This window comes from Prevotella sp. (assembly GCF_036570325.1).
Classification (GTDB): Bacteria; Bacteroidota; Bacteroidia; order Bacteroidales; family Bacteroidaceae; genus Prevotella.
Map to the genome: position 1 here is coordinate 1 of NZ_DATCYK010000023.1, position 43,229 is coordinate 43,229.

Annotated in this window: 41 protein-coding genes and 1 tRNA gene; 25 read left to right on the plus strand and 17 right to left on the minus strand. The window is 46.9% G+C overall.

What is annotated here, in order from left to right:
* Positions 1-223: 223 nt before the first annotated feature.
* Entirely contained in the window at positions 224-1,495 is a 1,272-nt protein-coding gene (locus VIR50_RS01745) for an MFS transporter (RefSeq protein ID WP_331933430.1), read from the minus strand.
* Positions 1,496-1,540: 45 nt separating this feature from the next.
* The gene (locus tag VIR50_RS01750; protein ID WP_331933431.1) at positions 1,541-2,920 is read right to left on the minus strand and encodes a SpoIID/LytB domain-containing protein; all 1,380 of its coding nucleotides are present in this window, start codon (positions 2,918-2,920) and stop codon (positions 1,541-1,543) included.
* A gap of 103 nt (positions 2,921-3,023) precedes the next feature.
* Here VIR50_RS01750 and rlmN point away from each other — a divergent pair, with 103 nt between their 5' ends.
* From rlmN to VIR50_RS01795, 9 genes are all read left to right on the plus strand, one after another.
* Positions 3,024-4,070: a 23S rRNA (adenine(2503)-C(2))-methyltransferase RlmN gene (rlmN, locus tag VIR50_RS01755; protein WP_331933432.1), complete on the plus strand. Its 1,047-nt coding sequence runs from the start codon at positions 3,024-3,026 to the stop codon at positions 4,068-4,070.
* Positions 4,060-4,659 carry a DUF4837 family protein gene (locus tag VIR50_RS01760; RefSeq protein ID WP_331933433.1) on the plus strand — a complete coding sequence of 200 codons (600 nt, stop codon included), beginning with the start codon at positions 4,060-4,062 and terminating at the stop codon, positions 4,657-4,659. Before rlmN ends, VIR50_RS01760 begins: the two co-directional genes overlap by 11 nt.
* A 4-nt stretch (positions 4,660-4,663) precedes the next feature.
* Positions 4,664-5,836 (plus strand): PdxA family dehydrogenase, encoded by a 1,173-nt coding sequence (locus VIR50_RS01765; protein WP_331933434.1) that lies wholly within the window; start codon positions 4,664-4,666, stop codon positions 5,834-5,836.
* Positions 5,833-6,852 carry a lysylphosphatidylglycerol synthase transmembrane domain-containing protein gene (locus tag VIR50_RS01770; RefSeq protein ID WP_331933435.1) on the plus strand — a complete coding sequence of 340 codons (1,020 nt, stop codon included), beginning with the start codon at positions 5,833-5,835 and terminating at the stop codon, positions 6,850-6,852. The genes VIR50_RS01765 and VIR50_RS01770 overlap by 4 nt, the downstream gene beginning before the upstream one ends.
* Before the next feature lie 79 nt (positions 6,853-6,931).
* Complete coding sequence (locus VIR50_RS01775; protein WP_331933436.1) at positions 6,932-8,158, plus strand: sigma-54 interaction domain-containing protein; 1,227 nt, start codon at positions 6,932-6,934, stop codon at positions 8,156-8,158.
* 64 nt (positions 8,159-8,222) lie between these two features.
* Positions 8,223-8,795, plus strand: a complete 573-nt coding sequence (locus tag VIR50_RS01780; protein ID WP_331933437.1) for an LptE family protein — start codon at positions 8,223-8,225, stop codon at positions 8,793-8,795.
* Positions 8,796-8,813: 18 nt separating this feature from the next.
* Positions 8,814-9,587, plus strand: a complete 774-nt coding sequence (locus VIR50_RS01785; RefSeq protein WP_331933438.1) for a tetratricopeptide repeat protein — start codon at positions 8,814-8,816, stop codon at positions 9,585-9,587.
* 97 nt (positions 9,588-9,684) lie between these two features.
* Complete coding sequence (gene secG, locus VIR50_RS01790) at positions 9,685-10,074, plus strand: preprotein translocase subunit SecG (RefSeq protein ID WP_331933439.1); 390 nt, start codon at positions 9,685-9,687, stop codon at positions 10,072-10,074.
* Positions 10,075-10,185: 111 nt separating this feature from the next.
* Positions 10,186-10,259 (plus strand) — tRNA-His (locus VIR50_RS01795).
* Positions 10,260-10,417: 158 nt separating this feature from the next.
* Here the strand turns inward: VIR50_RS01795 and VIR50_RS01800 are convergent.
* From VIR50_RS01800 to VIR50_RS01810, 3 genes are read right to left on the minus strand one after another with little or no spacing between them, the layout of a single operon-like run.
* On the minus strand, positions 10,418-11,443 hold the full coding sequence (locus VIR50_RS01800) for a S41 family peptidase (protein ID WP_331933440.1): 1,026 nt from the start codon (positions 11,441-11,443) through the stop codon (positions 10,418-10,420).
* Between the two features lie 15 nt (positions 11,444-11,458).
* Complete coding sequence (locus tag VIR50_RS01805; protein ID WP_331933441.1) at positions 11,459-12,268, minus strand: DUF3316 domain-containing protein; 810 nt, start codon at positions 12,266-12,268, stop codon at positions 11,459-11,461.
* Positions 12,269-12,282: 14 nt separating this feature from the next.
* Entirely contained in the window at positions 12,283-14,991 is a 2,709-nt protein-coding gene (locus tag VIR50_RS01810) for a DNA gyrase/topoisomerase IV subunit A (RefSeq protein ID WP_331933442.1), read from the minus strand.
* 226 nt (positions 14,992-15,217) lie between these two features.
* Between VIR50_RS01810 and VIR50_RS01815 the strand changes: the two genes are divergently transcribed.
* The 6 genes from VIR50_RS01815 (at position 15,218) to VIR50_RS01840 (ending at position 20,785) form a co-directional block, all read left to right on the plus strand.
* Positions 15,218-15,538 (plus strand): type II toxin-antitoxin system RelE/ParE family toxin, encoded by a 321-nt coding sequence (locus VIR50_RS01815; protein WP_414703514.1) that lies wholly within the window; start codon positions 15,218-15,220, stop codon positions 15,536-15,538.
* A gap of 3 nt (positions 15,539-15,541) precedes the next feature.
* Positions 15,542-15,874, plus strand: coding sequence for a helix-turn-helix domain-containing protein (locus VIR50_RS01820; RefSeq protein ID WP_331933444.1), 333 nt, complete (start codon positions 15,542-15,544; stop codon positions 15,872-15,874).
* Between the two features lie 537 nt (positions 15,875-16,411).
* Complete coding sequence (locus tag VIR50_RS01825) at positions 16,412-16,726, plus strand: hypothetical protein (RefSeq protein WP_331933445.1); 315 nt, start codon at positions 16,412-16,414, stop codon at positions 16,724-16,726.
* A gap of 264 nt (positions 16,727-16,990) precedes the next feature.
* On the plus strand, positions 16,991-18,553 hold the full coding sequence (locus tag VIR50_RS01830; RefSeq protein ID WP_331933446.1) for a glycine--tRNA ligase: 1,563 nt from the start codon (positions 16,991-16,993) through the stop codon (positions 18,551-18,553).
* 46 nt (positions 18,554-18,599) lie between these two features.
* Entirely contained in the window at positions 18,600-19,301 is a 702-nt protein-coding gene (locus VIR50_RS01835) for an FKBP-type peptidyl-prolyl cis-trans isomerase (protein WP_331933447.1), read from the plus strand.
* Positions 19,302-19,405: 104 nt separating this feature from the next.
* A complete protein-coding gene (locus VIR50_RS01840; protein ID WP_331933448.1) occupies positions 19,406-20,785 on the plus strand; it encodes an MATE family efflux transporter in 1,380 nt (459 codons plus the stop codon).
* 10 nt (positions 20,786-20,795) lie between these two features.
* On the opposite strand, the gene VIR50_RS01845 is transcribed toward VIR50_RS01840, so the two are convergent.
* Complete coding sequence (locus VIR50_RS01845) at positions 20,796-21,560, minus strand: SDR family NAD(P)-dependent oxidoreductase (protein WP_331933449.1); 765 nt, start codon at positions 21,558-21,560, stop codon at positions 20,796-20,798.
* Positions 21,561-21,791: 231 nt separating this feature from the next.
* Here VIR50_RS01845 and VIR50_RS01850 point away from each other — a divergent pair, with 231 nt between their 5' ends.
* The 6 genes from VIR50_RS01850 (at position 21,792) to VIR50_RS01875 (ending at position 27,345) form a co-directional block, all read left to right on the plus strand.
* On the plus strand, positions 21,792-22,352 hold the full coding sequence (locus VIR50_RS01850) for a sugar O-acetyltransferase (protein ID WP_331933450.1): 561 nt from the start codon (positions 21,792-21,794) through the stop codon (positions 22,350-22,352).
* Positions 22,353-22,385: 33 nt separating this feature from the next.
* Positions 22,386-22,679, plus strand: coding sequence for a glutaredoxin (locus VIR50_RS01855; protein ID WP_331933451.1), 294 nt, complete (start codon positions 22,386-22,388; stop codon positions 22,677-22,679).
* A gap of 256 nt (positions 22,680-22,935) precedes the next feature.
* A complete protein-coding gene (locus tag VIR50_RS01860) occupies positions 22,936-23,805 on the plus strand; it encodes an electron transfer flavoprotein subunit beta/FixA family protein (protein WP_331933452.1) in 870 nt (289 codons plus the stop codon).
* Positions 23,806-23,824: 19 nt separating this feature from the next.
* Positions 23,825-24,847, plus strand: coding sequence for an electron transfer flavoprotein subunit alpha/FixB family protein (locus VIR50_RS01865; RefSeq protein WP_331933470.1), 1,023 nt, complete (start codon positions 23,825-23,827; stop codon positions 24,845-24,847).
* A 123-nt stretch (positions 24,848-24,970) separates the two neighbouring features.
* Positions 24,971-26,701, plus strand: coding sequence for an acyl-CoA dehydrogenase family protein (locus VIR50_RS01870; RefSeq protein ID WP_331933453.1), 1,731 nt, complete (start codon positions 24,971-24,973; stop codon positions 26,699-26,701).
* Positions 26,702-26,775: 74 nt separating this feature from the next.
* On the plus strand, positions 26,776-27,345 hold the full coding sequence (locus VIR50_RS01875; protein WP_331933454.1) for a GNAT family N-acetyltransferase: 570 nt from the start codon (positions 26,776-26,778) through the stop codon (positions 27,343-27,345).
* 52 nt (positions 27,346-27,397) lie between these two features.
* Here the strand turns inward: VIR50_RS01875 and mutY are convergent, their stop codons facing one another.
* From mutY to msrA, 4 genes are read right to left on the minus strand one after another with little or no spacing between them, the layout of a single operon-like run.
* Entirely contained in the window at positions 27,398-28,411 is a 1,014-nt protein-coding gene (mutY, locus tag VIR50_RS01880) for an A/G-specific adenine glycosylase (protein WP_331933455.1), read from the minus strand.
* Positions 28,412-28,458: 47 nt separating this feature from the next.
* On the minus strand, positions 28,459-28,779 hold the full coding sequence (locus tag VIR50_RS01885; protein ID WP_331933456.1) for an MGMT family protein: 321 nt from the start codon (positions 28,777-28,779) through the stop codon (positions 28,459-28,461).
* 13 nt (positions 28,780-28,792) lie between these two features.
* Positions 28,793-29,299, minus strand: coding sequence for a methylated-DNA--[protein]-cysteine S-methyltransferase (locus VIR50_RS01890; protein WP_331933457.1), 507 nt, complete (start codon positions 29,297-29,299; stop codon positions 28,793-28,795).
* 49 nt (positions 29,300-29,348) lie between these two features.
* Entirely contained in the window at positions 29,349-30,284 is a 936-nt protein-coding gene (msrA, locus tag VIR50_RS01895) for a peptide-methionine (S)-S-oxide reductase MsrA (protein ID WP_331933458.1), read from the minus strand.
* Between the two features lie 175 nt (positions 30,285-30,459).
* Here msrA and dnaG point away from each other — a divergent pair, with 175 nt between their 5' ends.
* Positions 30,460-32,394, plus strand: coding sequence for a DNA primase (gene dnaG / locus VIR50_RS01900; RefSeq protein WP_331933459.1), 1,935 nt, complete (start codon positions 30,460-30,462; stop codon positions 32,392-32,394).
* Between the two features lie 16 nt (positions 32,395-32,410).
* A complete protein-coding gene (gene cls / locus VIR50_RS01905; RefSeq protein WP_331933460.1) occupies positions 32,411-33,835 on the plus strand; it encodes a cardiolipin synthase in 1,425 nt (474 codons plus the stop codon).
* On the opposite strand, the gene rsmD is transcribed toward cls, so the two are convergent.
* Positions 33,807-34,382 (minus strand): 16S rRNA (guanine(966)-N(2))-methyltransferase RsmD, encoded by a 576-nt coding sequence (rsmD, locus tag VIR50_RS01910; RefSeq protein WP_331933461.1) that lies wholly within the window; start codon positions 34,380-34,382, stop codon positions 33,807-33,809. The genes cls and rsmD overlap by 29 nt on opposite strands.
* 42 nt (positions 34,383-34,424) lie before the next feature.
* A complete protein-coding gene (locus VIR50_RS01915) occupies positions 34,425-35,237 on the minus strand; it encodes a DUF3822 family protein (protein WP_331933462.1) in 813 nt (270 codons plus the stop codon).
* A gap of 146 nt (positions 35,238-35,383) precedes the next feature.
* On the opposite strand from VIR50_RS01915, the gene VIR50_RS01920 reads away from it, so the two are divergent.
* A complete protein-coding gene (locus VIR50_RS01920) occupies positions 35,384-36,814 on the plus strand; it encodes a sodium:solute symporter (RefSeq protein WP_331933463.1) in 1,431 nt (476 codons plus the stop codon).
* Between the two features lie 17 nt (positions 36,815-36,831).
* Here the strand turns inward: VIR50_RS01920 and VIR50_RS01925 are convergent, their stop codons facing one another.
* The 4 genes from VIR50_RS01925 to VIR50_RS01940 form a co-directional block, all read right to left on the minus strand.
* Positions 36,832-38,394: a sulfatase family protein gene (locus VIR50_RS01925; protein ID WP_331933464.1), complete on the minus strand. Its 1,563-nt coding sequence runs from the start codon at positions 38,392-38,394 to the stop codon at positions 36,832-36,834.
* A 326-nt stretch (positions 38,395-38,720) separates the two neighbouring features.
* Complete coding sequence (locus VIR50_RS01930; RefSeq protein WP_331933465.1) at positions 38,721-39,911, minus strand: anaerobic nitric oxide reductase flavorubredoxin; 1,191 nt, start codon at positions 39,909-39,911, stop codon at positions 38,721-38,723.
* 16 nt (positions 39,912-39,927) lie between these two features.
* A complete protein-coding gene (gene trxB / locus VIR50_RS01935; protein WP_331933466.1) occupies positions 39,928-40,857 on the minus strand; it encodes a thioredoxin-disulfide reductase in 930 nt (309 codons plus the stop codon).
* Between the two features lie 21 nt (positions 40,858-40,878).
* Positions 40,879-41,433 (minus strand): glutathione peroxidase, encoded by a 555-nt coding sequence (locus VIR50_RS01940; protein ID WP_331933467.1) that lies wholly within the window; start codon positions 41,431-41,433, stop codon positions 40,879-40,881.
* A gap of 246 nt (positions 41,434-41,679) precedes the next feature.
* Between VIR50_RS01940 and VIR50_RS01945 the strand changes: the two genes are divergently transcribed.
* Entirely contained in the window at positions 41,680-42,246 is a 567-nt protein-coding gene (locus VIR50_RS01945) for a lipocalin-like domain-containing protein (RefSeq protein WP_331933468.1), read from the plus strand.
* A 110-nt stretch (positions 42,247-42,356) separates the two neighbouring features.
* Here VIR50_RS01945 and VIR50_RS01950 read toward each other — a convergent pair.
* Positions 42,357-43,229: DNA/RNA non-specific endonuclease (locus VIR50_RS01950; RefSeq protein WP_331933469.1), on the minus strand; the 873-nt coding region annotated here is incomplete at its 5' end.

The following is a 43,229-nucleotide window of genomic DNA, read 5'->3' on the forward strand; positions in this document are numbered from 1 at the left end:
TTAGGCAAAAACCTTTACTTTTGCATTCGTTATCCTGAATACAATCTTTTTACCTTAAAGGAAACTAATACCTATTGAAGATTTGGAGCGGTCGACTGTGAAGTTAATCGCTTTTTTTGTGCCCTTAAATGAAGGTCGGTAGAGGGTAGGAAATGGCATGAAAAGCGTATTTCCACTTGTGTATTCTGTAGTTGTTAATGTAAAATCTGCGATTTAATTGTTGTTACTCCACCTTATTAAAATATAAGGCGGCTTTTAAAAGTACGCCACTTGCGAGGAGTGTGAGGATGAAAAAAAGGCGATAGCCGATGGCTTCTTGTAGTAATCCGGAGAAGAGTCCGGGAACCATTAACGCTAATACGAGCGTGGCACGGGCTATCGTATAAGGAGAAGGAGAGCTGTTATCGTCTTTCGGAAAGAAAGAGTTTTTAATCTGATTTATCAAGAGCGAACCATAGAGAAGCGAGCCAAAGCCCGTGGAAAACAACGCTATGACAACGCAACAACTGATGGCAGCCAAGCTGCCGGGTAAGGTGTAACTCAACGTGACATAGGCCAATGGGGGTAGAAGAATGGCGGCTAAGAGGAGCCTGATGGTGTAGCGGTGGTCTGTGTGTTTGTCGTATAGGCCGGCGGCAATACCTCCTAATGACAAGGCAAAGACCCCAAGCGTGCCTTGGACGAAGCCATATTCCTGCGGAGCAAGGCCCAATCCGCCATTATGCGAGGCGTCTATCAAGAATAGGATGGCCACTTTGGAGAGCAAACCATAGGCACTACAGTAAAGCAATAAGGGTAGCAAGTGCTTCCCCGATGGGTTAGAAAAGAACGAACGCAGCGTGTGGAGCGTGTCGGTCCACATGTTTTTTGGCATGAAAGCGTGAGCGTGTTCCGGTCGATGGTTGTAAGGAAGCGTATAATGGTTCCATAACCATAGGGCGATGGTAAGCCCGGCCAGTCCGTAAAACGCAATGCTCCAAGAGTAGCTGATACTGTTGCGATAGATGAGTTGCAGGTTGCCGGCCAGCATGATGAGGATTCCTTGTCCTACGATATTGGCCAAATTATGGAAAACAGCTCGTCCACCTAAAAACAGATGTGTATTATCGTGATTGACGTTTTGCTCGTATAGTTCATCGGTTATGTTGTCGTGCGTGGCCGCGGCAAAGGCTATGGCCCAGAAAAAGAACTGCGACCCTTGGAACCAAAGGGGTGATGAAATGGTGAAAGCTACGCCTCCCAAGGACGCCCCGATTAGAAGTTGCGCGGTGGAAACCCACCAGCGGCGGCTGAACGCAAGGCGTTGGAAAGGTCGCCATAAAGGTCGGATTACCCAAGGCAGGTACAGCCACGAGGTATAGAAGGTAATCTCGGCATTGCTAAGGCCCATTTGTTTATAGAAAATCAATGAGACAAGGGTGATAGCAATAAAGGGAATACCTTCCGTGAAATAAAGTGTTGGAATCCAATTCCAATGTTGGCGTCCGGGGAGCATGTAGCGTTGCTGATATAGAAAATTGCTGAATGGATGGTGTTTGGTTTATGAATAAGCTTCTTCAATGGCTGCGCCGGGATAATAGTGAAGAAGAATCTCGTCGTATAAGAATCCTTTTTCGCCCATCACGGCTGCTCCTATCTGGCACAATCCTACGCCATGTCCCCATCCGGCACCCGTAAGTCGGAAGCGTTGAGGAATGCCGTTGTTGACATCAAATTTGTCAATGACAAAGGCACTGCTGTATAAGTGAGTGGGGCTAAGGGTACGTCTGATTTCCAATTCTTTACCGATGATGAGCGTCTTGAGCGTTCCAACGATTTTCAGTTGGCAGAGACGGCCGCTCACACCGCGTTCTACCGGGATGAGATCGGTAATCTCTCCGAAGTCGATACCCAACTTCTCAAGGATTAACCGGCGTAGTTCGTCTTGCGTATAGTCTACCGTCCAACGGTAAAAATCGGTGGTTTCTTGGTCGTAATCGTTCAATACTTGGCTGAGAATGTGCTTATCTGTCGTGTTGCAAAAAGCCTTTGGAGCCGTACGTATCCATTCTTCGGCATTGGTTTCGATGGTCAGGTCGGGTTGTGAAGGCTCGCAAGGAGTGAGGTCGCGCAGCTTGGCCAAATAGGGTTTGCGGATATTTTCCCAGCAATATTGGAACTCCTCCACCATGCCTCCGCAACTTTTGGAGAATCGTGCGTCACAAATTTCGTTTTCGTAAGTCAGAATTCGTCCTCGCGTTGCGGCTATGGCTTGCGCCACGTGGGGTGAGGTTTCTTTCGTAATGCCTTGATAGCGCTGGCAATGATCATCGGCACAGACGTCAAACAGCGTATGGTCCTCACGGTCGTACCAGCGGATGAGTCGCTCATTGTCTTGAATGCAGGAGGCTGATTGTACGTGGCCTTCGTCTATTTGGGTACGTTTGGCCATCTGTGCCAGCAGCCAACTGCGTGAGATAACGGCGTGGGCTTTAAGTAATTCCAAGCTGGAGGTGGCGCTCATTTCGCTGGATATGACACTTTCAAGATAGTCCTCTACCGGCAACTCGTTGACAGCGAAAATCTTGTCGTGGTCAATGATGAGGTGAAGACGACCGGTGAAAGTCTGTGTCTCCTTGCGTTGCCAATGGAAATTGACACCAATCGTGACATCGGTGAGCGAAAAAGAAGAATGGCGATCGGAAGGAGTGAAAAGAAGATCAGTATATAAGGAGCCGTTCCATTCTATTTTTCGGTCCTCGGAAAGCGTTACGGTTTGTTCGCCGGTAAGCAGCTTTTCATTGAAAAAATAAGGTTGGTTGAGAATAAAACGAATGGTTTGCCCGGATACGATTCCAACGGAAACAGTGGGTTCGTTGGCAAAGAATTTTGAGACAGTAAGCGATTGCTTGGGAGAATCGCCATTTATGGTCTTTTGCATAGTTATAAGAATTATCTGGTTTTACGTGCAAATATAATACAATTTGGGCAAAACTTGTGGCTTTTGTCGTGTTTTTTAGTAACTTTGCAGCAAATATATCTATATGGAAGGAACTAAAAAATCGCTTCTGGGATTGACGCTGTCAGAGTTGAAAACTGTAGCGAAAGAGTTGGGTATGCCGGCCTTTACGGGTGGGCAGATGGCCGAATGGATTTATAAACATCACGTGAAGGCTATCGAAGATATGACCAATATCTCTAAAGTCAACAGACAAAAACTTGAAGAAAACTACACGATAGGATGTGCTGAGCCCCTTGATGCACAGCATTCTATGGATGGAACGATAAAATATCTCTTTCCTACAGCAGGAGGAAAATTCGTAGAGACTGTCTATATTCCCGATAAGGATAGGGCCACGCTGTGCGTGTCGTGTCAGGTTGGATGCAAGATGAATTGTTTGTTTTGCCAGACCGGCAAGCAGGGATTTGAAGGCAGCCTCTCCGCACGGGATATTCTGAATCAGATTTATTCGCTTCCCGAGATAGACAATCTCACCAATGTGGTCTTTATGGGGCAGGGGGAACCTATGGATAATTTGGATGAGGTGCTACGTGCCACCCAAATCCTGACGGCCGATTATGCTTGGGCATGGAGCCCCAAGCGCATAACGGTGAGCAGTGTGGGCGTGAAAAAGAAGCTGCGTCGCTTTTTGGATGAAAGCGATTGTCATGTGGCAATCAGTTTACATTCACCCATCGCCGACCAGCGAGCTGAACTCATGCCGGCACAAAAAGGAATGAGTATAGAGGAAATCGTGGATTTATTGAAGAACTATGACTTCAGTCATCAGCGCAGACTCTCATTTGAATACATTGTTTTCGGTGGAGTGAACGACAGTATGACTCACGCCCGTGAGCTTGTGAAGCTGTTGCATGGATTGGAATGTAGGGTAAATCTGATACGTTTTCATCAGATTCCCAACGTGCCATTGAAGGGAGCGGACGAGCAAACCATGGAGAAATTCAGGGATTATCTGACCACTCATGGAGTGTTTACGACCATCAGGGCCAGTCGGGGAGAGGATATTTTCGCGGCGTGTGGCTTGTTGTCGACCTCAAAGAAAATCGGTGAGATACGCCATGAGCAGTAAATGGCTCTTTTCTGCCAGTCTCGTGATAGCGATAGGTTTGGCCGGTTGCTCGGGTAAAACACAAGGTAAGCATGGTCGGAACCTTAAAAGAAATTATGAAATAGAGCGGAAAGTAGAGCAGACATTTGGTGTGAAGCTGAATGTTCCTGCCGAAATCCATTCAAGCAAGGAGGGCAAGTATTTCCTTTGGCTTTCAAATAATGCCGCCGAGCAAATGAAGAATTTGGTGGTTTATGAGGTCAACTATAATGAGGGAATGCCATTGACGCCGGAACGGTTTTGTTACTTGCGTGACAGCGTAATGCGGCAGCACATAAAAGGAGAGACCGATGTCATGTATATGATGACGGTGAAAGAAAGCGTACGGGTAGAATGGAATCAGAAGCGCAATGAAGGTATGGTCAGCGGGCTATGGGCAATGAAGGGTGACGCCATGGGCGGCCCTTTTAGGGCAAAAGTGATAGTGAAGCCGGATAGCATGGCCCATAGGTTGCTGATAGTGGAAGGCTTCCTTTATGCGCCTGCCATTAGAAACAAGAAAAATCTGCTCAATCAGATTGAAAATGTATTGAGCTCAATTAAATACTAACAAAATGGAAAATAGAAAAATTCGCGTTGCCATAACCCATGGTGACACAAATGGAATTGGATATGAACTCATCTTTAAAACCTTTGCGGAGCCTGAAATGTTGGAGTTGTGTACTCCTATTATTTATGGTTCGCCCAAAATAGCGGCTTATCATCGTAAGGCTTTGGATATTCAAGGCAACTTTACGATTATAAACAGCGCGGAGGAAGCCAGTGAGGGGAAGTTAAACTTACTGCCATGTTTTGACGATGAGGTGAAGGTAGATTTCGGAACGCCGACCGTGGAAAGTGGACGAGCAGCTTTGAAAGCTATTGATAGGGCGATGACTGATTTTCGTGAGGGAGCTTTCGACGTATTGGTGGCCGCGCCTTTATGCAATAGTAATATACAAGGTGATGGCTTTAAATTTCCCGGTCATCGTGAATATATAGAAACAAGTTTGGGAAACAGCAAGAAAGGTTTGCTGGTTTTTGTAAACGATAGTATTCGTATGGTGCAGTTGACACATCAGGTCGCACTGCAGGATGTGGCTGCCGCGGTTACAAAAGAGAAAGTAGAAGAAAAGTCTACGTTGTTGTTTGAGGCTTTGCGACGTGACTTTAATATATCCAATCCCAGAGTGGCAGTGTTGTCATTGAACCCGCTTGGTAAGGATGGATCTTGGGGGACGGAAGAGAATCAGGCGATTATTCCGGCCGTGGAGAATATGTTTGACAACAAGCGTGTTAATGCTTTTGGTCCTTATGCGGCAGACGTGTTCTTCGATAAGGGGTACTATAAGGAGTTTGATGGTGTGGTAGCGATGTATCATGACCAAGCTGTGATTCCATTGAGTATCTTGTCTGCGGAGCCTACAGTTAAGTTATTAACGGGCTTACCGTTGGTATGTACCACTCTGTATGCCGATAATTGTTTTGAGAATGCCGGAAAGAATGTTTGTGATCCTAATGCTTTCAGAAAGGCAATTTACTTGGCTATCGACGTGTTCCGTAATCGCGAGCGTTTTCAAGAGCCTTTGGCAAATCCATTGCAGAAACTCTATCATGAGAAAAGGGATGAGAGTGAGAAAGTAAGATTCTCTGTACAGAAAAAGCGTGAGTTCAATAAAGACGCCGCTCAGGCTAAGCGTCCGCAGAAGCCACAAGGTAAACCCGACGAAGAAGGAAATAAAGAATGAAGAAGAAATATCAGAACGGTTTCTTTGCCTTTGGTATCATCGTATTGGTGATTATGGTCACCCAACTCGATTTTACTCAAGTTTGGGAGGGCTTGAGGCATGCCGGCTATTGGTTTTTTGCCGTGTTGCTGTTGTGGTTTTTCCTCTATATGTTCAACACGGCGGCGTGGTATGTCATCATCATGAGCCAAGACGCAAATGCAGGGAAATCGTCGGATATATCTTTCTTTTGGCTGTATAAAGTTACAATTTCCGGTTTCGCACTCAATTATGCTACTCCCGGTGGCTTGATGGGAGGTGAACCTTATCGGGTTATGGAGCTGACACCTAAGATAGGGTCGGAGCGTGCGTATTCCTCGGTGATACTTTATGCCATGACTCATATCTTCAGTCATTTTTGGTTTTGGGCATTGTCTATCTTACTGTATTTGATAACTCAACCACTTGATGTGGTGATGGGAGTGTCGCTTACGGCGGCCGGAGCGTTTTGCGTATTAGGCTTGTGGTTCTTTATTTCGGGTTATCGGAAGGGCTTGGCCGTAAGGGTCATGAATGTAATCCGTCATATTCCGTTTGTAAAGAAATGGGCCCAACCTTTTGTAGAGAGCCATAGGGAGCAGTTAGACGCCATTGATCGGCAAATAGCGGCATTGCATAAGCAGAATCCAAAGTCATTTATAGGTGCCGTAACATTGGAGTTGCTGTGCAGAATATGCTCTGCCTTGGAGATTTATTTTATATTATTGGTAATGATGCCGGAGGCCAATTACATTCAGTGTATCTTGATTTTGGCCTTTACAACATTGTTTGCGAATCTCTTGTTTTTTATGCCTTTGCAATTGGGAGGACGTGAAGGAGGTTTTGTACTTTCGACAACCAATTTGGGAATAACGTACAGTGCCGGTGTGTTTGTGGCGCTTATTGTGCGCATTCGTGAGCTGGTGTGGACGGGAATAGGACTTTTATTGATAAAGTTAGATAAGTCAGGAGGCTCCAAGACGCCCATAAAATCATGACGATGTATTTTCCCAAGATATATTAAAAAACTGCCAGAATTGCAGATTATTGGAATTAAATAAGTAATTTTGTCACCAAATGAATACTTCGGAACTGCAGAAAATAAAGCAAAGATATAACATCGTTGGCAATTGCGATGGGCTGAATCGTGCGCTTGATGTTGCTCTTCAAGTGGCGCCTACGGATCTTAGTGTGCTGATAGTAGGAGAAAGTGGTGTCGGAAAAGAAATATTCCCAAGAGTAATCCACGATAATTCTCCTCGCAGACGTGAGAAATATTTTGCGATAAACTGTGGTTCTATCCCCGAAGGAACAATTGACAGCGAACTCTTTGGCCATGAAAAAGGCTCATTCACGGGAGCTGTCGGTGAGAGTGAGGGCTATTTTGGCGTGGCTAATAAAGGCACTATCTTCTTAGATGAGGTAGGAGAATTGCCCTTGGCGACGCAGGCCCGGCTCTTAAGAGTTTTGGAAACAGGCGAGTATATTCGTGTGGGAGGGCAGAAAATATTGAAAACGGATGTCCGCATTGTAGCGGCTACCAATGTCAATATGCGTAAAGCAATCAGCGAAGGACGTTTTCGTGAGGATTTATTTTATAGGTTGAATACCATCCCCGTTTCTGTTCCACCACTGCGTGACCGTGGAGAAGACATTGTATTGCTGTTCCGTTTGTTTGCGATGCAGATGGCGGAGAAATACCGATTGCCCAAGATAACCCTTACATCAGAGGCAAAACAATTGCTACTAAAGTACAAATGGCCGGGCAATGTACGCCAACTCAAGAACATAACGGAGCAAATGTCTGTCTTGAGCAAGCTCCGTGAGATAGATGCAGATACGATGTTGCAATTTATTCCTCAAGATGCGGAGAGCAGAGAGCTGGCACCTATCGCTTCTGCCGGTGCACATTCTTACGAGAACGAGCGTGAACTCCTATATAAAATATTGTATGAGTTGCGTGGTAACGTGAGTGATTTGCGTCGTGAAATGAACGGTTTGCGCAAGCAATTGGATGAAGCCCAGTCTTTCTCCGGTGCCGCTGCGATACAAGCTCAACAATTTGATAGCTCCCGAAACTTCCCTGCTGTGCAAGCTGATGTGGACCCGCGACGCACTACTATTTTAGATGCGGTAGCTGAAGAAATCAGTGAACCGGAGAGCTTAAACTTAAGTGATCTCGGTCGGCAAATGGTGGAGAAAGCCTTGGAACGTAATGGAGGAAATCGTAAAAAAGCAGCTCAAGAACTGGGAATATCCGATAGAACGCTTTATAGGAGAATCAAACAGTTTGGTTTGGACTAACCTCTTTTCTAACAATATGCCCTTGTAGTGTATATACTTTTACGAATAGACTGCTAATATAGTGATGATGCGTAAACAATTCTATAATAATTTGAAGAATGCTATTTCAAGGAGAAGCTCGTTTTCAAGTGCTTTTCAATTTCTTATTATATTCGGAATAGTGGTCGTTGTATTATCTTCTTGCGCGATCAAGGTTAGAATGGATGGAGCAAGTATTGACTATACAAAGACTAAGACCATACAGATTTCTGATTTTCCGATTCGTTCGAGTTATGTTTGGGGCCCGATGGGACCAATGTTTAATAACACTTTGAAGGATCAATTCTCCAATCATACCAAGCTTATACAAGTACGTCGTAATGGCGATATGAAGATAGAAGGTGAGATAACCCAATATAGTCAGCGCAATAAAGGTGTTTCGAGTGATGGGTATTCTACGCAGGTTGAGTTGTCTATTACTGTGAATGTGCGGTTTACAAACAATGCTAACCATGCGGAAGACTTTGAACAACAGTTTACTGCTTCGAAACCATACGACTCAAAGCAAAGCTTGAACTCCGTTCAAAATGAATTAGTTACACAAATGTGTAAAGATCTTTGTAAGGATATATTTAATGCTACCGTCGCCAGATGGTAATTTCTGAAAGCAATATTTATGAATTTGACTGAGTTGATACAGCACCCGGAGCGAATGGATCGTGAGACCTTATATGATCTGCGAAGCCTTTTGGCTCTGCATCCGTGTTTTCAGACGGCCAGACTCCTTTTATTGCAGAATCTATATATCCTTCATGATTCTTCTTTTGATGAGGAATTAAGAAAAGCCGCTATTTATATCACAGATCGTCGGGTGATATTCAATATGATAGAAGCTGCTCACTATAAGCTCCGAACCATAGAGGAGAAAAAAGTGAAAGAGCATTCTAATAAGGAAAATACAAGCAGGACGATTTCTTTAATTGAAGATTTCTTAGAGACAATACCCGTAGACGAGTCAGAGAATGCACGCCGACCAAAGCGCAAACCCACCCCGGCGGATGCGGCGGTAGACTATGTTTCCTATCTGTTAGAGGTTGAGTCGGAGGAAGCGATGGTAGAAAAGAAAGTGAGCACCCCGCAGATGAGAGGTCAAAGCCTTATTGATAATTTTATTAATAATGAGGGTGGCAGCTTCACGTTGCAGGACACTCCGGAGTATTTGCCACAGCTTGACGAGAATACTTCGGAAGATGTTGAGCAAGTAGGTGAGGAAGGTTACTTTACAGAAACTTTGGCCAAAATCTATATAAAACAAGCTCGTTATTCCAAAGCACTCGAAATTATTAAGCGATTAAATTTGAATTATCCAAAAAAAAATGCTTACTTTGCAGACCAAATACGTTTCTTGGAGAAATTAATTCTGAACGAATCGCATGCTAAGCGTAAATGATTTTGACTTTAGTAGCGGTTGGGAAAACAAGAAATAGTGGCTTTGTTGTGTTTGAAATCACTGATGAGCAATCAATAAAAAACAAAATAAAACAAAAATGATTTACACATTATTCGTAATTCTTATTGTCCTGGCATCAATTCTGATGATTGGAATTGTTCTTATACAGGAGTCTAAGGGTGGTGGTTTGGCTTCAAACTTCTCGTCTTCAAATTCTATTATGGGTGTTCGTAAGACCAATGACGTTGTTGAAAAAGCAACGTGGGTACTTGCTGTTTCTATGGTAGTTCTTAGCGTAATTTGTGCTTATGTAGCTCCAATAGCTGTGACTGATCAGAGCGTAATGGAGAATAATGCCATCGAAAATGCCGCAACCAATCCAAATAACGCACCCGGGTTTGGAGCCAGTCAGTCACCTGCAGCCGGGCAGAAAGCTGCTCCTCAGCAATCTACAGCACCTGCAGCTAAGCCTTCTACAGCAAAATAATGCTGTAATAGGCATAAAATAGAATTGGTGTGCAAAAAATATTATATTTTATTTGGCCGAAAAGAATAAATATAGTATCTTTGCACTCGATTTCAAGAAGCAACCAACATGGTGCCCGTAGTTCAGTTGGTTAGAGCGTCAGATTGTGGTTCTGAATGTCGTGGGTTCGAATCCCACCGGGCACCCAATAGAAAAATAAGCGGAAGTCTTTATACAAAAGGGCTTCCGCTTTTTGTTTAATATCCTATCATGGTTATTCTTTTGATAGGTCGTTTAAGAGTTTTATCTCAGAGGTGGTAGTTTTTTTGATGGGATAGTTTTATCAAAAGGCAAAGCAATCAGCTTAATGTGTGGCTGTCGCCAGCTTTCTTGCGGTCTCGATGATGGTGTCGAATCCTTGGTAGGTATCTGCTATTGTCATGTCTATTTTGTGCGTAGGATCAATGCCGAATTCGGTGGATTGCTTGTCTTTATCAAACATGGGGCAGGCAGAAAAACGAACTCCCCAGCCATTGGGAAGCTCACTCGAGAACGGCATACCGGCGCCACCACCTGATTTGTCGCCCACAATGATAGCTCCACAGCATTTCATGTATTTCACGAACTCATTGGCGGCGCTGTACACCTGTCGATTGGTCAGAACAAAAACTTTCTTTTGCCACCGCAAGCCTTTGTAGGGTTTGAGCCATTGTTCTTGCATCGGCGAGAAATCATTATGTCCTTTTCCCGTCTTATGCTGCATGTAGCCTACCAGCAGTTCCTCGTTGGTGAAGCGGGCGGCCAGCTCTTCCGCACTGGTCAACATGCCGCCACTATTTTCACGAATGTCAATAATCAATGCGTTGCAAGTAAGAAATTCGTTCAGGATATTGGTTAAGGCACCGCCCCCGAACTCATGTTGAAACGTGGGACAACGCAAATAACCTATGTTGTCATCAAGCACTTTGTACTTTAATCCTCCGGCTATTTTATAATCAGTGCCGAGATATTGCTCAACCAATGATTCGGAATAGTTGGCCGGATAGTCCTCGTGAAAACTCCAATTGCGGGCAATGTCGAAGCCCGAATAAAGGTTGACATGGCCGTCACGCAGTTCCTTGAGCATATTGCCCAATACCTCAAAAAGTTGCGTATTGGTCATGTCGTCACTGATTTGAGGGCTGAAACGGGCATATACTTCGTTCCAATCGAGGCCATATAGCCCGGCTTTGTAGTCAAAGAAGCTGTAGTGTTCGTCTATGATACGCCATAACGCCTCGAAATTGCCCCGTGGATTATCGGGATATTGATCCTCATCCACGCAACTGCTGACCACTGCCGGCAGGAGCAGTAACATAAGATAACCTATTATTATATGTACTCTTCTCATGGATATGATTGAAGATTAGAGGATGAGGCCCACGATAAAGGCGTTAGAATAAATGTGTTGTTTCAGGTGGTTGACCCGTGCTTGTTGGAAATCACCCAAGTAGCCAACACGGAGCATGCGTCGGCCGATATTAAAATCAAGCGTAAGCAATTGGCGCATAGATGGTGCGTTTCCCGGCCATGTAGGCACGATGTTGTGGTCATAGTTGCCCTTTGAGAAAATCTCATAGTACGACTGACCGTAATTAGGTGAGAACATCAGCCCCGCAAGTGGCAGGTTCAGCTCATATCTTACGGTGAGTGCACGGCGTGCCACTCGGAATTTATATTGTGCCGATGCGTTTGGCGAAATGTCAAACATGGCTTTGGCTTGTGCCGGGTTGTTGCTGTTGCGGGTGTTGTAGATAAATCCCAATGTCAGTTCTGCCATGATTCCGGCCTTTAGATTGAGGTTGCCATCCATCAAGTCCCAATTGTAGTGGCGGCCCCAGCCGAAGTTGTAGGCCCCGGCCATTTCCCTTCCCTCGCCCGAACGGTTGTCCGTATAAGCCAGTGAGCCTTGGTTGATGACTTGCGTTGACATGCGGCTACCCGTCTTGCGATACGTAGTGTGTGAGAGATACCTCACTTCCGGTCCCGAATATTTCTCGGGCGAGAGGTACGTATCGAGTATGTTGCTGCTGCCGATTCCTATCATGCGGGCCTTCACGACCGACTTCTGTCGGGGTTGGGCTATGTAAACCGTGTCGTGGATGATGGTCTGTGCCCAAGTGGCCGAGGGGCAACCTCCTAAGAGGAGCAAGATTATCATGTTCTTGAACTTCATGGCTTGCGAGTGTTTTATTTGAGGTCTTCGTCCGAAAAGAGATTAAGCTGGCCGGTCATTTCGTCAATCACCTGTTGTTGGCTCTTGCCTTTGTCAGGGTCTAAGTTCTCCGGTTCCTCGTTTTCTTCCTCATCGTGACCGTCCGTCTCCTCCGGTTCGGGGAAGCGTAGCGGTTCCAATTCCTCCACCTTACTTATTTCCCATGTGGTCAGTCGCTTGCCTTTGGCCTTGAAACTCTTTTGGCTGATGAACTGCTCGGCGTCGATTTCCTCCTCCGGGCGCATGGCGTCCACACCACCATAGGTCACTTTGATGCGTGGATAAACCGTGTCGGTAAGCAGTAGCAACTGTGATTTCTCATTTTCACCGATGAAGTTCTGATGGCGCTTTGTGGCGTCCATGGTGAATCGTTTGAGGTAGGGGAATCCGTTGTTGTCGGCGTCGTAGAGCACCGCTGTCCATATCTTGTGCTCATCCCACTTCTCTATGCGAAGCATGTTGTCCTCATAATGGTTGTTGGCATCAAAGTTCGTGACGTAAAAATCGCCATTGGGCAATACCACCAATATCTGGTCTTCGTCGTAGAACTCACCCATGAAGCGTCCATGCTCATCGTAGTTGATGCGGTTAACATCGGGGTCAAACCACACCTTGCGTCCTCCCAAGGTGCTGTGGCCATGGCTTTTCAGGCCGATACGGTGGATGGGACGCTTGGTCAGGATAACGCCTTGGGCGCTTCGGTTCTTGATATTGACGGTGCTGAAGTCACGATCCATAAAGATACTTTGGCGCTTTTTCAGCGGATCATTCTCCAAAGTAACCTTTATAACCTCCGCTTCGCCATTGGGATTGGCCGTAAAGTAGATTACCTTTGAGCCCGGCGTGCCCTTCGTCAGGTCGTATTCGCGGTCGCGGGTGATGGATGGCACGTTGAAACGCTTGATGTAATAGAAGCCTTGTTTGCCGTCACGATACACCGCGTTGTAAATGGTGCGGCGGTCGTTGCGCTTGAATACCTGCACGTGGATGATGTTCTTGCCCACAAATATCTTATCGGCCACCTTCACCACCTTGAAAATTCCGTTCTTATAGAAGATGATGATGTCGTCAATGTCGGAGCAGTTGCATACGAACTCATCCTTTTTCAGGCCCGTACCAATGAACCCTTCGCTGCGATTGATGTAAAGTTTCTCGTTGGCTTCCACCACTTTGGTGGCCTCGATGGTGTCGAATGAGCGGATTTCCGTTCTGCGGGGATGGTCTTTGCCGTACTTGTTCTTGATGAATTCAAACCAATGTATCGTCACGTCCGTCATGTGGGCGAGGTCGTGGTCGATGTCTTTTATCTCCGCATTCATCTTGGCTATCAGCTCATCGGCTTTGTTCTTGTTGAATTTCAGGATGCGTTGCATCTTGATTTCCATGAGCCTTAGGATGTCGTCACGGGTCACCTCACGGATGAAGTCAGGCTTGAAAGGCTCCAAACGGCTGTCGATGTGCTTCACGACAGTATCCATGTCTTTGGCCTCTTCAAACTTCTTATCCTTGTAAATGCGCTCCTCGATGAAGATACGTTCCAGCGAAGCGAAGAATAGTTGCTCAAGCAGCTCGTCCTTTCTTATCTGCAATTCCTTGCGCAGCAGTCCCATCGTGCGGTCTACGCTGTGGCGCAGCACGTCGCTCACGGTGAGGAAGCACGGCTTGTTATCTTCAATGACGCAGCAGTTGGGTGAGATATTTATCTCGCAATCGCTGAACGCATAGAGGGCGTCAATGGTCTTGTCCGATGATACACCCGGTGCCAAATGTACCAAAATCTCCACTTCGGCCGCCGTGTTGTCTTCTATTTTCTTGGCTTTTATCTTACCTTTCTCTACGGCCTTCGTTATCGAGTCGATGAGCGTGGCCGTTGTTTTACTGAAAGGAATCTCCTTGATGACGAGCGTCTTGTTGTCGAGTTTCTCTATGCGAGCCCTCACCTTGAGCACGCCTCCGCGCTGTCCGTCGTTGTATTTGCCGGCGTCAATGCTGCCACCCGTGGGGAAGTCGGGGAGCAGTAGGAAGTCCTCGCCCCGCAAATAGTGGATGGCCGCGTCGCAGATCTCATTGAGGTTGCTGGGCAATATCTTACTGCTCAAGCCCACGGCAATACCTTCCGCGCCCTGCGCCAACAGCAAAGGGAACTTCGCCGGCAGCGTGATAGGCTCCTTGTTACGCCCATCGTAGGACTGTTGCCAGTCGGTGGTCTTGGGGTTGAAGACCACGTCGAGCGCGAATTTAGACAGTCTTGCCTCGATATAACGTGGGGCCGCGGCCCGGTCGCCGGTGAGGATGTTGCCCCAGTTACCTTGACAGTCGATGAGCAAGTCCTTTTGTCCCATCTGCACCAAGGCGTCACCTATGGAGGCGTCGCCATGCGGATGAAACTGCATCGTGTGGCCTACGATGTTGGCCACCTTGTTGTAGCGTCCGTCGTCCATGCGTTTCATGGAGTGCAGGATGCGCCGTTGCACCGGCTTCAGTCCGTCCTCTATGTGGGGCACGGCACGTTCCAAAATCACGTAAGAGGCATAATCCAAGAACCAATTTTGGTACATGCCGCTCAAGTGATGTACGGCCGAGGCGTCAAACCTGTTCACGGGTTTGTAGTCGGAGTGAGTATCTGTGGTGTTCAGCTCTTCTTTTTCTTCCAACTGTTCGTTGTCAATTATCTCGTCGTCCATATAAAAATGCGATGTTAATGCAATCTATGCAAAGATACTAAAATCATTTTAAAAAGCGCCATATAATAGATGTTACATATAGAAAAGCCCCCTATTATGTAGTATATTTTAAATATTGGGTTGTGTAAATTAAAGAAAACAGTAGCTTTTGTGTCGTTGTATGGAAACATTTTGTATCTTTGCAACAAATCATGATCAAACCATGAAACAGCAAAAGATAAAAGTCATGTTGACCGATGAGGCCAAAGAATTTATTGGCTTACAAAATATCAAGGCTCAAAAGAAAATATACTACAATATATACAAGGTTGAAGCGGGTGTCAAAGAGGTAGATATTTTCAAGAAACTTGACGGTAGTGACATTTGGGAGTTTAGAACTTTGTATGGCGGAACTTGCTATCGGCTCTTTGCTTTTTGGGATACGGATGGCGAGACTTTGGTCATTGCGACTCATGGTATTGTAAAGAAGACGCAGAAAACGCCATTAAAGGAAATCGCAAAGGCTGAAAATATAAGGAAAGAATACTTTAACAGTAAAAAGGAATAGGCTATGTCGAAGATAAATTTAACCCCCGCTGATGACATGAAAGATGTCATTTTTGGGAAAATAGGTACTTTTGAACGTGATGAAATGGAGGCGCAACTGAAAGAAGAGGTTAATGCCTTTTATGTGGGCGAGGCTATTCGCAAAGCTCGTCAAGCACAAAATCTAACGCAGGAAGAATTAGGTGAGCGGATAGGTGTAAAGCGTTCGCAGATTTCCAAGTTAGAAAAAGGTAGGAGTGTTATAACTCTTCCGACCATCAGTAGAGTCTTTAAGGCGCTTGGTATCTCTACGGGGACGCTTGATTTAGGCGTTGCCGGTAAGGTGGTACTGTGGTAATGAAGTAGTTTTTTGTCCGCTTTTTTGATAGAAAAACAGCCTTTTGGGTTTTGACAATATAGCAAGGGAAATGTTTAAAAATGGGCTTCGAGAGTCTGATAGAATCAGTCTCGGAAGTTGAAAGGATAGCTTTTAAAAATCAAAAGCTATCCTTTTGGCGTATAATAGGGCTGCGATTACACCGGAAACAAGTCTTTTTTGAAGTATCAAACAAGGTCTTTGATGTGTAAAATCGAGCGCATTGAAACGCCGGGTGTGGGTAAGTTGTTGATAATCAGATAATAGGTTTGCTTGCTAAATAAGGCGATATTTCCTACCAAAATATTTTTCTTGGAAAATAATGCCACTTTTTTGAGCTTGTTTGTAAAGGTTTTTGACAGTGTAAAATGGCTTTTGGTGAGGGCTCGGAGTTACGTGCGCATTTGCTTGTTAAGTAATAAATTAGTGTTAAGGAATGAGAGATTTGTAACAAAACAGTCGTTTTATAACTTTTTTTGTGTTATCTTTGTATGGATTAAAAAGTAAATTATTAGAAATATGAAGACATTTTATACATTATTGTTAGTAGCGTTTATAGGTGTTCAGGATGGCCAAGCGCAGAGTGTTCAGTACCGTACCATGCCCCGTCAGGAGCTTGAGAACTTGGAGTTGAAGACCGTTAAGGATTTTGAGAACGCACAAGATAAGGCGAAACGTGCCGAAAGTCGCATGAAGGACGCTAAGAAATCCTATGATGATTTTAAGAAACAATATCGCCAATTCAAGAAAGAAGCCGCTGAACAAAAGAAGGCTTTGAAAAAGGTAAGAGAAGCGCTGAAGTTGCGTGATAAGTTGAAGAAGCTGTCCGATTAAGCGGTTTTGGGCGCCCCTCCTTGGGGTAGCCGCGATAGGAAACAGAGGTCAAAGAAACTGTCGCTACATGTCGTATGTAGTATTTGGTAGATGATGTTTACCAAGCGGGGCGGTTTCTTTGGCCGCTTTGCGTATATTGGCCATTTGCGTTCTGCGTGACGGTCATGCCGAAATCGCTCTTTTAAGTTGTTTTTACACGCGGGCAAAGCGTTGTTGGGAAAAAAGTAGTATCTTTGTAGCGATTTTTGAATATTTAAAAAGTTTATGGCACAAGAAGATGTTTTCAAGAAGATAGTAAGCCATTGTAAAGAGTATGGCTTCGTCTTTCCCAGCAGTGAAATCTATGATGGCTTGGGCGCTGTTTATGATTATGGTCAGAACGGCGTAGAGCTTAAAAACAATATCAAGCAATATTGGTGGCAAAGTATGGTGTTGCTCCACAACAACATCGTGGGCATTGACGCCGCCATATTCATGCACCCCACCACTTGGAAGGCGTCGGGCCACGTGGACGCGTTCAACGATCCATTGATTGACAACCGCGATTCCAAGAAACGCTATCGTGCCGATGTGCTCATCGAGGACCAGATAGCCAAGTATGATGAGAAAATTCAGAAGGAAGTGGCCAAGGCTCGCAAGCGTTTTGGCGATAGCTTTGATGAAGAGAAATACATGGAGACCAGCGAGCGCGTGAAAGAAGCTAAGGAAAAGCGCGACGCTTTGCACGCTCGCTACGCCGAGGCCATGCAGGGTCCCAACTTGGAAATGCTGAAACAAATCATCGTTGATGAGGAAATCGTCGATCCTATCAGCGGCACCAAGAACTGGACCGACGTGCGTCAGTTCAACCTGATGTTCTCTACCGAGATGGGAGCCAGCGCCGACGCCGCCATGAAGGTGTACCTTCGTCCCGAGACCGCGCAAGGTATCTTCGTGAATTACCTCAACGTTCAGAAAACCGGTCGTATGAAACTGCCGTTTGGTATCGCCCAGATAGGTAAGGCATTCCGCAATGAGATCGTTGCCCGTCAGTTCGTTTTCCGCATGCGTGAGTTCGAGCAGATGGAGATGCAGTTCTTCTGTCAGCCCGGCACGGAGATGGAATGGTTCAATTATTGGAAGCAAGTGCGCCGTGCATGGCACGAAGCCCTCGGTATGGGAACGGAGAACTATCGCTTCCACGACCATGAGAAGCTGGCCCACTATGCCAATGCCGCGACCGATATTGAGTTTAAAATGCCCTTCGGTTTCAAGGAAGTGGAAGGTATTCACTCACGTACCAACTTCGACTTGGCCCAGCACGAGAAGTTCAGTGGTAAGAGTATCAAGTACTTTGACCCCGAGAAGAACGAGAGCTATGTGCCTTACGATGTCGAGACTTCTATCGGCGTGGACCGTATGTTCCTCAGCGTGCTCTGTCACTCTTACTGCGAGGAGACGCTCGAGAATGGCGAGAGCCGCGTCGTATTGAAGCTGCCCGAGGCATTGGCCCCCGTGAAGTGTGCCGTGTTCCCATTGGATAAGAAAGACGGACTGCCCGAATTGGCCGAGCAGATCGTGGACGAGTTGAAGTTCCATTTCAACACTCATTATGGCGATCCCAAGGATTCCATCGGTAAGCGCTACCGTCGTCAGGACGCCGTGGGTACACCGTTCTGCGTAACGGTTGACCATGAAACGCCCAAGGACCACAAAGTTACCTTGCGTTATCGTGACACGATGGAACAAGAGCGTGTCGACATCAGCCAACTTCGCTCCATTATCGAGGACCGCGTGAGCATTACCTCCGTGCTGAAGAAGCTGGGCGACGAGATTAAGAAGTTCTAATAGGTAGGTCGCCGCTTGGCGGCCAACCTCTAAATAAAAGGTTATCATGACCCTTAAGATGCAAAACAAACAAATGATACCGGCTTCGGCGGGTTGGCGTCGTTTCTTGTCAGTCAAGGCCTTATTGGCGTTGGCGCTCATGAGCGTACTCATGCTGTCGTGTAAGGAAGACGATGGCGTGGTCAATGAGTTTGACAACTGGCAGGAGGTGAACGACCAATATATCAGCCGACTTCAGGCAACCGTTGACCAGAAGATAGCTGCCGGCGACAAGACTTGGAAGAAAATACCCAATTGGTCGTTTGAGACCGGCGTGGCTAAAACGGCTTCCCAGTTTATCTATGTTCATGTACTCACCGAGGGTACCGGCTCCGGCAGCCCGCTTTACACGGATTCCGTGAAGGTGAACTACCGCGGTCGCCTTATACCTTCGGCTTCTCATCCTACCGGAATGATGTTTGACCAAAGCTATACGGGCACGCTTGACGATACGGCACTGCCGTTCAAGATGGCTGTCAATGGCGTGGTAGACGGTTTCTCCACCGCTTTGCAGCACATGCACATCGGCGACGTGTGGGAAATCCACATTCCTTACCAATTGGGTTATGGCAGTAGTGCGCAGGGAAGCGTGCCGGCTTATTCCACATTGGTATTCAACCTGAACCTGAAGGCTTACTATCGCAAAGGTCAGGTCGTGCCGACCCGTGGCAGTGAGGCTGCCGTGACGGGACGATGGATTGAAAAATAAGAAAATGAATCAAATCTATTAACCATAAATAGTGACGGGACAATGATTGCTTCCGCCACTATTTATGGTTTTATTTATCAACACACAGTTTCTAAATAGACATTATGTTCAGCAGTAAACGCAACGACAGCCTCATGGCCAGTATCCGTAACGGATTGCCCATGACCCGTGGAGAGAAAATCAATCTGATTATCGGACTGAGTATTCCCTCCATTCTTGCGCAGATAACCAACGTAATGATGTTTTTCATCGACGCTTCCATGGTGGGTCATTTAGGTGCGGCGGCCTCGGCCAGCATAGGCTTGATAGAGTCGACCACATGGCTTATGGGTAGCGTTATGAGCGCGGCTTCCACGGGATTCTCCGTACAGACGGCCCACTTTATCGGTGCCAATGACTTTGGGAAGGCCCGTCAGGTGTTTCGTCATGCCTTGGTTTGTGGCTTTCTTTTCAGCCTGCTGATGTCGGCGGCGGCCATCGCCATTCACAATCCATTACCTTATTGGCTGGGAGGAGGTGCCGACATTGCGCCCGATTCATCGGCTTATTTTCTGGTGTTTGGCTTTGCCATGCCTTTCGTGCTGCTGTTCCATCTGTCGAGCGCCATGCTGAAATGTTCCGGAAACATGCACTTGCCCAGTATCATGAGCGTGGTGCTATGCTCCCTTGATGTGGTTTTCAACTATTTCTTTATCTATGTTCTCGAATTAGGAGTGCAGGGTGCGGCCATCGGTACGTTCTGTGCTTACGTGGCAACGTCGTTGCCTACGGCGTGGCTCACCATCTATAAGAACAAGATTTTGGCTTTGGGACAAGACAAGGAGCCTTTCCGCTGGGTGTGGGACTATGTGCGCAACGCCGTGAAAATCAGCCTGCCCATGGCCATCCAGTCCGTTCTGATGAGTGGTGCGCAGATAGTCAGCACCATGATCGTGGCGCCCTTGGGCAATATAGCCATCGCAAGTAACTCGTTTGCCATCACGGCTGAGAGCCTTTGTTACATGCCCGGCTATGGTATCGGCGACGCTGCCACGACTTTGGTAGGGCAGACTTATGGGGCCGGCCGTAAGAACTTGTGTAAGAATTTCGCTTATCTGTCGGTGGCATTGGGTATGGCCGTCATGGCTTTCATGGGTGTGTTGATGTATGTTTTTGCCCCCGAAATGATAGGCGTGTTAAGTCCTGACGCGGCTATCCGTGAGTTGGGAACCACCGTTTTGCGGATAGAAGCCTTTGCCGAGCCGTTCTTTGCGGCCAGCATTGTGGCTTACAGCATTTGCGTGGGCGCCGGTGATACGTTGCGTCCCGCCATTATCAATCTCGTGTCGATGTGGTGCGTGCGCCTCACATTGGCCGCGTGGTTGGCCAAAGACTATGGGTTGAAAGGTGTCTGGACAGCCATGGCCATTGAACTTACGTTCCGTGGGTTGATGTTTCTCTTCCATTTGTTCAGGGGAAAATGGCTGAAAGGGCTGCCCGACTGACCTTGTTGTTTTATTCTTTCTCTCTCCAAACCACGCTTCCACTGGCTTGATGGGTAGCCAAAACCAATACTTCGGCTATCTGTACATGCTCGGGCGCCGAGGCGGCGTAGAAAACTACGTCGGCTATATCGGTGCCGGTAAGGGGCTTAATGCCTTTGTACACATTATCAGCCCTTGTTTCATCACCATGGAAGCGGACGTTTGAGAAGTTGGTTTGTACGAGGCCGGGTTTGATATTGGTCACCCTGACGGCCGTGTGGGCCACGTCGATACGCAGACCATCGGTCAATGCCTTTACGGCGGCTTTGGTGGCGCAATACACATTGCCACCCGCATAGGCCGCATCGCCCGCAACTGAGCCTATATTGATGACATGTCCGTGGTTGCGTTCAACCATACCCGGCACAACAAGGCGTGTCATGGTGAGCAGGCCTTTGATGTTTGTGTCTATCATGGCGTCCCAATCTTCGGCGTTTCCCTCAAACTCGGGCTCCAGTCCGAGGGCCAGTCCCGCGTTGTTGATGAGCACATCTACCGTTTTCCATTCGGCAGGCAGGGAGTTGAAGGCCGTAGTGGCAGCTTCCCTATGGCGGATGTCGAAGACGAGTGTCTGCACGGTGGCTCCTTGTGCTTCGAGTTGCTCTTTTAGTAAGTGGAGCTTTTCGGTGTCACGACCGGTAATGATGAGGTTGTAACCTCCTTGTGCGAATTTCTCGGCGCAGGCTCGTCCTATTCCTGATGAGGCCCCGGTGACCATGGCGATTCTCTTGTTCATAGTTTTTCTTTTTGTGGGTTGATAAATAAAATAGGTCATAGCAGTGCTTTTTACACCTATTTATATATATGCAAAGTTAATGGATTTTGCCGATGGATGACAAGCTGACGGATGTAAAGCGGCGGTGCTTAACATAGTGTAACAGTTGTGACTGCGTTAATATTTAAAAAATGCTGGTGGCATACGCTTTGTTTATTGTAACTTTGTGGCATACGAATTAAAACAGACGAGATGAAGACTGAATGGCAAAAAATGGTGGGCGGTGAGCTTTATAGGGCAGATGATCCGGAGATAATCGAGGTGCTCAACAGCGTGAAAGATAAATTGAGAGCATATAACAACCTGCGTCCTACGGATTTGGAAGCCCGTGAGAAAGCGATTCGTGAGCTATTGGGTAGCTGTGGAAGCAAGCCGTTTGTCAATCAGCCGTTTCTCTGTGATTATGGCGTGAATATTAAAGTGGGGGAGCGTTTCTTCTCCAATTTCAATTTCACGGTGCTTGATGAGGCTTATGTCACGATAGGTGACGATGTCTTTATAGGACCTAACGTGAGCTTGTACACGGCTTGCCATTCTACCAATCCCGTGGAGCGGAACAGTCGTCAGGAGTGGGCCGAGCCTATCACCATAGGCAACAATGTATGGATAGGTGGCAGTGTGACGGTGTTGCCGGGCGTAACGATTGGCGATAACTGCACCATTGGCGCCGGCTCTGTAGTGACACGGGATATTCCGGCCAATTCTATCGCTGTGGGAAATCCGTGTCGTGTGATTAAGAAAATAGGAGAATGACAATAGTATAACAATTTAAATAAGAGAAAAATCATGATTAAAATGTTTGTAATGACAACCTGCCCGTATTGTGAATACGTGGAGAAGCAGGTGGAAGGAAATGATAAGTTTGAGGTGATTGATATTAGCAAGCACGTGCGTAACTTGAAAAAGTTCCTCGATTTGCGTGACAGTCACCCCGCTTTTGACGAGGCCAAGAAGATTGGTGACGTAGGTGTGCCCTGCTATGTATTGGAAGATGGTACGGTAACTTTGTCTTCTGCCGACGCCGGTTTGGAGCCTATGCCCGATGGTCCGGCATGCAGTCTTGACGGAACCGGTTGCTAAGCTGTTGCCGGCAAGGGCCATGTGGCATGGTAACCTTTAGAAATAAAACTATTGAAAGCTGATGAAATCCGTTTCTGCGGTTGTTTCATCAGCTTTTTCTTTATAATAAATAGGTGTTTAAAAAACTTGCACAAATCATTGGTTTTGTGCACATTGGGGCTGTTTTTGTGCATTTTGTTTGGCTGTCAATCAAAAAATAAGTAATTTTGCAGCCAGTTTTTTGCAAATAAAACAATTATATATAATTAAATTTTTTATGAGTTTGAAAATTGTTGTACTTGCCAAGCAAGTACCAGACACAAGAAATGTGGGCAAGGATGCGATGACCGCAGAAGGTACGGTAAATCGCGCCGCTCTGCCTGCTATCTTCAATCCTGAAGATTTAAATGCGCTCGAACAGGCTCTCCGCATTAAAGACCAAAACCCCGGAACGACTGTAGGTATTCTTACAATGGGTCCTCCCCGTGCCGGTGAGATTATCCGTCAGGGACTTTATCGTGGCGCAGACGAAGGTTGGTTGCTTACCGACCGTAAGAGTGCTGGTGCTGATACTTTGGCAACCTCTTATTTTCTGGCTAAGGGTATAGAGAAGATTGGCAATGTGGATTTGGTTATCGGTGGTCGTCAGGCGATTGACGGTGATACCGCACAGGTTGGTCCACAGGTGGCACAGAAGCTCGGCCTGAATCAGGTAACATACGCGGAGGAAGTATTAAAGATCGAAAATGGCAAGGCAACGATTCGTCGCCATATTGATGGTGGCGTGGAAACTGTTGAGGCTCCGTTACCGGTAATGATTACCGTCAATGGCTCGGCAGCTCCTGCGCGTCCTTGCAACGCTAAGTTGGTAATGAAGTACAAATATGCTACATGCCCAATGGAGCGTACCGGCAATGAGCCTTGGGCCGACCTTTATGAGAAGCGTCCTTATCTGACACTCGGTCAGTGGAGTATCGCTGATTGTGAGGCTGACTATGAGCAGTGTGGTTTGGCAGGCTCACCCACAAAGGTTAAGGCTGTTCAGAACATCGTGTTCCAAGCTAAAGAGAGTAAGACACTCACCGGCAGTGACGCTGATGTAGAGTCTTTGGTGAAAGAATTGTTGGACGAAAAGATTATTGGCTAAAAGTAAGCGCAGTAAAATGATGAATAACGTATTTGTATATTGCGAGATAGAAGGAACTACCGTACAGGAAGTTTCTCAGGAATTGCTGACAAAGGGTCGCAAACTTGCCAATAAACTTGGTGTTGACCTGCATGCAATTGTAGCCGGAAGCGGCATTAAGGGTAAGGTGGAAGATCAGATACTTCCCTACGGTGTGGATAAACTTTTCGTATTTGATGGCGAGGGATTGTTCCCTTATACATCAGCTCCCCATACCGATATTCTTGTAAACTTGTTTAAAGAAGAGCAGCCACAGATATGCTTGTTGGGTGCAACCGTTATCGGTCGCGACCTCGGTCCTCGTGTGAGTTCTTCCTTGACATCAGGTTTGACTGCCGACTGTACGCAGTTAGAAATCGGTGATTACGATGAGAAGAAGACCGGAAAGCACTATGATAACCTGCTTTATCAGATTCGTCCGGCCTTTGGTGGAAACATCGTTGCGACGATTGTCAATCCCGATCATCGTCCACAGATGGCCACTGTTCGCTCCGGTGTGATGCAGAAGGCTCTCTATGAGGGGCAGGCAAAGGGTGAGGTTGTTTATCCGGATGTAGATAAGTATGTATCTGCCGAGGCTTATGCCGTGAAGGTTATCGACCGTCATGTTGAGGCTGCGAAGCATAATTTGAAGGGTGCTGCAATCGTAGTGGCCGGTGGTTATGGTGTAGGTAGCAAGGAAGGATTTGATCAACTCTTCCAATTGGCTAAGGAATTGCACGGAGAAGTTGGTGCCAGTCGTGCCGCTGTAGACGCGGGTTGGGTAGACCATGACCGTCAGATAGGCCAGACCGGAGTGACGGTTCATCCTAAAGTGTATATCGCTTGTGGTATTTCAGGACAGATACAGCACATTGCGGGTATGCAGGATTCCGGTATTATCATTTCTATCAACAATGATCCCGAAGCTCCTATCAACAAGATTGCCGATTATGTAATCAATGGTACGGTGGAGGAAGTTGTTCCCCGACTGATTAAATACTACAAGCAGAACTCTAAGTAAGTAAAGAGATATAAAGTAATATTGTATAACAAATAAAAGTCCTTCTGCTTAATCTTTTCTTGTAAAAGAAACAATGGTAGTTTCTTTTGTGTACGGGAGAGTTTAAGAATAGGCTATTAAAATATGGCAAATTATTATACTGATCATCCAGAGATTGAGTTCCACTTGAATCATCCTCTGATGAAACGCATCGTAGAACTCAAAGAGCGCGACTATGCGGATAAGGATAATTTTGATGACGCACCCGTAAATTACGAGGACGCTATCGAGAATTATAAGCGCATGCTTGACATTACAGGCGATGTTGCTGCCAATATTATCGAACCCAACTCCGAGTCTGTAGACCAAGAAGGTCCTCACTTGGTTGATGGCCGCATGGTTTATGCCAGCAAAACATTCGAGAATCTCGACGCAACTCGCAAGGCCGGACTTTGGGGTATCTCAATGCCGAGACGCTATAACGGTTTGAATATTCCTAATGTAGTGTTCTCTATGGCTTCGGAAATTATCTCTGCAGCCGATGCGGGCTTCCAAAATGTGTGGTCATTGCAGTCTTGTATTGACACGCTTTATGAGTTCGGTACAGAAGAGCAGCGCCAAAAATACATCCCACGCATTGCCGCCGGTGAAACGATGTCAATGGACTTGACGGAACCGGATGCAGGTTCTGACTTGCAACGTGTGATGTTGAAAGCTACGCAAGACGCTGATGGAACATGGCGTTTGAATGGTGTGAAGCGATTCATTACGAATGGTGACTCTGATATTCACTTGGTATTGGCCCGTTCGGAAGAGGGTACGCGTGACGGACGTGGCTTGTCTATGTTCATCTATGATAAGCGTGACGGTGGCGTAACGGTACGTCATATCGAGCATAAGCTGGGTATCCATGGAAGTCCTACTTGTGAGTTGGTTTACAAGAATGCCAAGTGTGAGCTCTGTGGCGACCGCAAATTAGGTCTTATCAAGTACGTTATGGCCTTGATGAACGGTGCTCGTTTGGGTATTGCCGCACAGAGTGTGGGCGTTGAACAAGAGGCTTATAACGAGGGATTGACTTATGCCAAGGAGCGTGCGCAGTTTGGTAAGAAGATTATTACTTTCCCCGCTGTGTATGATATGTTGTCACGCATGAAGGCAAAGCTGGACGCCGGCCGTTCACTTCTTTACATGACAGCTCGTTATGTGGATATTTACAAGGCTTTGGAAGACATCGCCCGTGAGCGTAAGCTGACTCCCGAGGAGCGCAAGGAAATGAAGCAATACAGTCGTTTGGCTGATGCTTTCACGCCATTGGCAAAGGGTATGAACTCTGAATACGCCAACCAAAATGCTTACGACGCAATTTCTATTCATGGTGGTTCAGGTTTCATCATGGAATATAAGAGCCAGCGCTTGTTCCGCGACGCTCGTATCTTCTCTATCTATGAAGGTACGACACAGTTGCAGGTCGTAGCTGCGATTCGTTATATTACCAATGGCACTTATCTTTCTATCATGAAGGAAATGCTTGAGGAAGAAGTTTGCGACTGCGTGAAGCCTTTGAAGGATCGTGTTGCCAAGCTCGTAGCTTTGTATGAGGAAGCACTTGAGAAGGTGAAGGCCGATGAGAATCAGGATGAACAAGATTTCTTGGCACGTCGTCTCTATGATATGACAGCCGAAATCATCATGTCGCTGTTGATTCTTGCAGACGCCAGCAAGGCTCCTGAGCTCTTTAAGAAGAGTGCCGAGGTTTATGTTCGCATGACAGAAGAAAGCGTATTGGGTAAGGTTGCTTATATTAAGGCGTTCAATGTTGCTGACCTTGCCAGTTTCGTAGCCGAGGAAACCAAGGAAGAAGTTGAGGCTTAATAGATTAAGTTTCTTACAGATATAAAATTAAGGCCGCATGTTTATCGTGCGGCCTTTTTGAATTCATAATGTTTATGGTAAAGATTGAGAAAGCTGTTCCTAATCAAGCAAGTATAATTGCCGGGCTGATTATGGAGGCGATGAACCATGACTGTTGTCGTTATTTTGCCGGGCCGCACCATAGTTTGGCTGATTTCCATGCCTTCATGACCAAGTTGGTGGCACGTGAAGATACGCAATATTCTTATCGAAACACGTTAGTGGCCATTGACAATGGGCGTGTTGTGGGCTGCTGCGTCAGTTATGACGGAAAGCTATTGCGTGAGTTGCGTAAGGCTTTCATAGAAGAAGCGCTCAAAACCTTTAATATGGACCACTCTGACATGCAAGATGAAACGCAGGCCGGTGAACTCTATATAGATAGTTTGGCTGTATTGGCTGACTATCGTGGGCAAGGCATTGCAACGTTGTTATTGAAATCCACTTGTCAAAAGGCAAAGGAAATGGGATTGCCTGCCGGATTATTGGTGGATAAAGGCAACCCTAAGGCTGAACAACTGTATCGCCGGTTGGGATTTGAATACGTGAACGATACCGCATGGGGCTCACATCCGATGCGTCATTTGCAGAAAACCATGTCATGAATGTTATTTTGTCAATAACTCATATAGGTAGAATTAAATCGTTTATATGAGTTTATGGATGTGTAGCAACGGCTTCGAGTAATAGTTCTACTAAGCGAGGAACGCCGTAACTCTCAATTTCTTCCGTTTTTATCCAAATGAAATCAGGGGGAAGAAGAGGTTGTTTCTTTGCATCAATCAGATAAAAGTCACTCCATAAAACACGATGTGTCAATACGTGTTTTACGCCTTTGCGCAGTAAAGTGGCATTTTGTTTCAGTTCATCAGTCAAGTGCTCGGCTTCGGGTACACACCACAGACCTTGCCATATATCACCACTGCCACGTTTGTGAATGGTTGTTTGTCCGTTAAATCGGATATAAAATAAGTCGAGTTGACGTTCTTTAACTTTTAATTTGTTTAGTTTCACGGGCCATTCCGTTGTCTTTCCTAAACGCAAGGCCACACATGTTTCGGCCAAAGGACAAATCACACATTTTGGGGAAAGGGGTGTACATTGGATTGCGCCAAAGTCCATGATAGCCTGATTGTACAAGTCCGGTGCATCCTCTGGCAGGTATTCCTCAGCCAAAGAAGCAAAAAGTTTTTTGCCTTCTGTGGTGTTGATGGGAGTGTCAATACCAAAATAGCGAGACAAAACACGGTAAAAATTACCATCGACAGAGGCTGCGGGGAGCCTGAAAGCTATGCTTCCAATCGCCGCGGCCGTATAATCGCCCACGCCTTTTAGTTGCTTTATCTCTTCAATCGTGTCGGGGAAATGTCCCAATGTGGCAATTTGTTGGGCCGCCGCATGCAGGTTTCGTGCTCTGGAATAGTAGCCTAAGCCTTGCCACATGCGCATAACCTCATCTTCAGAGGCTGCCGCCAAATCTTCCACTGTTGGCCATCGGTGCATGAAACGCAACCAATAGTCGGTGCCTTGTGCTATTCGTGTCTGTTGAAGGATGATTTCACTCAGCCATATCGCATAAGGATCACGTGTTTTCCGCCATGGTAAGTCACGGCCATTTTCTTCAAACCATTGAAGCAATATAGTGGTAAAGGGGTGTGATTTCTTTGTCATTATGTATTGAATGGGGCAATTTTAAAAAATAACTTTCTTGTTACAGTCTATAGCTGAATTGTTTCTATAGGCCATAACGCACTTTTCAAATCAACACATCCGTTTGCTTTGAATTTTACCTTTTCGTTCTCAAGCAACGTGCGTTGCGCCGTCCAGCCCGGTGCAATCCGCCCGGCCGCGTTGACTACCCTATGGCATGGTATGTGGATAGCTTCGGGATGATGATGGAGCACCTTGCCAACAAGTCGCGAGTGATTGGGATAACCGGCCAATATCGCTATGCGTCCATAGGTCAGTACACGACCTGCCGGGATAGACTTTACGATTTCTATCACGCTCTCTTCAAATAAAGTAATATCTGCGTGCATGTTTCTTAATTCTTTATTTTATCACAATTCCTTCCTGATGGAGTAGCCATTGTTTACGATGTAGTCCACCGGCATAGCCTCGCAGGCTGCCATCGGTACCCAATACCCTATGACAAGGGATGATGATAGAGACTGGATTGCGTCCTACCGCATTGCCCACCGCTTGCGCCGACATGTGTTCCACGCCCATTTCCCGGGCTAACTCATGGGCAATATGCTTGTAAGTAACGGTTTGCCCATAAGGAATGCGAAGCAACTGTCGCCATACCGCTTGTTGAAAATTAGTGCCTTGCAAATGGATTTGGGGCATAAAATCAGGTTTTTGCCCATTAAAATATTGGTCGAGCCACAATGCTGATTCTCTAAAAATCAATCTGTCAGCGATTTGGCTGTTAGCGGAAAGCCCTCGGCCATAATACTTTTGTCCCTCAAACCATAAGCCAGTCAAGCCTATTTCATCAGCGCCAAGCGTGATGACGCCTAATGGTGATGTGTAATAAGAAAGATAATGCGTTGTCATATTCGGCTTGGGCATGATGAGAATTGATGAAAACGACGATATATTTATTTCAGAATTTCTTGGTTCTGAAATGGCAGTAGGGCTCTCCTCCGGTCTTTTCGTAATAATGCTGTTGGTATTCTTCGCCTATCCAAAAGTGGCCGAGAGGCTCGAGAAGCGTATTTACCTCAAATTTCTTTTGCCTTAGTATTTCCATCACTTCTTCAGCCTGACGCTTTTGTAGGTTATCGGCATAGAAAATGGCACTGCGGTATTGTGGGCCAATATCAGGACCAACGCCGTCTGTTTGGGCCGGGTCGTGAATCTCAAAAAACACTTTACATAGGTCGGTATAGCTGATAACATGCTCATCATATTCTATCAAGACTGCCTCCAAGTGGTGTGTCTTGTGGTCACGAACATCGGCATATATCGGAAATTCTTCCTCGCCACCCGTATAGCCTACCAACGTGCGAATTACCCCTTGCTCTTTTTCAAACTCATGTTGCACGCCCCAATAACACCCTCCGGCAAAGACCGCGTATTTTAAAGTCGTGTCAGCGGGCTGATACAATTTAATAGTGGAGCATTTTTCAATGGCCGCTTTTACCATCTGAAGCGCTTTCCCATGCTTTTCCTGCAAGTCAGGATAAGCCTTCCCACGTGCATAATTATGCTGCAAATCATTGAATTTCACTTGTAAGGCAATGGGATTGCCCGCGTCAATGATGCGTTGTACATAGTCGATATAGGGCTCGTCCTTCGTGTGGCTGAGCAGTCGTAGGGCGTTGACTACACCTTCGGGAATACCGGCTTTCAGCAAATCATCGAAAGAGTAGTTGGAATCTTCAACCACATCGTGCAGAAAACCTGCGATTCGCTCCTCGTCAGTATGGCCCATCAAGCCTACCGTGAGTGGATGCAGGATGACGGGAGCACCGTCACGATCGGTCTGTCCGGCGTGTGCTTGGGTGGCAATTTGCAAGGCCAAGTCTGTTTTATTCATGTTCATTATTGATTTATGTAAGCAAAAATAAGCATAATCTCTAATTATGCCAAGTGTTTGAAGCTAAAGTTTTAGGCCTCTCGGGACTTCCGAAATCTTGTCTTCATGTGTCAATAAGGTATAAATGGCCCCCTTTCTCTTTGCATTTTATGGCTTTTAGTGTATCTTTGCAGATATGATCGACAGACAAACGATAGACAGAATAAAGGACGCTGCCAACATTGTTGACGTCGTTTCAGAGTTTGTTACACTCCATAAAAGCGGTAGCAATTATAAGGGTTTATGCCCATTCCATAACGAAAAGACCCCTTCTTTTTATGTTTCTCCTTCACGGGGTACCTGCCATTGCTTCGGTTGTGGTAAGGGAGGCAATTCCGTGAGCTTTATCATGGAGCATGAACAGATGGACTATCCCGAGGCCTTACGCTGGTTGGCCAACAAGTATCATATCGAAATAAAGGAGCGTGAGCTGTCCGATGAAGAGAAGCGAGAGCAAGGTGAGCGGGAGAGTATGTTCATTATCAACGATTGGACGGAGAAGTATTTCCGCCACATTCTTCATAATGATGTGGACGGTATGGCCATAGGCATGCAATATTTTCGCAGTCGTGGCTTTCGTGATGATATTATTGAAAAGTTCCATTTGGGCTACGACCTGCCCGACAGACACGCTTTGGCCAAAGCAGCCTTGGCTAAAGGCTATAAGGGAGAGTATCTTCTGAAGACGGGTATCTGTTATCAGAACGACCGTGGTGAGCTGATCGACCGCTATGCCGGGCGCGTGATATTCCCGTGGATAGGCAATAGCGGGCGCATCGTGGGCTTCACGGCCCGTGTGTTGGACGCTCGGACCAAGGGAGTGAACCAAAAGTATGTCAATTCTCCCGATTCTGAGATTTACCATAAAGGCAATGAACTTTACGGTATCTACCAAGCCAAGAAAGCCATGGCCAAGAATGACCGTGTTTATTTGGTGGAGGGACAGGCCGATGTGATAGCCATGCACCAGAGTGGCATTGAGAATGTGGTGGCCGGATCGGGCACCGCGCTCACGTTACCGCAGATACACATGCTTCGTCGGTTCACGAATAACATCACGTTGATTTACGATAACGATGAGGCCGGTATCCATGCGGCCTTAAAGGGAACGGATATGCTGCTCTCGGAAGGCATGAATCTGAAAGTATTGTTGCTGCCTGCGGGTGAGGATCCCGACAGTTTCTCACGCAAATGTACGGCGGCTGATTTCCAAAAGTATATCCAAGACCACGAAACCGACTTTATTCGGTTCAAGACCCAGTTGCTGCTGGATAAGGAAACCGACCCGCTTCGCAGGTCGGAAGCCATCAATTCCATTGTAAAATCCATATCTGTCATTCCCAATCAGATACTGCGTGACACCTATATCCATGATTGCGTGGATTATCTGAAAATCAATGAGCAGACGCTCATCAGCACCATGAACCGCATGATTCGTGAGGGGAAGAGCCAAGAGCAGAAAGCACAGATACGGGAGGTGGAGCGCCAACCGGCCGTGACGGTAGAACCTTTGCGCCCGGCAACACCCTTGCAGCAGGCCACGAAGGTAGAACAAATGTTGATTCAGCTCATTATTCGCCATGGGGAGAAGATTGTTTTCGACCATGTAGAGGACGATGAGGGCAACCTGATAGACCTGACTTTGGCCCAATATGTACATTATTCGCTCTCGGCCGATGACCTTTCGTTCCACACTCCGCTTTATAATCAGGTATTGAAGGAAGCGGTGGAGCACTCCAATGACGAGGGCTTTGAAGCCGAACCTTATTTTATACACCATCACGACATAACCGTCAGCCGCTTGGCGGTTGACATGAGCACCGAAAAGTTCAGGCTTTCCGAGAGCCAGCAGATGGTTGAGACGACCGAGACGCTTCGCCAGCGAGTCATCCATTTGATATTGGATTTCCGTATGGATTACGTGGAACAGAAGCTGAAAGACTTGCAACGCGACATCGCCTTGGCGGCTTCTGACCATGAACGGATGATGAAGTTGGTGGAGGAGTTCAAGGATATGCAGATGATTCGTAATGCTTTGGCCCAGCAGTTGGGCAATAATATTATATGGTAGAAAGGAGATAGGGAGGATGATTTATCTTCATTGGGCAATTTTGGCTATCTATTCACTCACTGTTGTCGCAGCTATGGTAACGGTGTTGATGGACCGTCGTCAGCCTGCCAAGACCATGGCATGGGTGATGGTGTTGCTGTTCTTGCCTTTGTTTGGAATTGTTTTGTACTTTTTTTTCGGACAAAACACTCGTAAGGAGAAGCTGGTGAGCCAGCGAAGTTTGGACCAATTGACCAAACGTTCCATGCTGGAGTTTGCCGCCCAACGCAATTTGAAGATTCCGGAAGACTGCGCCGCGCTGGTAAGGCTGTTTGCCAATCAGAGCATGGCCCTGCCTTTTAAGGACAATCAGGTAGATATTTATACCGATGGTTATGCTTTTTTCCTCTCTTTAATTAAAACCTTGGGTGCAGCCCGCCACCATATTCACTTGGAGTCATACATTTTTGAGGATGATTCCTTGGGCAATTTGCTGGCCGATATACTGATTGACAAGGCCCGGGAGGGCGTAGAGGTGCGGGTTATTTATGATGATGTGGGGTGCTGGCGTGTGAAAAACCGCTTTTATGACCGCATGCGGGCCGGTGGAGTCAAGGTTTGTTCCTTCATGCCCGTGAAGTTTCCTGCCTTCACCGGTAAGGTAAATTATCGCAATCACCGCAAAATTTGCGTGGTAGATGGTAAGATTGGCTTTATCGGAGGTATGAATGTGGCCCTGCGTTACCTGCGCGGACGGCGTCATAGGCCGTGGCGCGACACCCACATGAAGCTCGAGGGTGGGCTGGTTTATGCGCTTCAGCGGGCTTTCCTTATCGATTGGTACTTTGTCGATCGCACGCTGATTACCTCACGTGTGTACTATCCCGAGCTTAATCCTGCCATTGACAACGATTGTTTGGGCCAAATCGTGACCAGCAGCCCCATCCAGCCGTGGCCCGATATTATGCAAGGCTACGTGCGGATATTGCTTGAGGCCAAACATTATGTCTATATCGAAACGCCTTATTTCTTGCCCACGGAGCCTATTCTCTTTGCCATGCGCACGGCAGCGGTGGCAGGTATCGACGTAAGACTTATGATTCCGATGCACTGCGACGCCAAATTAGTGGAGTGGGCCAGCAAGTCCTATGTGGCAGAAGTGATAGAGGCAGGCGTGAAAGTATTTTTCTACGACAAGGGGTTCAATCATTCCAAACTATTGGTTTCGGATGATTTCATTTGCAGTTGTGGCAGTACGAACGTCGATTTCCGTAGTTTTGAGAATAATTTTGAGGCCAACGCCTTTTTCTATAGTCGTGAAATGGCTTGTAAGATGAAACAAATATTCCTCGATGATCAGGCCAATTGTCTGTCAATCGAGGAAGTTAGAAAACTTTTCCATACGCCTTTCTTGCAGCGTTTGTGGGAAAGTGTCATTCGGTTGTTGTCGCCTCTGCTGTAAGTGTCGGCTCCGCTACGGCCTTGAATATCGAGAAATTCACGCTGCCATAGGCTCTGTGCTCCATGAATCCGGGCAATTGGCTGAAGTCGTGCTGCTTTCCGTGTTCAAAAATAAATACTCCGTCTTCTTTCAATAGCTTGCTTTTAAGCACGAGCTCGGGTATTCGTGGCAATTGCTCGAGCGCATAAGGCGGGTCGGCGAATATGAAATCAAACTGCTGATGGCAGCTTTTGATGAACTTAAACACGTCACCTCGTATCAGCACATTGTGCTCTTCTTTCAGTTTCTCAAAGCACTGGCGTATGAAGTTGGCATGGTCGCGGTCGGCTTCCACGCTTATTACTTGGTCACATCCTCGCGATACGAGTTCCAAACTAATGCTGCCTGTGCCCGCGAAGAGGTCGAGCGCCCGGGCACCCTCAAAGTCAAGATAGCCCATCATGACGTTAAAGATATTTTCTTTGGCAAAGTCTGTGGTGGGGCGGGCCTTGAAGGAGCGGGGAATGTCGAAGTGGCGGCCTTTATATTTTCCGGTTATTATTCTCATATTTTATTGGAATGGAGTGGTGGGCGATGGGGCATGAAGCCTTTATCTGCCCTTCAGGACGAGCAGACTGATGTCCATGGGCAGGCCTTTTATCTTGGTGATGGGTGCCCGGTTGAACTCTGCCTCGGGATTGATGGCGTAAACGTTTTGCAGATATTTCTTCAAGTCTTCGGTCAGTATCTCCTTGTCGCTGATACTGCCGAATATGTGCAACTCGTCGTTTTGGGCGTCCATAGCCAGTTGTTTCCACACATAAAGAATGAAATAGGAAGCGTCGTAGGGCGTCACCACTTTATAATGATTGTAGAATTTGAATCGATTTTGTCGGAAACTGAACACTTCCACACGGTGGTCGTGGAAGTATGCGTAGAGCTTAGCCCTATTGCCGCTGAAGCTGCGCTTGTGCATATAGCTCCATACGGGCTGCATCAGGGGGATGATTCTGATGTCATCGAAATGATCATTGATGACGAGATTAAGGTCCTTGTTGAGCGGATAAAGGGCCACTGCGTTCTCATTGGGCAGAATGGTGTGCACAATGATGTCATTGCCCAGCCGGGTGAAGGCATGCGAATAGAGCAATTCCTTTTGGCTTTCGTCAAACTCTTCGATGGGTACGAGCAGTACGGGCGTGTCGATCATGACTTGTACCTTTGAGAATCCCATGCCCAATAAAGAGCTTTCGTTGAAAGCTTCGCGCAGGTTGGCAGCTATCGATATTCCGTTTTTCACGGCGTAAGGCTCATATTCGATACCCACGGCTGATGATGGATTGATAACGGAAAACGACATGAAGCTCTGGCTGATACGTATAGTCAGCCGATTGTTTAATATGTTGTAGGCTTTATTCTGCATACTATTGCAAAATTAGTTTATCTTTTTGATAACACCAAATTTTCAATCGAAACTTTGTTAATCTGCTTTTAAAGTTAGGAGGCCTGCCATAATATTTGTATTTTTGCTGTCATTTCAGCTTTGTCGCTACATATTTTGTAATCATTATGCTTATTATTACTACCGTTTTATGCTACTTTGTGCTGCTAATGCTTTTTAGTAAGTTCACCGCACGAAGGGCCGATAATGAGACTTTTTTTCGTGCCAACCGCAAATCACCGTGGTATATGGTGGCCTTCGGCATGGTGGGAGCGTCGATTTCGGGTATTACGTTTGTCAGCGTTCCGGGCATGGCAGAGCGCACCGACATGACTTATTTGCAAATGTGTTTGGGCTTTATCGTGGGCTATTTCATGGTGGCTTTTATCTTGCTGCCCGTTTATTACAAGCTGAATCTCACGACGATTTACGCTTATCTCCGCCACAGACTGGGCTTGCGGACCTATAAGACGGGCGCTTCCTTTTTCCTATTGTCGAAAATGACGGGGGCGGCCGTGCGCTTTTATGTGGTTTGTATCATCTTGCAGCGCTTCGTGTTCGACCGCTTGGGTGTGCCGTTCGTGGCTACGGTGTTGGTGATGGTGGCGTTGATATGGCTTTATACCCGCCGGGGAGGTATCAAGACGCTGGTATTCACGGATTCGTTTCAAACGTTTTGCATGTTCTCTGCCCTCATCCTGATCATCTATCAGGTCATAGGTCAGCTCGATATGACGGTAGGCGAGGCCGTGAAAGCCGTAGCGGCGGATGAGCACAGTCGCATATTCGTGTTTGATGACTGGTTTTCCCGGCAGAACTTTTGGAAGCAATTTCTTAGCGGAGCGTTTGTTGTGGTAGTGATGACGGGGCTTGATCAGGACATGATGCAGAAGAACCTTACCTGCAAGACGTTGCGTGAGGCGCAGAAAGACATGTGTACCTACGGCTTCGCTTTTGTGCCGGCCAACCTCTTGTTCTTGGTTTTGGGTATCTTGTTGATGATGTTGGCCCGCAAGCAAGGCATGGCTTTGCCAGTTATGGGTGATGATTTGCTGCCGATGTTCGCCGCCACGGGCCGCCTTGGAGAGTTGGTGGTCGTGTTGTTCACGATAGGTATCGTGGCCGCGAGCTTCTCAAGTGCCGACAGCGCTTTGGCCGCGTTGACCACCAGTTTCTGCGTTGACATTTGTGAGCGGCCTGCCGATGAACGGTTGCGCAAGCGGGTTCATTTGGCTATTGCCCTGCTGTTCGTGTTGTTTATCTTGGCCTTTAAGGTGGTCAATAGCACGAGTGTCATTGACGCCATCTACATACTTTGCTCTTATACCTACGGCCCTTTACTGGGCATGTTTGCCTTTGGACTGTTCATGCGCGGTCGTGAGGTCAACGACAAGGCCGTGCCCTACATAGCCATCATAAGCCCGATTATATGTTGGGTGACCGATTTGGCCACCCAACATATAACCGGGTACAAGTTTGGTTACGAAATGTTGCTGCTCAATGGGGCGCTGACCTTTATGGGCATGTTGCTCTTCAAGCCACGAAAAGTAGCGGTATAGGCTGTGCTTTACAGAACTTATTGGCCCTTGTTTCTTTCCTTTCGCAGTATGTTTTGTAACTGAAAGACTACGGAGGACTGTCGTTCGGCTACATTCTCGCTTTCAAACGGGGTCTTACTCATGTCGTAAAGTTGAGGCAAGGGTAGGTTGCCCGTTTCTATTTTTGGTCCCCACGGTATCATTTTGGGTCCATCGCTCGGCTCTATATATTTCCATTTGGGCGTGCGAACGGACAATACATGACCGCTCGATTGCTCAATGACATAGGGTCGTCCGGCCTTGTCGTGGCCCAAGAGGGTGCCCATGTGGTCGCGGCCATCGGGATTGCTGCCCTTGGGAAACGTGGCCTTGATGAATGAGCCTAACGAGGCCATGAGGTCTATTTGGCTGATTAAGGCCGTTGAAGTTTGATTCTTGTTTATTTTCCCCGGCCAACTGACGATGAGCGGCACGGCCGTGCCACCCTCGAAAGCGCTGTACTTATGACCTCGGAAAGGGCCTGCGGGACTGTGACCATTTAATAATTGCTCGGCCTTGTCGTCGTAACCGTCGTCGACCACGGGCCCGTTGTCGCTCGAAAGGATGACGAGCGTGTTATCGCTGATACCCAGTCGTTCCAATGCTTGCATGATTTGGCCCACGGTCCAATCGAATTGCACGATGGCGTCGCCACGTAATCCCATGGCGTTCTTGCCGCGGAAACGAGGGTGGGGGAAGCGGGGCACATGAATATCGTTGGACGCAAAATACATGAAGAAGGGCCTGTCCTTGTTTTGGCGCATGAAATCCACGGCATGGGCCACGATAGAGTCGGCTATGTTCTCATCCTTCCAAAGCGCCTTTCCGCCACCTTTCATATAGCCAATACGGCTTATTCCGTTAACGATGGCCATGTCGTGGCCGTGGCTGGGGCGTAGGTTGTAGAGCTGTTCGGGGTGCTCCGCACCGGTGGGTTCGCCCTTGAAATTCTCTTTATAACTGACGCTTATTGGCGCTGAAGGGTCGTAGTTGGCCACCCGACCGTTCTCTATGAACACGCAGGGTACACGGTCGGCCGTGGCCGCCATGATGTAAGAATAGTCGAAACCTATATCTCCCAAGGCTTGAGGCAGGGGCGCGTTCCAATCCTGCTGTCCCGTTTTGTCGCCCAATCCCAAGTGCCATTTACCGATGGCGCAGGTAGTATAGCCCTTGCTTTTGAACATATCGGCCATTGTGAACTGCTCGGGGCGGATGATCATGCCTGCGTTTCCGGCCGCCACATCGGTGTCGTCGCGGCGCCAAGCGTATTCTCCCGTAAGCAGTGAGTAGCGTGACGGCGTGCTCGTGGCGGCTATGGCGTGACAGTCGGTGAACCTTATGCCGCTTTGGGCAAGCCTATTGATATGGGGCGTTTCTACGTTCTTGGCCCCGTAACATTGCAGGTCGCCATAGCCAACGTCGTCGCCAAGGATGATGATAACGTTAGGGCGGTCGGTCGAAAGTTGGTTCTTTTTAAGCTTTTCAGCCTTAATGGCTGTCGGTTGTCCGACGGCGGGGAGCAGCAAAGCGGTCAGATATAGGTTGGTTTTGGTATTCATGATTTACGATTTGTTTTTATTTGGTTATGTTGTATGGTTCGTGTTAGGGAAAGAACCTTTGGAGATAGGTTCGCTAATAGGTGGGGGACGTAGGATAGAAGTGGCTCTTTGAGGCGGTAAGAGTGCCCTTTTGAGCGTGTCAAAGCAGCCTTTTCACAGTGTCAAAGGGCTGTTTCGAGACGGCCGTTGTCAGAGAGGGGATTGGAGAAAGTGTTGTGTTTAGTGCGTTGTTGGTAAATTGATAGGGGGAAATATAGTAAAAAAGAAAAAGCCAAGACTTTATCTCGGGGATAGCGTCTTGGCTTTTTTATGGGGTGTAGGCTATCCTACTTGGTTTGCTTGGCGAAGTCCTTGCCGTATTCTATGCACTCGAGCAGGGCGGCCTCGTCGGGCACCCACTGCTTCTTTATGCCGTCGTTGACAAGTTCCAAGCCCGCTTCGCGCAGGTGGTCGCTGATCATCTTAGGTGCGTTGCCACCCCAACCATAGGAGCCGAAAGCGGCTGCTTTCTTATTCTGGAGCTTCATGCCGCGGGCCATTTCCAAGATTCCGGCCACCGCGAACGAGTAACCGTTGTTGATAGTGGGCGACCCTACGAGGATGGCTTTCGACTGGAAGAACTCTGTCAGAATGTCATTCTTGTCATCGTGTGCCACGTTGAAGAGCTTTACTGTCACAGTAGGGTCTTCCTTTTGGATACCTTCGGCGATGGCTTCAGCCATGAGACGGGTTGACTGCCACATGGTGTCATAGGCTATCGTGATTTGATTCTCCTGATAACCGTTGGCCCACTGCTGGTAGCGATGGACTATATCCATGGGATTTTCTTTCCAAATGATACCGTGGCTTGGGCAAATGAGCTTGATGGGGAGATTCATTTTCAGCAGCTCATCAACCTTACGGGCGCACATGGGGCTGTAAAGATTGATGATGTTGGCGTAGTATTTCTCGGCCTCATACATCACTTCGCACTCTTTTACGCAGTCGTTATAGAGCGACTCTGAGGCGAAATGCTGTCCGAAAACGTCGTTTGAGAAGAGTATCTGGTCGGTATCCATGTAGGTAAACATGGTGTCGGGCCAGTGGAGCATGGGCGCCTCAATGAAGGTAAGCGTGGTCTTGCCCAATGAAAGGGTGTCGCCGGTCTTCACGGTGATGATGTTCCAATCCTCATGATAGTGTCCGCGGATGATGGCTTCACCCTTCTTTGTGCAGTAAATAGGCGTACCGGGAATCTCACGAAGCAGCTCGGGGAGGGCTCCGCTGTGGTCTACTTCATTATGGTTCATAATGATGTAGTCGATTTCCTTTAGGTCTATCTCGCGCTTCAGGCGGCTTACGAATTCCTTGTCATAAGGTTGCCAAACGGTGTCAATGAGCGCCGTCTTTTCATCTTTGATGAGATAGGAGTTATAACTTGAGCCATGTTCGGTAGACAGTTCATCGCCATGGAAGCGCTTCAGCTCCCAATCGATTTTGCCAACCCATGAAACTCTGTCTGTAATTTGTTTTGCCATAATGCGTTTTGTTTTGTTATTGATTGAGTAAATACTCCTGCGCGTCGAGCGCGGCCTTGGCTCCCGTGCCGGCAGCTACGATGGCTTGCTGGTAGTGAGGGTCACAAACGTCGCCTGCGGCGAACACACCGGGAAGGTTGGTGGCTTGGCTTTGGCCGGTTATCTTGATGAAACCTTGTTCATCCAAGTCAATGACTCCCTTGAACAAATCGGTCTGTGGTTTGTGGCCAATGGCAAGGAAGAAACCGTCGATGGCAAGGTCGTACACCTTTTCATCAGCTTCACCTTGGCGGTAAACCACGTGAGCGCCTTCCACACCGTTGTCGCCGAAGAGACCCAAGGTGTTGGTTTCGTAGAGTATTTCTATCTTTTCGTTGCTTTCTACACGCTTCTTCATAACATCAGAAGCACGCAGGTAGGGCTTGCGAACAATCATGTAGACCTTGGAGCAGAGGCCTGCCAAGTAGCTGGCTTCCTCACATGCGGTGTCGCCTCCACCTACAACGGCCACTACTTTCTTGCGATAGAAGAAGCCATCACACGTGGCACAGGCGCTGACACCTTGTCCCATATATTTTTGTTCGTCGGGTAATCCTAAGTATTTAGCCGTGGCACCGGTAGCGATGATTACGCTTTCGGCCTCGATTTCCTCGCCACGGTCGCTCTTGAAGCGGTAGGGCTGTTGGCTGAAATCGGCCTCAACGATGGAGCCATCGTGCATTTCGACACCGAAACGCTCGGCCTGACGGCGCAGTTCCATCATCATTTGGTTGCCGTCAACGCCATCGGGATAGCCCGGGAAGTTTTCTACTTCGGTGGTCTGAGTTAACTGGCCACCCATCTGTATGCCACAATACTGCACTGGTTGCAGGTTAGCGCGACCGGCATAAATCGCAGCTGTATATCCGGCAGGGCCACTGCCGATAATTAAAAGTTTAGTTTTCATTGTGATTATATGTAAAAATAATTATGCGTCTAAGAGTGTTTCAACCTGCTTCGCGATAACATCAATGGGCTCAGTAGGTTCAAAGCGGGCTACGACCTGCCCTTTTTTGTTGATTAAGAACTTGGTGAAATTCCACTTAATATCGGGATTTTCCTTGTAATTGGGGTCGGCTTCGGAAAGCATTTTATCCAAAATGGGATAAATAGGGTGAGCTTCATTCCAACCGGCAAAGCCTTTCTGTTCCTTAAGAAATTTGAAAAGAGGATCAGCGTCTTCGCCATTTACCTTGAGCTTTTTGAACCGTGGGAAGTCGGTTCCGTAGGTCAGCTTGCAAAAGTTGTGGATACTTTCGTCAGTTCCGGGGGCTTGCTGACCGAATTGGTTGCATGGAAAGTCTAATATTTCAAAGCCTTTGGTGTGTAAGTCCTTGTAAAGTTTTTCTAATTCTTCGTATTGTGGGGTGAATCCACACTTGGTTGCGGTGTTTACAATGAGGAGAACTTCGTTGGCGTATTCTTTCAATGAAACGTCTTTACCTTTTCTATCTTTTACTGAAAATTCGTAAACAGTTTTCATTTTCTTATGTTTTTGTAATGTTGTTATACCTTATTATATATGTATATGTGCAAAAATAATGAATTTTTGGTAAGTTTCTAAAGAGCCTATATGATTATTATAATAATTTAGGTTTTAGAAGCAAATATCTTGCCAAATAGGAAAATCCCTACTGATGAATAGGCAAAATCTCCTTTAAAGGTGAATTATAATTTATACCTTTGCCAATGAATAAAGAACGAAATATTTACATAAAACCATACGATTATGAAAAAGTTAACAACGATTCTCGCGATGACACTGATGGCTGTAATGACAATGACAGTGTTTGTTTCTTGCGATGTGGATGATGAAATAGGCAACACCTTAAGCGGAACTTGGACCGGACGTATCTCAACTTACTACGAAGATCGTTGGGGATTGGTCGGAAACGACTATCGCACGACGATAACTTTCTATCAGGATGGTACGGGTGAAGAAGTGGATTATGACGTAAGAAGTCCTTATAGAGATTATAGTTATAGTCCGTTTTTCTGGACTGTGAGAAATGGTATTATCACTTTGCGCTATGAAGATAAAGATTGGGAGCCGGTTTATATCTATGATTATAATCTTTCAGATTATCGTTTCAGTGGTATGATGGATGATGGAACTCGTCGGGACATCGTGTTCAACTTGTCTTATGATGGCAGATTTGACTGGCAACCCTACTATAATGGAGGTTACGTAGACGGTTATGGTTACGGTTATTCTAAGGTAAACAATGTGATTACTCGTAGTTCAGCCGGTAAGAAAGCCGAGGCAAAGGGAGTATTTGCGAACGAGAAAAAGTAAAGTATATAAATATAGGAAACGAATAGTGGGCATATCCTGATGGGATATGCCCGCTTGTAATTTGTTATTTTGAGCTTGTCAGACCATGGATAGGTCTTGTTTATCGTGTTTTATAGGCCCCATGCGTTTTTAACGCGGGTCAATTCTAAATTCTCAACGTCCTTTTCGGTCTTGTCATCCAAGTTGCAGAAGAAGTCAAGTTTGGTGAGTTGTTCCAATTGATGGACGTTAACCGCATACTTGCTGAGGTCCTTGTCTTTGTTCTCTTTGTGCTCAAACCAAAATCCGATGGCCTTGTAGCCGCTGCTGTTCTTCATGAGCAGGGCGCAGAAAAAGTGATTGGGAACGATGAGTTTGCGATTACTCATGATGTAATCTGTTCCTTGTGTGCCATCAATGATTCCACCTTTGCATACGTAGAGTATATCGCTTTGGGGTGAGTTGGCTGTTACCCAACTGCGGATTTTTGTTTCCAAAACTTCCCATACGCCGGCGTTGAATCCGTTAAGCTGGGGTTGCATGTTGGAGTAATAGAAGGTTTGCATGTTGGCTTCTTGGCTGTTCACACGGTCTTGTGACGGACATATATGGCCACGGTCGTAGCCATCATTGGCATGATCGTCACCATTGGTTTGATAGATGCGATTGATCAATGGGTCTACTTGGAACGGATCGCCTTTCCATTGAGTATTTTTCCAGTTTTGACGCTTCCATCTGGCCACCTGATTTGTGGCTGTCATTTGGTAACAAGTCCAACGTTGGGCACGCTTTGCATTATCCCATTCGAGCGAGAAGTTGACCTCGTCGTTTACTTTATGTACGATAATAGGATTATTGCTGTCACCTTTTACCTTGGGAAACTCCAATAATGTTATCTCTGAAGGCAATCCGCTTGTGACAATGTTCTTATTAGTATTGTTCTCCGTAGACGGCTTGGGCTGTCCGTTAGGTTCGTCGTTATCCTTTCCACATGAAGTGAGAAT

Excerpts from the sequence above, each read along its gene's own strand:
- trxB (WP_331933466.1), bottom strand. The coding sequence starts at position 40,857 with ATGAAAACTAAACTTTTAATTATCGGCAGTGGCCCTGCCGGATATACA.
- VIR50_RS01925 (WP_331933464.1), bottom strand. The coding sequence starts at position 38,394 with ATGAATACCAAAACCAACCTATATCTGACCGCTTTGCTGCTCCCCGCC.
- mutY (WP_331933455.1), bottom strand. The coding sequence starts at position 28,411 with ATGACAAAGAAATCACACCCCTTTACCACTATATTGCTTCAATGGTTT.
- VIR50_RS01815 (WP_414703514.1), top strand. The coding sequence starts at position 15,218 with ATGTTGACCGATGAGGCCAAAGAATTTATTGGCTTACAAAATATCAAG.
- VIR50_RS01875 (WP_331933454.1), top strand. The coding sequence starts at position 26,776 with ATGGTAAAGATTGAGAAAGCTGTTCCTAATCAAGCAAGTATAATTGCC.
- VIR50_RS01810 (WP_331933442.1), bottom strand. The coding sequence starts at position 14,991 with ATGGACGACGAGATAATTGACAACGAACAGTTGGAAGAAAAAGAAGAG.
- VIR50_RS01820 (WP_331933444.1), top strand. The coding sequence starts at position 15,542 with ATGTCGAAGATAAATTTAACCCCCGCTGATGACATGAAAGATGTCATT.
- VIR50_RS01785 (WP_331933438.1), top strand. The coding sequence starts at position 8,814 with ATGAATTTGACTGAGTTGATACAGCACCCGGAGCGAATGGATCGTGAG.
- VIR50_RS01940 (WP_331933467.1), bottom strand. The coding sequence starts at position 41,433 with ATGAAAACTGTTTACGAATTTTCAGTAAAAGATAGAAAAGGTAAAGAC.
- VIR50_RS01840 (WP_331933448.1), top strand. The coding sequence starts at position 19,406 with ATGTTCAGCAGTAAACGCAACGACAGCCTCATGGCCAGTATCCGTAAC.
- VIR50_RS01930 (WP_331933465.1), bottom strand. The coding sequence starts at position 39,911 with ATGGCAAAACAAATTACAGACAGAGTTTCATGGGTTGGCAAAATCGAT.
- VIR50_RS01750 (WP_331933431.1), bottom strand. The coding sequence starts at position 2,920 with ATGCAAAAGACCATAAATGGCGATTCTCCCAAGCAATCGCTTACTGTC.
- VIR50_RS01945 (WP_331933468.1), top strand. The coding sequence starts at position 41,680 with ATGAAAAAGTTAACAACGATTCTCGCGATGACACTGATGGCTGTAATG.
- rsmD (WP_331933461.1), bottom strand. The coding sequence starts at position 34,382 with ATGAGAATAATAACCGGAAAATATAAAGGCCGCCACTTCGACATTCCC.
- cls (WP_331933460.1), top strand. The coding sequence starts at position 32,411 with ATGATTTATCTTCATTGGGCAATTTTGGCTATCTATTCACTCACTGTT.
- VIR50_RS01870 (WP_331933453.1), top strand. The coding sequence starts at position 24,971 with ATGGCAAATTATTATACTGATCATCCAGAGATTGAGTTCCACTTGAAT.
- VIR50_RS01765 (WP_331933434.1), top strand. The coding sequence starts at position 4,664 with ATGGAAAATAGAAAAATTCGCGTTGCCATAACCCATGGTGACACAAAT.
- secG (WP_331933439.1), top strand. The coding sequence starts at position 9,685 with ATGATTTACACATTATTCGTAATTCTTATTGTCCTGGCATCAATTCTG.
- VIR50_RS01780 (WP_331933437.1), top strand. The coding sequence starts at position 8,223 with ATGATGCGTAAACAATTCTATAATAATTTGAAGAATGCTATTTCAAGG.
- VIR50_RS01890 (WP_331933457.1), bottom strand. The coding sequence starts at position 29,299 with ATGACAACGCATTATCTTTCTTATTACACATCACCATTAGGCGTCATC.
- VIR50_RS01835 (WP_331933447.1), top strand. The coding sequence starts at position 18,600 with ATGACCCTTAAGATGCAAAACAAACAAATGATACCGGCTTCGGCGGGT.
- VIR50_RS01845 (WP_331933449.1), bottom strand. The coding sequence starts at position 21,560 with ATGAACAAGAGAATCGCCATGGTCACCGGGGCCTCATCAGGAATAGGA.
- VIR50_RS01920 (WP_331933463.1), top strand. The coding sequence starts at position 35,384 with ATGCTTATTATTACTACCGTTTTATGCTACTTTGTGCTGCTAATGCTT.
- VIR50_RS01830 (WP_331933446.1), top strand. The coding sequence starts at position 16,991 with ATGGCACAAGAAGATGTTTTCAAGAAGATAGTAAGCCATTGTAAAGAG.
- VIR50_RS01855 (WP_331933451.1), top strand. The coding sequence starts at position 22,386 with ATGATTAAAATGTTTGTAATGACAACCTGCCCGTATTGTGAATACGTG.
- VIR50_RS01805 (WP_331933441.1), bottom strand. The coding sequence starts at position 12,268 with ATGAAGTTCAAGAACATGATAATCTTGCTCCTCTTAGGAGGTTGCCCC.
- VIR50_RS01850 (WP_331933450.1), top strand. The coding sequence starts at position 21,792 with ATGAAGACTGAATGGCAAAAAATGGTGGGCGGTGAGCTTTATAGGGCA.
- VIR50_RS01745 (WP_331933430.1), bottom strand. The coding sequence starts at position 1,495 with ATGCTCCCCGGACGCCAACATTGGAATTGGATTCCAACACTTTATTTC.
- VIR50_RS01860 (WP_331933452.1), top strand. The coding sequence starts at position 22,936 with ATGAGTTTGAAAATTGTTGTACTTGCCAAGCAAGTACCAGACACAAGA.
- VIR50_RS01915 (WP_331933462.1), bottom strand. The coding sequence starts at position 35,237 with ATGCAGAATAAAGCCTACAACATATTAAACAATCGGCTGACTATACGT.
- VIR50_RS01885 (WP_331933456.1), bottom strand. The coding sequence starts at position 28,779 with ATGCACGCAGATATTACTTTATTTGAAGAGAGCGTGATAGAAATCGTA.
- rlmN (WP_331933432.1), top strand. The coding sequence starts at position 3,024 with ATGGAAGGAACTAAAAAATCGCTTCTGGGATTGACGCTGTCAGAGTTG.
- dnaG (WP_331933459.1), top strand. The coding sequence starts at position 30,460 with ATGATCGACAGACAAACGATAGACAGAATAAAGGACGCTGCCAACATT.
- VIR50_RS01770 (WP_331933435.1), top strand. The coding sequence starts at position 5,833 with ATGAAGAAGAAATATCAGAACGGTTTCTTTGCCTTTGGTATCATCGTA.
- VIR50_RS01775 (WP_331933436.1), top strand. The coding sequence starts at position 6,932 with ATGAATACTTCGGAACTGCAGAAAATAAAGCAAAGATATAACATCGTT.
- VIR50_RS01825 (WP_331933445.1), top strand. The coding sequence starts at position 16,412 with ATGAAGACATTTTATACATTATTGTTAGTAGCGTTTATAGGTGTTCAG.
- VIR50_RS01800 (WP_331933440.1), bottom strand. The coding sequence starts at position 11,443 with ATGAGAAGAGTACATATAATAATAGGTTATCTTATGTTACTGCTCCTG.
- msrA (WP_331933458.1), bottom strand. The coding sequence starts at position 30,284 with ATGAATAAAACAGACTTGGCCTTGCAAATTGCCACCCAAGCACACGCC.
- VIR50_RS01760 (WP_331933433.1), top strand. The coding sequence starts at position 4,060 with ATGAGCAGTAAATGGCTCTTTTCTGCCAGTCTCGTGATAGCGATAGGT.
- VIR50_RS01865 (WP_331933470.1), top strand. The coding sequence starts at position 23,825 with ATGAATAACGTATTTGTATATTGCGAGATAGAAGGAACTACCGTACAG.